Annotated in this window: 46 protein-coding genes, 1 tRNA gene and 5 pseudogenes (1 of these 52 only partly in view); 26 read left to right on the top strand and 26 right to left on the bottom strand. The window is 72.9% G+C overall.

From position 1 onward, the window contains the following. Positions 1-126: 126 nt before the first annotated feature. Positions 127-1,230, top strand: a complete 1,104-nt coding sequence (locus tag OTB19_RS10715; RefSeq protein WP_267797817.1) for a helix-turn-helix transcriptional regulator — start codon at positions 127-129, stop codon at positions 1,228-1,230. Here the strand turns inward: OTB19_RS10715 and OTB19_RS10710 are convergent. The 4 genes from OTB19_RS10710 to OTB19_RS10695 form a co-directional block, all read right to left on the bottom strand. Beyond that, positions 1,221-2,486: an MFS transporter gene (locus tag OTB19_RS10710; RefSeq protein ID WP_267797816.1), complete on the bottom strand. Its 1,266-nt coding sequence runs from the start codon at positions 2,484-2,486 to the stop codon at positions 1,221-1,223. The two genes, OTB19_RS10715 and OTB19_RS10710, sit on opposite strands and share 10 nt — an antisense overlap. A 47-nt stretch (positions 2,487-2,533) precedes the next feature. Then, positions 2,534-4,531: a PEP/pyruvate-binding domain-containing protein gene (locus tag OTB19_RS10705; RefSeq protein ID WP_267797815.1), complete on the bottom strand. Its 1,998-nt coding sequence runs from the start codon at positions 4,529-4,531 to the stop codon at positions 2,534-2,536. Beyond that, complete coding sequence (locus OTB19_RS10700) at positions 4,528-5,910, bottom strand: ATP-grasp domain-containing protein (protein ID WP_267797814.1); 1,383 nt, start codon at positions 5,908-5,910, stop codon at positions 4,528-4,530. Before OTB19_RS10700 ends, OTB19_RS10705 begins: the two co-directional genes overlap by 4 nt. A gap of 466 nt (positions 5,911-6,376) precedes the next feature. Beyond that, a complete protein-coding gene (locus OTB19_RS10695; protein ID WP_267797813.1) occupies positions 6,377-6,589 on the bottom strand; it encodes a hypothetical protein in 213 nt (70 codons plus the stop codon). Between the two features lie 270 nt (positions 6,590-6,859). Between OTB19_RS10695 and OTB19_RS10690 the strand changes: the two are divergent. After that, a pseudogene (locus tag OTB19_RS10690) lies at positions 6,860-7,030 on the top strand (VOC family protein); the annotation flags it as partial. A gap of 290 nt (positions 7,031-7,320) precedes the next feature. On the opposite strand, the gene OTB19_RS10685 reads toward OTB19_RS10690, so the two are convergent. Together OTB19_RS10685 and OTB19_RS10680 are read right to left on the bottom strand one after the other, a co-directional pair. After that, positions 7,321-7,395, bottom strand: a tRNA-Gly gene (locus tag OTB19_RS10685). Positions 7,396-7,625: 230 nt separating this feature from the next. Next, positions 7,626-8,895: pseudogene (locus tag OTB19_RS10680) on the bottom strand (carotenoid oxygenase family protein); the annotation flags it as partial. On the opposite strand from OTB19_RS10680, the gene OTB19_RS10675 reads away from it, so the two are divergent. The 3 genes from OTB19_RS10675 (at position 8,858) to OTB19_RS10665 (ending at position 11,547) form a co-directional block, all read left to right on the top strand. Continuing rightward, complete coding sequence (locus OTB19_RS10675; RefSeq protein ID WP_420716824.1) at positions 8,858-9,229, top strand: RidA family protein; 372 nt, start codon at positions 8,858-8,860, stop codon at positions 9,227-9,229. The pseudogene OTB19_RS10680 and the gene OTB19_RS10675 overlap by 38 nt on opposite strands. A gap of 106 nt (positions 9,230-9,335) precedes the next feature. Continuing rightward, positions 9,336-10,472 carry a M20/M25/M40 family metallo-hydrolase gene (locus OTB19_RS10670; protein WP_267797812.1) on the top strand — a complete coding sequence of 379 codons (1,137 nt, stop codon included), beginning with the start codon at positions 9,336-9,338 and terminating at the stop codon, positions 10,470-10,472. A 136-nt stretch (positions 10,473-10,608) separates the two neighbouring features. Next, a complete protein-coding gene (locus tag OTB19_RS10665) occupies positions 10,609-11,547 on the top strand; it encodes a GDSL-type esterase/lipase family protein (protein WP_267797811.1) in 939 nt (312 codons plus the stop codon). A 240-nt stretch (positions 11,548-11,787) separates the two neighbouring features. Here OTB19_RS10665 and OTB19_RS10660 read toward each other — a convergent pair whose 3' ends face one another. Beyond that, positions 11,788-12,480, bottom strand: coding sequence for a hypothetical protein (locus OTB19_RS10660; RefSeq protein WP_267797810.1), 693 nt, complete (start codon positions 12,478-12,480; stop codon positions 11,788-11,790). 135 nt (positions 12,481-12,615) lie between these two features. Between OTB19_RS10660 and OTB19_RS10655 the strand changes: the two genes are divergently transcribed. Together OTB19_RS10655 and OTB19_RS10650 are read left to right on the top strand one after the other, a co-directional pair. After that, positions 12,616-13,293, top strand: a complete 678-nt coding sequence (locus tag OTB19_RS10655) for a response regulator transcription factor (protein ID WP_267797809.1) — start codon at positions 12,616-12,618, stop codon at positions 13,291-13,293. A 214-nt stretch (positions 13,294-13,507) separates the two neighbouring features. Then, positions 13,508-14,968 carry a sensor histidine kinase gene (locus OTB19_RS10650; RefSeq protein WP_267797808.1) on the top strand — a complete coding sequence of 487 codons (1,461 nt, stop codon included), beginning with the start codon at positions 13,508-13,510 and terminating at the stop codon, positions 14,966-14,968. 57 nt (positions 14,969-15,025) lie between these two features. On the opposite strand, the gene OTB19_RS10645 is transcribed toward OTB19_RS10650, so the two are convergent. Continuing rightward, complete coding sequence (locus OTB19_RS10645; protein ID WP_267797807.1) at positions 15,026-15,691, bottom strand: TetR/AcrR family transcriptional regulator; 666 nt, start codon at positions 15,689-15,691, stop codon at positions 15,026-15,028. 125 nt (positions 15,692-15,816) lie between these two features. Between OTB19_RS10645 and OTB19_RS10640 the strand changes: the two genes are divergently transcribed. Continuing rightward, the gene (locus OTB19_RS10640; RefSeq protein ID WP_267797806.1) at positions 15,817-17,244 is read left to right on the top strand and encodes an amidase; all 1,428 of its coding nucleotides are present in this window, start codon (positions 15,817-15,819) and stop codon (positions 17,242-17,244) included. On the opposite strand, the gene OTB19_RS10635 is transcribed toward OTB19_RS10640, so the two are convergent. Continuing rightward, a complete protein-coding gene (locus OTB19_RS10635) occupies positions 17,207-18,289 on the bottom strand; it encodes a helix-turn-helix transcriptional regulator (RefSeq protein WP_267797805.1) in 1,083 nt (360 codons plus the stop codon). The two genes, OTB19_RS10640 and OTB19_RS10635, sit on opposite strands and share 38 nt — an antisense overlap. A gap of 124 nt (positions 18,290-18,413) precedes the next feature. On the opposite strand from OTB19_RS10635, the gene OTB19_RS10630 reads away from it, so the two are divergent. The 3 genes and pseudogenes from OTB19_RS10630 (at position 18,414) to OTB19_RS10620 (ending at position 20,455) form a co-directional block, all read left to right on the top strand. Then, the gene (locus OTB19_RS10630) at positions 18,414-19,022 is read left to right on the top strand and encodes a DinB family protein (protein ID WP_267797804.1); all 609 of its coding nucleotides are present in this window, start codon (positions 18,414-18,416) and stop codon (positions 19,020-19,022) included. Between the two features lie 334 nt (positions 19,023-19,356). Then, positions 19,357-19,864 (top strand): annotated as a pseudogene (locus tag OTB19_RS10625) (DNA glycosylase AlkZ-like family protein); the annotation flags it as partial. A gap of 87 nt (positions 19,865-19,951) precedes the next feature. Next, entirely contained in the window at positions 19,952-20,455 is a 504-nt protein-coding gene (locus tag OTB19_RS10620; protein WP_267797803.1) for a GNAT family N-acetyltransferase, read from the top strand. Between the two features lie 156 nt (positions 20,456-20,611). On the opposite strand, the gene OTB19_RS10615 is transcribed toward OTB19_RS10620, so the two are convergent. The 5 genes from OTB19_RS10615 to OTB19_RS10595 are packed head-to-tail and all read right to left on the bottom strand — an operon-like array spanning position 20,612 to position 25,674. Further along, positions 20,612-21,490, bottom strand: a complete 879-nt coding sequence (locus OTB19_RS10615; protein ID WP_267797802.1) for a branched-chain amino acid aminotransferase — start codon at positions 21,488-21,490, stop codon at positions 20,612-20,614. Beyond that, a complete protein-coding gene (locus OTB19_RS10610; protein ID WP_267797801.1) occupies positions 21,487-22,773 on the bottom strand; it encodes an ATP-grasp domain-containing protein in 1,287 nt (428 codons plus the stop codon). Before OTB19_RS10610 ends, OTB19_RS10615 begins: the two co-directional genes overlap by 4 nt. After that, on the bottom strand, positions 22,770-23,822 hold the full coding sequence (locus tag OTB19_RS10605; RefSeq protein ID WP_267797800.1) for a DMT family transporter: 1,053 nt from the start codon (positions 23,820-23,822) through the stop codon (positions 22,770-22,772). Before OTB19_RS10605 ends, OTB19_RS10610 begins: the two co-directional genes overlap by 4 nt. Continuing rightward, positions 23,819-25,108 carry a DUF6421 family protein gene (locus OTB19_RS10600; protein ID WP_267797799.1) on the bottom strand — a complete coding sequence of 430 codons (1,290 nt, stop codon included), beginning with the start codon at positions 25,106-25,108 and terminating at the stop codon, positions 23,819-23,821. The genes OTB19_RS10605 and OTB19_RS10600 overlap by 4 nt, the downstream gene beginning before the upstream one ends. Next, entirely contained in the window at positions 25,105-25,674 is a 570-nt protein-coding gene (locus tag OTB19_RS10595) for a bacilysin biosynthesis protein BacA (RefSeq protein ID WP_267797798.1), read from the bottom strand. Before OTB19_RS10595 ends, OTB19_RS10600 begins: the two co-directional genes overlap by 4 nt. A 465-nt stretch (positions 25,675-26,139) precedes the next feature. Between OTB19_RS10595 and OTB19_RS10590 the strand changes: the two genes are divergently transcribed. Together OTB19_RS10590 and OTB19_RS10585 are read left to right on the top strand one after the other, a co-directional pair. Continuing rightward, positions 26,140-26,793 carry a ribosome-inactivating family protein gene (locus tag OTB19_RS10590; protein WP_267797797.1) on the top strand — a complete coding sequence of 218 codons (654 nt, stop codon included), beginning with the start codon at positions 26,140-26,142 and terminating at the stop codon, positions 26,791-26,793. 303 nt (positions 26,794-27,096) lie between these two features. Continuing rightward, positions 27,097-28,329 carry a beta-ketoacyl-[acyl-carrier-protein] synthase family protein gene (locus OTB19_RS10585; protein WP_267797796.1) on the top strand — a complete coding sequence of 411 codons (1,233 nt, stop codon included), beginning with the start codon at positions 27,097-27,099 and terminating at the stop codon, positions 28,327-28,329. Positions 28,330-28,398: 69 nt separating this feature from the next. Here OTB19_RS10585 and OTB19_RS10580 read toward each other — a convergent pair whose 3' ends face one another. Continuing rightward, the gene (locus OTB19_RS10580) at positions 28,399-28,923 is read right to left on the bottom strand and encodes a GNAT family N-acetyltransferase (protein WP_267797833.1); all 525 of its coding nucleotides are present in this window, start codon (positions 28,921-28,923) and stop codon (positions 28,399-28,401) included. Between OTB19_RS10580 and OTB19_RS10575 the strand changes: the two are divergent. Then, positions 28,884-29,602: pseudogene (locus tag OTB19_RS10575) on the top strand (FAD-binding oxidoreductase); the annotation flags it as partial. The gene OTB19_RS10580 and the pseudogene OTB19_RS10575 sit on opposite strands and share 40 nt — an antisense overlap. Before the next feature lie 86 nt (positions 29,603-29,688). Here the strand turns inward: OTB19_RS10575 and OTB19_RS10570 are convergent. The 3 genes from OTB19_RS10570 to OTB19_RS10560 form a co-directional block, all read right to left on the bottom strand. Continuing rightward, a complete protein-coding gene (locus OTB19_RS10570; protein WP_267797795.1) occupies positions 29,689-31,206 on the bottom strand; it encodes a hypothetical protein in 1,518 nt (505 codons plus the stop codon). 158 nt (positions 31,207-31,364) lie between these two features. Further along, positions 31,365-32,546: an epoxide hydrolase family protein gene (locus OTB19_RS10565; RefSeq protein WP_267797794.1), complete on the bottom strand. Its 1,182-nt coding sequence runs from the start codon at positions 32,544-32,546 to the stop codon at positions 31,365-31,367. 81 nt (positions 32,547-32,627) lie between these two features. Further along, a complete protein-coding gene (locus OTB19_RS10560) occupies positions 32,628-33,689 on the bottom strand; it encodes an alpha/beta hydrolase (RefSeq protein WP_267797832.1) in 1,062 nt (353 codons plus the stop codon). 322 nt (positions 33,690-34,011) lie between these two features. Between OTB19_RS10560 and OTB19_RS10555 the strand changes: the two genes are divergently transcribed. Continuing rightward, a complete protein-coding gene (locus tag OTB19_RS10555) occupies positions 34,012-36,018 on the top strand; it encodes a protein kinase domain-containing protein (RefSeq protein ID WP_267797793.1) in 2,007 nt (668 codons plus the stop codon). 42 nt (positions 36,019-36,060) lie between these two features. On the opposite strand, the gene OTB19_RS10550 is transcribed toward OTB19_RS10555, so the two are convergent. Next, positions 36,061-36,483 (bottom strand): secondary thiamine-phosphate synthase enzyme YjbQ, encoded by a 423-nt coding sequence (locus tag OTB19_RS10550; protein ID WP_267797792.1) that lies wholly within the window; start codon positions 36,481-36,483, stop codon positions 36,061-36,063. 171 nt (positions 36,484-36,654) lie between these two features. On the opposite strand from OTB19_RS10550, the gene OTB19_RS10545 reads away from it, so the two are divergent. The 3 genes from OTB19_RS10545 to OTB19_RS10535 all read left to right on the top strand — a co-directional run bounded on the left by OTB19_RS10545 (position 36,655) and on the right by OTB19_RS10535 (position 39,009). Then, on the top strand, positions 36,655-37,920 hold the full coding sequence (locus tag OTB19_RS10545; protein WP_420716823.1) for a YihY/virulence factor BrkB family protein: 1,266 nt from the start codon (positions 36,655-36,657) through the stop codon (positions 37,918-37,920). A 145-nt stretch (positions 37,921-38,065) separates the two neighbouring features. Continuing rightward, complete coding sequence (locus tag OTB19_RS10540) at positions 38,066-38,497, top strand: phage holin family protein (protein ID WP_267797791.1); 432 nt, start codon at positions 38,066-38,068, stop codon at positions 38,495-38,497. Next, positions 38,494-39,009 carry a DUF3618 domain-containing protein gene (locus OTB19_RS10535; RefSeq protein WP_267797790.1) on the top strand — a complete coding sequence of 172 codons (516 nt, stop codon included), beginning with the start codon at positions 38,494-38,496 and terminating at the stop codon, positions 39,007-39,009. Before OTB19_RS10540 ends, OTB19_RS10535 begins: the two co-directional genes overlap by 4 nt. Before the next feature lie 105 nt (positions 39,010-39,114). Here OTB19_RS10535 and OTB19_RS10530 read toward each other — a convergent pair. Further along, positions 39,115-39,492, bottom strand: a pseudogene (locus tag OTB19_RS10530) (PP2C family protein-serine/threonine phosphatase); the annotation flags it as partial. Positions 39,493-39,953: 461 nt separating this feature from the next. Here OTB19_RS10530 and OTB19_RS10525 point away from each other — a divergent pair. From OTB19_RS10525 to OTB19_RS10505, 5 genes are all read left to right on the top strand, one after another. Continuing rightward, the gene (locus tag OTB19_RS10525; protein WP_267797789.1) at positions 39,954-40,487 is read left to right on the top strand and encodes a type 1 glutamine amidotransferase domain-containing protein; all 534 of its coding nucleotides are present in this window, start codon (positions 39,954-39,956) and stop codon (positions 40,485-40,487) included. Positions 40,488-40,619: 132 nt separating this feature from the next. Beyond that, a complete protein-coding gene (locus OTB19_RS10520; protein WP_267797788.1) occupies positions 40,620-41,072 on the top strand; it encodes a hypothetical protein in 453 nt (150 codons plus the stop codon). Further along, positions 41,069-42,064 carry a cation diffusion facilitator family transporter gene (locus OTB19_RS10515; RefSeq protein WP_267797787.1) on the top strand — a complete coding sequence of 332 codons (996 nt, stop codon included), beginning with the start codon at positions 41,069-41,071 and terminating at the stop codon, positions 42,062-42,064. Before OTB19_RS10520 ends, OTB19_RS10515 begins: the two co-directional genes overlap by 4 nt. Before the next feature lie 157 nt (positions 42,065-42,221). Continuing rightward, on the top strand, positions 42,222-43,478 hold the full coding sequence (locus tag OTB19_RS10510) for a PP2C family protein-serine/threonine phosphatase (protein ID WP_267797786.1): 1,257 nt from the start codon (positions 42,222-42,224) through the stop codon (positions 43,476-43,478). Positions 43,479-43,603: 125 nt separating this feature from the next. Next, positions 43,604-43,957 carry a PRC-barrel domain-containing protein gene (locus OTB19_RS10505; RefSeq protein WP_267797785.1) on the top strand — a complete coding sequence of 118 codons (354 nt, stop codon included), beginning with the start codon at positions 43,604-43,606 and terminating at the stop codon, positions 43,955-43,957. Positions 43,958-44,028: 71 nt separating this feature from the next. Here the strand turns inward: OTB19_RS10505 and OTB19_RS10500 are convergent, their stop codons facing one another. From OTB19_RS10500 to OTB19_RS10480, 5 genes are all read right to left on the bottom strand, one after another. Beyond that, complete coding sequence (locus OTB19_RS10500) at positions 44,029-44,526, bottom strand: hypothetical protein (RefSeq protein WP_267797784.1); 498 nt, start codon at positions 44,524-44,526, stop codon at positions 44,029-44,031. A 1-nt stretch (position 44,527) separates the two neighbouring features. Continuing rightward, positions 44,528-45,064: a hypothetical protein gene (locus OTB19_RS10495; protein ID WP_267797783.1), complete on the bottom strand. Its 537-nt coding sequence runs from the start codon at positions 45,062-45,064 to the stop codon at positions 44,528-44,530. A gap of 154 nt (positions 45,065-45,218) precedes the next feature. Next, positions 45,219-50,048 (bottom strand): HEAT repeat domain-containing protein, encoded by a 4,830-nt coding sequence (locus OTB19_RS10490; protein ID WP_267797782.1) that lies wholly within the window; start codon positions 50,046-50,048, stop codon positions 45,219-45,221. Between the two features lie 81 nt (positions 50,049-50,129). Continuing rightward, the gene (locus OTB19_RS10485; protein ID WP_267797781.1) at positions 50,130-51,113 is read right to left on the bottom strand and encodes a magnesium and cobalt transport protein CorA; all 984 of its coding nucleotides are present in this window, start codon (positions 51,111-51,113) and stop codon (positions 50,130-50,132) included. Between the two features lie 127 nt (positions 51,114-51,240). After that, entirely contained in the window at positions 51,241-53,211 is a 1,971-nt protein-coding gene (locus OTB19_RS10480; RefSeq protein ID WP_267797780.1) for a condensation domain-containing protein, read from the bottom strand. 511 nt (positions 53,212-53,722) lie between these two features. On the opposite strand from OTB19_RS10480, the gene OTB19_RS10475 reads away from it, so the two are divergent. From OTB19_RS10475 to OTB19_RS10465, 3 genes are all read left to right on the top strand, one after another. Next, positions 53,723-54,304, top strand: a complete 582-nt coding sequence (locus OTB19_RS10475) for a TMEM165/GDT1 family protein (RefSeq protein ID WP_267797779.1) — start codon at positions 53,723-53,725, stop codon at positions 54,302-54,304. Between the two features lie 191 nt (positions 54,305-54,495). Beyond that, entirely contained in the window at positions 54,496-54,957 is a 462-nt protein-coding gene (locus tag OTB19_RS10470) for a hypothetical protein (RefSeq protein ID WP_267797778.1), read from the top strand. Between the two features lie 103 nt (positions 54,958-55,060). Next, entirely contained in the window at positions 55,061-56,347 is a 1,287-nt protein-coding gene (locus OTB19_RS10465) for an MFS transporter (protein WP_267797777.1), read from the top strand. A gap of 90 nt (positions 56,348-56,437) precedes the next feature. Here the strand turns inward: OTB19_RS10465 and OTB19_RS10460 are convergent, their stop codons facing one another. Next, positions 56,438-56,480, bottom strand: partial view of a hypothetical protein gene (locus OTB19_RS10460; protein ID WP_267797776.1) — the 3' portion only. It continues 542 nt past the right edge of the window; only the last 43 of its 585 coding nucleotides appear in the window; the start codon falls outside the window, past its right edge; its stop codon occupies positions 56,438-56,440.

Here is a 56,480-nt window from a genome sequence, read left to right as displayed (position 1 = left end):
TTAAGTTGACCTCCCGCCCGGAGCGTCGACGACGCGCGACGCACAGCGCACACGCACGCCCGACGGGAGCGACCCCGCCCCGGGGAGGGCGAGTCGCGAGCGGAGACCCGAGAGACAGAAACAGGCATGTACGCGAAGAACGAACACGGACAGGTACGGCCGGCGGCCGGCGGGGGCGGGGAGCCGGCGTGGAGCGGGGAGTCCGGGCGGGCCGGGGACCCGGCGCGGGGCGCGGGCGGTGACCGGGACGTCCCGGAAGCGGCGCGATGGTTCGAGGCCCTCGCCGCGTACGCCCCCGCGCCCGCCTTCATCCGCGACGGACAGGGCCGGTACCTGTGGGTGAACGCGGCCTACGCCCACCTGTACCGCATGGAGCCGCACGCCGTGGTCGGCCGGACCGTGGAGGAGATCGACGCCCCCGACGACGCCGCCGTGTTCCGGGCCCTGGACCGCGAGGTGCTGTCGTCCCGCCGGCCGGTCCGCCACACCCTCGTCTTCCGCCACCCCGACGGGACACCCCGCCAGGTCACCGGGCACCGGTTCGTCCTGGACCACGGCCGGGGCCTGCGCGTGGGCGGCATCTACACGGACGTCACCGACCAGGCCAGGGCCCTGGAGGACAAGGCCGTCGCCGCCGAGGAACTCCACGCCCTGTGGGAGCGCTCGGGGCTGGCCATCGTGACCCTCGACCTGCGCGGCCGGGTACAGCGGGTCAGCGGAGGAGTCGCCGAACTGCTCGGGGGCGACCGCGCCTCCCTGGAGGGCACCCGAGCCATCGGACACCTGCGCGGTGACGCCCGGACCGTGCGGCGCGCCTGGGTGGACCTGGTCGCCGGCAAGGCGTCCCGGCGCACGTGTTCCGTCGTCTGCGGCACGGCCTCGGGCGAGAGCAAGGTCCTGCGGGCCGACCTCGCGGTGGTCCGGCGCCAGGGTGCTCCCGACCGGGTCTCGGCCGTACTGACCTCGCTGAGCGTCGGGTTCGACGCCCCCGCCCAGGTGAGCCCCGTCCAACTGCGGGTCCTCTCCCTGATGGCGGCCGGCCGGTCCAACGGGGCCATCGCCACCGACCTGGGCCTCTCCCGCCAGGCGCTGGACTACCACCTGCGACGACTGCGCGGAGCACTCGACGCGGAATCACGCCCGGCCCTGGTGGCCCGTGCCTACACGCTCGGCATCCTCGACACCGGGGTGTGGCCCCCGCGCGCCGCCGTCCCGCCCTGTCAGGGCTGACCGACGGCCTGCCGCACCCCGTCACGCCGCAGCCGCCACAGCACGACGCCCACGACGAGCAACAGCAGACAGGTGCCCACCGCCGCGTGCACGAGGAGCGCGTCCAGGCGGTCCGCCGCCAGGTAGGCGCCGACGGCCAGCGCCACCAGCGCGCACACGCCGCGGTCGATGATGGACTCCACCGACAGCAGGGTCGCCCGGTACGGGGTCGGCGGGATGGCCGCGTTGATCAGGTTGCGTTGCACCGGGTACGCGAGGCCCGCCGCGGCGGCGAACACGCACAGCCACGCGATGGTGCCCAGGGCCCCCGACAGCGTGGTGGCCGCGAGGGTGAGCGCCATGACCACGCTCAGCACGGTCACCACCGTGGTGTCGGAGAGCCTGCTGCGCAACCAGCCGGTTCGGGCCGATCCGACGGCCTCCGCGACCGTCATCGCCGACAGCACCGCACCGTGATCGGCGACAGGGAGGTCCTTCTCCAGGAGCAGCGGTTGGAAGAGGTTGACCTGGCAGATCCGCGCGAGCGTGAAGATGGCCACGCCCTGCACCATCAGCGGCCCGAGCGACCGCGACGTCCCGAGCACCTTCAGGGCCTGGCGGGCCGAGTCGAGGAGTCCGACGCGTTCCGCGGTCGGCCGCGGCCCGCCGTGTCGTTCCGCGAGGGCCGGAAGGGCCGCGGCGCAGGCCAGCGAGCCGAGCGTGGAGAGCGCGGTCAGCACGTACGGGGCCTCGTGCCGGACGTGCATCAGGACGCCGACCAGCGGCCAGCAGGCGATCTTCGCCCACAGGCCGAGCGCCCGGGCCGTCCCCTCGGCCTGCACGTAGTGTTCTCCCGCACCGTGCTCGTGCAGGTACTCGTACAGGTACGCGCTGGACGCCCCGGAGACCAGCGAGCGGGCTGCGGCGATGGCCAGGAAGTGCGCCATGAAACCCGCGAAGGAGGGCGAGGCGACCGGCAGGAGGTTCGCCGCCGTCATCACGGCCGCACCGAGCTGCATGCAACGGCGCTGTCCGATGCGGTCGGCGATGAAGCCGGTGGGTATCTCCAGCAGGCAGAACGCCACGTAGTAGACGCTCTGGATGCCGAAGATCTGGCTGTCCGAAAGACCCGCCTGCTTCTGGTACTGGTAGAAGACCGGCATCCACCACAGCAGGTTGAACAGGAGCTGGAAGCCGTTGTTCAGGCGGATCACGCGGAGCACCGCGGCGGGTGGGCGGACGCGGCGTTTCACGCGCGCACGCAGGGAGATGGGCATGGGAGTGACCTTCGGATGGGGCGGAACGCGGGGGAGTGCGGGCAGGATCAGGCGCTGTACGGCCTGAGCTGGAGGATGTGGAGCGCGCCTCCGGGCCCGAGCAGCCATTCGACGTCGAGCGGTCCGGCGAAGGTGTAGTCCGCGGCGAAATGGGACTGGAGCAGCCGGCCCGCCAGCGCCAGCCGGCCCAGGTGGGCCTGCGTCTCCAGGTCCAGGTCCTGCTCGGCCGCCCCGAGCGAGATCGTGCGACCGCCGCCCTCGACCGTGTTGTACAGGTACTGCAGGGGCATCGTCCGGCCGTCGACCACGTCGGCCGTGGAACCGTGCGCGCAGTTGAGGTACACGTTCCGGAAGTCGGCCCGGTTCGTCGGGTTGCAGGTGACCATGACGCCTCCGAGCGGGGACGGCTCGTAGCGCTGGACGATCACCCCCATGTACGTGTCGTCCAGCGAGATGCCGGCCTGATGGCGCAGCCGCACACTGCGCGGGGACAGCAGGGACGCCCACACCTGACGGATCGCGTCCAACAGGCCCGGCAGATCGGTGACCTTGGTGAGGGACTCGTAGATGCCGGCCGCGGAGAAGCCCGGCAGGTCCTCGGCGTTCGACGAGGAACGCACCGCGAAGCGACTCGTGCCCGCCAGGTGCTCGACCAGCTGGGTGTCCAGAGCGCGCACCAGGTCCTCGGGCACCGGGAGGGTGCGCACCAGGTGCTGCAACTGGACACAGACCGTGTCCACGGCGTCCATGGCGTTCAGCTCCAGGGCCATCTTCAGCTTGCCGATGCACTGTTGCACGGCGGGCGAGGAGTCCAGGAAACGCTGTTGGACGGAGAAGGGCACGGCGATCCCCGCCGGTGCCTGGACGTGCCGGGCCAGGAACTCCCCGGCGTACTGGGCGAGATCGCCGTCGGCGGGCATTTCCAGCCGGGCGCCCAGGTGACCGAGCAGATCGGTCCGGGGCGGGCGCGGCACGGAGTAGTAGCCGGTCAGCCGGCCGGAGCCGTGACGCAGCACGTGGTGCAGTTCACCGAGATTGGCCGCCTTCGTGCCGTAGCGGTTCCGGTCGCGGGCACGCAACGCGGACAGCGGCACGAGCGGTACGTCCGTCACGTGCGGGGCGTCGAGACGGACCCGCTGCGTGTGCCAGGTCGGCTCCGCGAGGTCCGACGGCTCCTCGGCGCGTTCGACGACGAAGCCCTCGGCGGTGACCTCGTAGCGGACCCAGGCGCCGTCCAGCTTCTCGTCCGCGATCGTGTCGAGGATGCCGCGGACGATGGCGTTGGGGATGCCCCAACCGGCCGCCAGCATGTTGGTGTGCGACAGCGGCGTGGTGGGCAGGGCGTTGAGCAGCCCCGCGAGGCGCGGGATGTCGTCGGGGACGACGGGCATGGCAACGATGTCGTACCAGGTCAGATCCGCGCGTGCGGCCCGGTACTCCTCGCCGGAGGCGAAGGCGCGCAGCCGACCGGTCGCCGAGGCGAGCGTCAACGGCACGAAGGGCGCGGTCGCGAACAACGCGTGCCCCCGGGCGCGGGGCACCACGGTCTCGGGCACCGCCGCGAGGGCGTTCTCCTGCCCGTGGTTGGCCGGCTTCACCAGCAGTTCCAGCGCGGGATCCAGGTGTGCCCGCACGAAGGCGTGGAACTCGATCAGCAGGTCCGCGCCCATGGTGTCGGCCTCGGTGGTCTCCAGGACCATGAACGGCTCGTCCTGTTCCGGGCCTCCCCGGGAGTGCAGCGAGAGCACGCCGAGCAGGAACCGTCGCTCGGGATCCTGGTAGACGTCGTGGTTGAACCGATCGAGCCGGGCGTCGAGCTGTTCCAGGGTCAGTCCCACGACCTCGGTGGCTATGTAGTTGACGTGGAAGGAGTGCACGGCGCTGTCGAGGACGTGCCAGAGGCCCTGTTCCCGGTCGACGACGACCTTCACGTACGGGTGCCCGCCCAACACCCCGGCCAGCTGCTCGAACAGGGGCAGCGTGAGCAGGGTGTCCACGGCCGCGCCCCGGGGGGACGGTACGGGAATGGTGCCGGCGTTCGTCATGCGGTGCTCCCGGGCGTCGGAAGGTCGGCGGACGGGGCGCCGAGGGCGTGCGGCAGGGCCGCGAGGATCCGGCCGCAGTCGGCCAGCAGGTCCGGCCCGGACTCGGCGGTGAGGAAGCACAGCGCCGCCATGGAGTTGGCGCCTCCCGCCTCCTCGTACACCGGCACCCGGCTCCCCGGCGGGAGGCTGTGCTCCCGCACCAACTCGACGCGGGAACCGGGCGCGAGCAGGGCCGGCCAGTCGACCGCCTCGAAGTCCCAGGTCGGGAGCTCGCTCCAGGGCCGGCCCTCGGGATCGACGGCGAGGACGACGAGCGACCCGGCCGCGCCCTCGCCCTCCGTCAGCATCCGCCGCGGGTAGTCGACGTCCCGGCCGAGCAACTCGCACACCAGCATGCCGATCATGTCGAGGCCGAAGACGGTCTCCACCTGCCGTGTGGTCATCACGCCGCCGAACCGGGCCGCCGTCTCGATCAGCCACATGGCCCCGTCCGCACCGAGTTTGATCTCGGTGTGGGTGGCACAGGTGTCGAGCCCGAGCGCGTCGACGGCGGCGCGCGAGACCTCCTCGATCCGGCGCTGAAGGGCGTGCGGGAGGGCGGCCGGAGCCAGGCTCGCGCGCTCGGTGAAGGGCGCGATGGTGGGCATCCGGCCGGTGATGCACAGCGGGTGGTACCGGCCGTCGGCGACGATCCCCTCCACGCTCGCGTAGTCGCCCCAACCGGCCTCGTCGAACCAGTCGGAGGCCTCGCCGGTCACGATCTCCTCCAGCAGGAAATCGCTGACGCCCTCGTCCGCGGCGTGCAGTTCCGCGTATCCCTGCGCGGACGAGGCCTCCATGACGGAACGGCCGGTCTTCCACGCCTCCTCGGCCTGCTGCTCGTTCCACACGGTGAGGTGGGCGGTGGAGCCCGCGCTCCAGGCGGCCTTCAGCAGCAGCGGCGGCGTCAGTTCCTCGAACGCGGCCGCGATGTCCTCCGGCGTGTGGACCTCCTTGAACCCCGGTACCGGCACCCCCGCGTCACGCCAGATCCGGCGCATCAGGCGCTTGTCCCGGGCCCCCGCGACCCGCTCGCCGGCGCCGCGCAGCCCGAGCCGCAGACTGGCGTGGGCCACGGCCACGACCGCGTACTCCGACAGCGTCAGCACCGCGGCGGCGCCGACGCGGCGGGCGTGGGAACAGATCAGATCGACCAGTTCCACCCCCTCGCGGGGCCGCACCGAGGTGACCGACGCGCACGCGGGCAGCCACACCGACTCGGTGGTGCGGGGGAGAGGTGCGAGCGCCAGGACGTGCACGTCGGCGTGGGCCGCGATTCTCGGTATCGCGTACTCCAGCGGAGGGCCGCCCTTGGCATAGACGAAGAGGATCGGGGTCATGGTGCTCCCGGGGTCGAGGGGGACGCCGCGTGGCGCTGCGGCGGCGTCGGGGGACGATCCGTACGGGGTGACACCGCGTACGGACCAGGGGCAACTAGAGCACGACGGGGAACGGTGGACGCACGTCTGTACCCCTACTCGGTTAGGCGTTCGCCAAACAACCGAGCCCGTCAAGTGGGCGCGGAACGAGGGAGTTTCAGCCACCCGGACGGAGCCGGAGACGATCACGGGTTCTCGACGTCGACCGGGTGGTCCGGGCCGGGAGCCGGATCCGCGGCAGGCGGGTCCGTGTCGGGAGGGCGGCAAAAGGAGGCCGGTAAGTGGGGGCGGGCGCCGAGCTGGAACGCAGGCTCGCCGAAGCGCGAAGCGCGAAGCGCGGGGCGTGTCGCGTGAGGGCGTGTCGCGTGAGGGGAGGGGCGGGTGCGGCGCCGGGTCCGGGGCGGTGGGCGCGCGCACCCGGGGGCGTTCAGTCGCGGTGGCGCAGGACGTGTTCCGCGTAGGGCAGGTCGTGGACGTCGGCGGCGGATCCGGTCAGCGGAAACATCGGGGTGTACGTGCATCGGCCGGGAAAGGCGTGGTCGACTTCCCACTGGGCGGCCGTAGTACCCTCGCCGGACTCCCGCGTGCTGACCGTGTAGAGGGGATGCGAGCAGCCCTGGCAGGCGGGCGGGCCGATCACGCTCGGGTCCGGGGGGCGTCGCCGCGGCCTCGGGCGGGCGGGTGAGGTCGCGAGGGGCGGGACGGCGGGGCGCCGGGGGCGGAGGTCGCCGGGTCGGGCGTGGTGATCATGACGGAAGAACGATTCTGCGAGGGCGGGGGACACGCCCCTCCGCTTCGGAATGTTGCCTTCCGCAACGCTGGGGCGGACTGTTCCACCCGTGCGGACCGCACCGTTCGGGCCCCGTGTTCCCTCCTCGGCTCCGGATCGAGGCCGTGCTGGCTTCCGTCCATGGAGCAGCGTGTCAGTCTCATCACCTTGGGCGTCACGGACCTCGGTCGCGCCCGGGCGTTCTACGAGAGCCTCGGATGGAAGGGGCAAGAGGTCGAGGAGGCCGTCTTCTTCCAGGCCGGCGGCCTCGGATTCGTGCTCTGGGGCCGCGAGGAACTCGGTGAGAACGCGGCCTGTTCGGACTTTATACGCGATTCAACTTCAGGCGCCCGGAGTGGTCACGCGCGCCGGGCAATCCGCCACTGGTCGCCACCTTCCGCCGGGGGCGGGGGCGCGAGGCGTCGCCGCGCGCGCGCCGGGGGTGCGGAGGGTGAACGCGTGTCCTGAGAGGGGTCGAACAGGGGCGTGGGGCGAGGGCGATCCGGTACGGACGCGAACGGCGCCGACGCCTCGGGAGGGGATGTGTCCCGCCGAAGGGAGCTGCCGGGCTTGGCACGAGCCGCAGGCCGGCGGGGGTGAGATGGAGCGGATGGCAGGGATCGCACACTGCGTTTTCCCCCTGGAAGGGGGACGTTCTGCTACTGAACTACATCCGCACGCATGAGGAGGCGGTCCGTGGCCGATCCCCTCAAGGTGATCACCATCCTAGACGACAATCGGGGTGGGTTGGCAACTCGGCGCGCGGGGAGGGGCGGTCGGTGTCCGACGAGGTCACCGAGGCGGAACAGCGGGGTTTCTGGTGGGGCGTCGGAGTACCGGGGTCGCGGGCAGGGCCGGCGGTCTTACGGCCGTAGTCCCCGGAACGGAGGCCCTGCGGTCCGGTCCGCTACTCCTCGGTGGGCAGCCAGGCCCCGTGGAGGCCGAGCGGCACGCGGACCGGGATGCGGATCCGTGCGCAGGGGCCGCCGGATCGTGGGCGGGGATGACGAGCAGCAGGCTGGAGTTGTCGGTGCGGTCGGTGGCGAAGGTCAGCCAGTAGCCGTGTTCGCCGTCGCGGGTGCCGGGCGTCGGCGCGTAGACGGGTTCGCCGACCGAGAGGTCTCCCGCGTCCCAGGTCCGTGCGCCGAGCCCGTCTCGTCGGTGGTGTACCAGCGCAGGGCGTCGTACTCCCCGGGAAGCAGTCCGTCGGTGCGTCCGCTGCCCGCCGCGACGGCGATCGTGCCGTGGGGCCGGGTGAGGAGGCGGTCGTCGACGCGGGGGAACTCGACGGGGGTGTCGTCGAGCTGGGTGCGTCGTACGGTGCCCGCCACGGGGTCGATGACGGCCCGGGTCAGACCCCGGTGCGCGGTGGCGCCCTGGACGAGGTCCTCGCCGAGGGAGAGCGCGGGCCACTGGACGTAGTCGAGGACGACGACGCCGGCGGCCGTGTCCTCGTACGCGTTCACGGTGTGCCAGGCCCAGAACGCCTCGTCGCTCGCCCAGCGCACCGGACCCCCGTCGCGCGGCACGAGTGCGATGCGGGTCCCCTGTTCGGGACGCCAGGTCAGGAACGAGCCGCCCCGCATGGCGCCCGCGATGTCGAAGAACGCCGGCGCCAGGATCAGCACGAGATGGCGGGAGGTGAGGGCCATGTCGTGGATCATCAGCGGCTCGTCCACTCCGTCGATCGGGGTCGGGCCGCGCCCCACCGTCCCGTCCGGGTCGATGACGGACCAGGTCAGATAGGGCGGTTCGAGGGCGTAGCAGAAGACCGCCATCTCCCCCGTGGCCGGGTCGATCTTGGGGTGGGCGGTGATGCCGGCCGGCAGTCGCCCGCCGAAGGTCTCCTTGCCGAGCGTCTCCAGGTCGGGGCCCATGCGGAAGGGGCAGTCGGATTCGGCCAGGGCGAGCAGGCGCCCCGCGTGCCGGACGACATTGATGTCGGGGAGGTTCTTGAAGGTGTGGGCGAGGTCGGGGCCCACGACGTCCCGGCCGGGCGTGATCATGGATTCCAGACCGCCCCACAGGGCATGGCCCGCCTTCTCCTCCGCGAGGACCGCGGGGGTGCGCACGAAGCGGTTGCCGTAGCGGCCGCGGCCTCCCGAGAGCCACACGCCGTGCAGCATCCCGTCACCGTCGATGGGGTACAGGAAGGATCCGATCGGGGTGAAGCGAGGTGCCGCAGGGCGCGGCCCCGCCGGGCAGGTCGCGTGGGACGCCGACGGCGCCACGATCGGTGAAGGGGACCTCGCCACCCAGGTCGAGCAGTGCTGCCTCAACGTCGCCACCGCCCTGGCCGAGGTCGGCGGCACCTTCGACGACGTGGCGAAACTGAACGTCCACGTCGTCGACTGGACGCCCGACAAGATGCCCTCGTTCATGGCAGGCGTGGCCCGGGCGGCGGCGAAACTGGGCGTCACCCCGATGGCGCCGGGCACGCTGGTGGGGGTCGCGGCGCTGGACGTGCCCGACCACCTCGTCGAGGTGGAGGCCATCGCCGTCCTCGACTGAGCAGGTGCCCATCGAGCGGGTGTCGCGGGTGCGCGGGGGCGTGCGCGTCCGGGCGCGGCGCGGGGGCGTGGGTGTCCGTCTCGGCGGGCCGGCTAATCTTGCCCCCATGACGATGCACCGGAGCGCGGGCGTGAGTGTCGACGCGATGATCGAGGACCTCAGGAAGCTCGTCGAGGTCGAGTCCCCGTCGCGCGACGTCGACGCCCTGGCGGCATCGGCCCGTGCCGTCGCCGCTCTCGTCGAGAGCCGTCTCGGCGGGCGGGCCGTCCTCGTGGACAGCGAGGCCGGACCGCACGTCCACTGGTCGGGCGGCGGGGAACCGCAGGTCCTCGTCCTCGGCCACCACGACACGGTGTTCCCCCTCGGCACGCTCGCCCGCCGCCCGTTCACGGTCGAGGACGGGCACGCGACGGGCCCCGGGGTCTTCGACATGCTGGGCGGACTGGTGCAGGCCGTTCACGGCCTCGCGTTGCTCGACGACCGGTCGGGTGTCGAGATCCTGGTGACCGCCGACGAGGAGGTCGGCTCCGGCTCCTCCCGCGCCCTCATCGAGGAACGGGCCCTCGCGTGCGGCGCCGTGCTCGTCTTCGAGGGAGCGGCCGACGGCGGCGGACTGAAGACCGGCCGCAAGGGCTGCGGCACCTTCCGGGTCTCCGTCACGGGCCGGGCCTCACACGCGGGCCTTGAACCCGCGGCCGGGGTGAACGCCCTCATCGAAGCCTCACACCAGGTGTTGCGCATCGCGGAGTTGGGCCGACCCGACATCGGAACCACGGTCACCCCGACGGTCGCGGCGGCGGGCACCCTGGACAACGTCGTCCCCGCCGAGGCGACCGTCGTCGTCGATGTCCGGGTCGAGTCGACCGCCGAGAAGGAGCGCGTCGAGTCCGCGTTCGCGGCGCTCGCCCCGCACCTGGACGGAGCGCAGATCAGCGTCGAGGGAGCCGTCGGCCGACCCCCGATGCCTGTGGAGGCGTCCGCCGAACTCTTCGCGCTGGCAAAGCGGTTGCTCCCCGGTATCGAAGGAAGCTCGGTCGGCGGCGGAAGCGACGGCAACTTCACCGCCGCGCTGGGGGTGCCCACGCTCGACGGCCTCGGAGCGGTCGGCGGCGGCGCCCACGCGGACCACGAATACCTGGTGATCGGCGCCATGGCCGAGCGAGCGAACCTCGTGGCAGGACTGGTGCGCGCGATTCGCAACGCACAGGAGGACGAGCGACGTTCGGCCACCGACGCCGCGTAGCCCCGCGCCGAGCGGCGTGCCCGTCGTACACCTCACGGGCCCCGGGGCGACGAAGGATGCCCGCCCGGTCGTCGCGTTCCGCACCGGCCCTCAGGGTGAGTTGCCCCACCCCTGACGAGAAGGCACCCAGCTCACCGTGACCGGCACACGCGCCCACGCCCTGTTCTCCTTCGGGACGCTGATGGACGAGCGGGTACAGGCCGCTCTCTTCGGCCGAGCCGTGCCCACCAGCCCGGCGTCCCTGGCCGGCCACACGACCCGGCCCCTGCCGATCACCGACCAGGCCGTGATCGCCGCGAGCGGCCTGGACGTACACCTCACCCTGGAGCGCAGCTTCGGCGCCACCGTCGAGGGCGCCGTGCTGCATCTCACCGATCGGGAACTCGCCGCCGCCGACGCCTACGAGGTCGACGACTACACCCGCCGGCGCGTCCGGCTCTCCTCGGGGGAGACCGTCTGGGCCTACCTGGACGCGAAGCCGTTGCGTGCCGCGGCGCGCATCGTGATCGTGGGTGACAGCATCGCCTACGGACGCTGTGACCCGCGGGGAGGCTGGGCGGCCCGCCTGGCGGCCACCCACATCGCACGGAACGAGACCGACCACCGGGTCTTCAACCTGGCCGTCCCCGGCAGCACCTTGGCCGACGTCGCCGAGCAGACTCCCGCACTGTTGGACGCACGCCTGCCTGACACCCTCCTCGTCGCCGCCGGCATCAACGACTCGGCCCGGCCGCTCGCCGCCCCGCGAACCGGACGCGACGCCGCGCCGGACCTCACGGCGCGTCTCGGTGCCCTGGCCGCCGCCGCCCTCGATCGCAACGCGCGCCTCGTCGTCGCGGGACCGTCGTGGATCGACGAGGAACGCACCCGCGACTACGAGGGCCTGCGCTTCACCCGGGAACGGGCCCTGGAACTGCGCGAGTTGCCGCGGACCTGGTCCGAGAACAACCACGTCGACTTCCTCGACCTGTGGGAGCCGCTGCGGGACCGCCCCGAACTCCTCGCCGACGGGCTCCACCCCACACCCGAGGGCCACGCGGCTCTCCAACGACACCTCGAAGCGATCGGTCACTGACCGAGACGGGCGCCGCGCGATACCGCCGGTGGGTCGTGGTGGGCGCGTACGGCCCACCGGACGTTCACTCGGCTGCGGCGGGGGAGCCCGTCGGGCGACGGCCGAGGCGCTCGGCCCGGAACCGATCGGGCATCCATGCCGGAACCGGGCAACGTACGGACCTCGTGGACGCACGTACGGGACGGGCCCCGACGCCGGCGGACAGCCGCCCGGGACCCGCCGTCCCCCCGCGGGGCAAGGTCAGCGGCCGGGGGCGACCGTGTCGCCCGTGCCCTTGTCGCCGGTGACCGTGTTGCCCGTGACCGTGCCGTCCGCGCCGGACAGGGTGACGGCGTGCCGGACACCGTCGGGCCCGACCACGACGGCCAGCCACGCACTGCCGCCGCCCTGCTGGCCGACGACGCGCAGGCTCTCCACCGAGCCGCCGCTCACCGCGCCGGCCGCCTTCTCGACCGCGTCCTTCGCGGCCAGCGAGGGCAGCGGCGCAGGCGCCGCCCTCGGGGCGGTCACCCGCCCGCCGGTGTCCTCGTCCCCGCCCGGCAAGGCCGGGACGGCGTGCTTCCTCCCCGACTGCCGGTCGCCGGCCCGCCGCTCCCCGGGGCCCGGGACGGCGTGCTCCTCGCCGTCCCCGTCGTGGATCCACGGCCCGAGGATGCCCACGGGTCGCCGGTCCTGGTGGTGTTCGGACACGGCGACGGCCGTGACCGCCGCCGCGCCGCCGACCAGCACCACGGCCGCGCCGAGCACGGCCCAGCGGGCTCCCCTGCTCCGCGGTACGACCCGGGCGAACCCCTTGCGGTCCCCGGGAGCGGTCTCCGCGGCGTGCACGGGGACCTGCGACCGATCGGTCGATACGGTGGGCGCCGCCTGGGCACCGCTGTCGGGCCGGACGGTCGGGTCGGGCTGGGGCGAGGGTGGGACGGACTGGGACATGCCTGCGACTCCTCAAGACGAACGGCCACCGCGGCCGGTGCGTGCAGAGCTTGCGCGACCCCACCTGAAGCCCACCTGAAGCCGCCTGAAGACCCCTTCAGCAAGCCGGCGGCCGGGCCTGAGACCCTGTTCGGCATGCGCGTACTGGTGGTGGAGGACGAACGACGGCTGGCCGTGGCCCTGCAACGGGGGCTCCAGTCCGAGGGCTTCTCCGTCGACGTGGCCTTCGACGGGCCGCAGGGACTGTGGATGGCAACCGAGCACAAATACGACCTGATCGTCCTCGACATCATGCTGCCCGGCCTGAACGGCTACCGGGTCTGCTCCCGCCTGCGGGCCGCCGGCAACGAGGCCGGCATCCTGATGCTCACCGCCAAGGACGGCGAGTACGACGAGGCGGAGGCGCTGGACACCGGCGCGGACGACTTCCTCTCCAAACCGTTCTCCTACCTGGTGCTCGTCGCCCGACTCCGCGCGCTGGGTCGCCGCACCGGCCGACGCACCCCCCAGGCCCTCGCATTCGGCGACCTCCTCGTCGATCCGGCCCGACACGCGTGCTCCCGGGCGGGTACGGAGATCCGATTGACAGCGCGGGAGTTCGCGGTCCTGGAGTGCCTCGCCCGGCGTCCGGGCGAGGTGGTGCCCAAAAGGGAGATCCTCGAACAGGTCTGGGACAGCGCCTTCGAGGGCGACCCCAACGTCGTGGAGGTCCACGTGAGCGCGGTCCGGCGCAAGATCGACGCCCCGTTCGGCCGGGCCGCCCTGGAGACCGTACGGGGCGCGGGCTACCGCCTGGCGGTGGACGGTGGCTGAACCGGAGCCCACCCCCGGCCCACTCCCGAAGCCGTCCTGTCCGCCGAGACCGCGCCACCTCCCGAGACCGCGCCACCTCCCGAGTCCGACCGCCCCCCCGAAGCCGCGACGGTTCCCGGCGGCACGCCGCCCGGCGCGGCGGATGGCGCGGTGGGTGGTGTCGCGGCCCTGGTGGCCGACCACGGTTCGGGCCCGGGCCACCGTAGGCGCGAGCGTGGTGGTCGCCGCCGCCCTGACGGCGGCCTCGTTCGCCCTGATCGGCCTGCTGGAGAACAACCTGCTGCGCAACGCGGAGAACGACGCCCGGCAACAGGCCGAGTCGGTGGCCGCGCTCGCCGCCACCGGCAATCTGGGAAGGGTCCGACCGCTCGCCCCCGGCGTCGAGTTCCTCCAAGTGGTCGCCGCGGACGGCACCGTACTGTTCTCCAGCCCCCGACCGCTCGCCGCGCCCGGCCCCTTCCGCGCCGTACCCGACCCCGTCGCCCCCGCACCCGACGTCGTCACCCCCGCGCCACAGCGCCCGGGGCTGCGCCTGCACACCTGGAAGGACCGACCGTTCGGCGGCGAACAGCGCGTGCGCGTGGCCCAGGTCGTCGTCGACACCCCCGACGGGATCGTCACCGTCTACGCCGGGGCCTCGCTGCGCGCCGCCGACGCCGCGGACGACACGACCACCGCCGCGCTCGCGATCGGCATGCCCCTCCTCCTCGCGACCGTCGCCCTCGTCACCTGGCGCGTCACCGGACGGGCACTGCGCCCCGTCGAGCAGATCCGCGCCGAGGTCGCCGGAATCTCCGACCGGGACCTGCACCGCCGGGTCCCCGTGCCGCCCACGCGAGACGAGGTCGCCCGCCTGGCCCAGACGATGAACGCCACCCTGGACCGGCTGGAGGCGTCCGGGATCCGCCAGCGGCGGTTCATCGCCGACGCGTCCCACGAACTGCGCAGCCCCATCACCGTGCTGCGGACCCAGCTGGAGGTGGCCATGGCGATCCGGGACCCGGAGCTGTGGCCCGAGCTGATCGGGGGCGCGCTGGAGGACGTGGAACGACTCCAGCAACTCGCGGCCGACCTGCTGCTCCTCGCCCGGATCGACGCCGCACAGCCCGTACCGACCGTGCCCCTGGACCTCACCGAGCTCGTCCGGGACGTCGTCGCGGCCCGCGCCGGCGACCGGGTTCCGGTCGGCACGGCCCTCACCGCCGGCGTCCGGGTCACCGGCAACGAACTGTGGCTGACCCGGATCGTCACCAACCTCCTCGACAACGCCCAGCGATTCGCGGACGGGCGGGTGGACGTGGTGCTGCGCAGCGCGCCTGACCCGGACGGCGCGCCGGGCGCCGTACTGGAGATCGTGGACGACGGGCCCGGCATCCCGCCCGCGGAACGGGAGCGGGTCTTCGAACGGTTCACCCGCCTCGACGACGCCCGCAGCCGCGACCAGGGCGGGGCCGGGCTGGGGCTGGCCATCGCCCGGGACCTGGCGGCCCATCACGGCGGCTCCGTCACCGCGGAGCCGCATCCTCGCGGCGCCCGCCTCGTCGTCCGCCTCCCGTCAGAGCCGTCGGCGTCGGCGTCGGCCTCGGTGTCGGCCTCGGTGTCGGCCTCGGCAACGTCGACGGGGCGCAGGGGAGATCCGGGCGGCGGGTCCGGTACGGAGGCCGCATCCCGGTAGGGGGCCCGGTGCCGGTCGGTTGTCGGCGCCCGGCGTCGTCGACCGGTTTCCGGCCCCTCAGCCGTCGGATCGGTCGGATCGGTCGGGCTGGTCGGGACGGTCTGCGGGGGCGGTCGTGGGCCCGGTGGTCCGCGCCCAGAGGTTGGCCAGGTGGGCGTGCAGGGCGTCCCGTGCCGCTCGCGGGGTGAGGTGGCCGATGAGCACGTGCGTGGTGAGACCGTCCGTGAGGGCGAGGAGGGCGCGGGCCTCGTGCGACGCGTCGAGGGGTGTGAGGCCGTCGGCGCTCGGGGCGGCTTCCGCGACGAGGTGCGTGAACGCCTCTTGCAGAGCGGCGTAGTTGGCCTTCAGGGTCGCCGCGAGGGTCTCGTTGACGGCCGCCTGGGCGACGAACGCGAGCCAGACCCGGGCCTCGGCCCGGTGTTCCTCCCGGAGCAACGCGATCTCGGTGGCCGCGTGACCCAGGGCGGTACCGGCCGACTGCGCGGGGCTCGCCACCAGCCGGGCACGGATGCGCTCGCCGATCCGGTCGCCCACCCGCCCCAGGGTGAACGCGAGCATCTCCTCCTTGGTGCGGAAGCAGCGCTGGACGGCGCCCATCGACACCTGCGCGCGGGCGGCGACGTCGCGCAGGGTGACGCCTTCCAATCCGCGTTCGTCGGCGAGCCGGCAGACGGCGTCGGCGATGAGATGGCGGCGGTCCGCGTAGTCCACCTGCTTGGGCATGCCCGTCCCCCCTGACTCCGGTGCTCCCGGTCCCCGCACACCTTATGTGATGCGCTCGCATCGATTCCCGGGTTACTGTTTCGATGCAGACGCATCGGAACGTGTTTCGGGAAGAGGTACCAGACATGCAGGACGCCCTGTGGAGGATGACGGCCGCCGAGCAGGCGGCGGCGGTACGGGGCGCGGACGTCTCCGCCCTCGAACTGGTCGACAGCCACCTGGACCGGATCGCCGAGGTCAACCCCCGGGTGAACGCCGTGACGCGCGTCCTGGCCGATGGGGCCCGCGCCGCCGCGGCCCGAACGGACCGCAGGCGGGCCGCGGGTGAGGTGTTGGGTCCGCTCGCCGGCGTGCCGTTCACCGTCAAGGAGAGCACCGCCGTGGAAGGGGTGCCGACCACGTTCGGCGTGGAACGCTTCCGGGACCTGGTGGCGACGTCCGACGCGCCCCCGGTGGCCCGCCTGCGCGCGGCGGGCGCCATCCCCGTCGGGCACGCCAACATCCCGACCCTGATCCTGGCGGGGATGCACACGCGGAGCGAACTGTTCGGGGACACCGTCAACCCGTGGGACCCCGACCGGACCCCCGGCGGCTCCAGCGGGGGCGACGGGGTGGCCGTCGCCACCGGCATGGCGGCGCTCGGCCTCGGCAACGACTCGGGCGGATCGATCCGGATCCCCGCCCAGTTCAACGGGGTGGCCGGGTTGAAGCCGACCAGCGGACGCTTCCCCGCCGACCACCGCGTGCTGGGCCCCGAGGACCCGGGCCCTGCCTCACAGTTCCTGGTCACCGACGGCCCGCTGGCCCGCAGCGTGGGCGACCTGAGGCTCGCCTACGAGGTACTCGCCGGGACCGATCCGCGAGACCCGAGGGCCGTGCCGGTGCCCGCCTACGGCGAGCGGCTCCCCGGCCCCCTGAAGGTCGCGGTCGTGACGGACCCCGGCGGCCACGGGGTCCACCCCGCGGTGCGCCGAGCCGTCGAGGACGCGGCCGAGGCGCTGCGGGACGCCGGGTACGACGTACGGGAGGTGCCGGACGTACCGAGGCTCGACGAGGCGCTCGACGCCTACGGCCGGATCGTCGTGACCGAGTTCGCCCCCACCTGGCCCGCGGTGCGCGGGCTGCTCGGGGAGGGCGGTGACCGTTACATCGGCATGGCCATGGAACAAACCCCGCCCGCGAGCGCCGACGCGTTCATGAAGCTGATGGGCACCTGGCTGAACATCCGCCGCTCCTGGGCCGAGTTCCTCGACGCCTACCCTCTGCTGCTCGGGCCGGTGTTCACCGAACCGCCGGTCGAGCCGGGACTGGAATCGCGCGACAGGGCGGGACGCGACCGGGTCGCCTCGGCCATGCGGCTGTGCACCGTGACCAGCTTCGCGGGCGTCCCCGGCGTGGCCGTCCCGACCGGGGTGGTCGACGGACTGCCGACCGGGGTGCAGGTCGTCGGACGGGCCTTCCGGGAGGACCTGTGCCTCGCGGCGGCCCAGGCGATCGAGGACCGGCTGGGGGTCCTCACCCCGATCGACCCGCGCGGGGGCGGTCGGGCCTGACGGACGCGGCGGGTGTGGCGGTGGTACCAGAGCCGACGGGCGGGCTCGTCGCGGCGCGCGCGTAGCGGTGGGCGAGGTGCGCGAAGGCCTCCCTCAACTCGGGCGGCCCCACGACCTCGATGTCGGCGTCGAACCTGCCGAGGGTGGCGGCCAGTCCGGCCCAGGACCACGAGCCCATCACGAGCCGGCAGCGGTCCGGGCCGAGTTCCTCGACGAACCCGTCGTAGGCGTACCGGGACACCGCGGCGGCCGGCAGATCGAGGATCACCTCGCCGCGACAGGGCCAGTCCCCGGAGGCCCCGGAGCCGTTGAACCTGCCGGCCACATAGGCGGCCACGTCGCCCCCGGGCACCTCGCGCGGAACGAAGCGGGGCCCCGTGGGGACGCGCGGGGTGATCCGGTCCACGCGGAAGGTGCGCCAGTCCTCGCGGTCGAGGTCCCAGGCGACGAGGTACCAGCGACCGCCCCACGTGACGAGGTGATGGGGCTGCGCGCGACGGGGAGGCGGCGACGGACGGTCGGCCTCCCGCTCGTCCTCGCCGACCCCCGGCACGGTCGCGGCCGGGTAGTCGAAGCGGAGCACCTCGCGGGCGTGGACGGCGGCTCCGAGCGCCATCAGCACGTCACTGTCCACCCGGGTCGACGCGCGGCTCGCGGGCCGTTCCACCGCGGTGACCTGGAGGACGTCGATCCGATGGCGCAGCCGTGCGGGCATCACCTGCCGCACGGTGTTCAGCGCCCGGGCCGCCGCCTCCTCGATGCCCGCGCCGCTGGTGGTGGCGATCCGCAGCGCCACGGCGAGGGCGACGGCCTGCTCGTCGTCGAACAGCAGGGGAGGGAGCTCCGCGCCCGCGTCGAGCCGGTACCCGCCGTCGGGGCCCTTGAAGGCCGCGATGGGATAGCCGAGCTCCCGCAGACGGTCGACGTCGCGGCGCACGGTTCGGGCGCTGACGTCCAGCCGTTCGGCCAGCAGCGCTCCCGGCCAGTCCCGGCGGGCCTGGAGGAGCGAGAGCAACGAGAGTAGTCGCGCCGAGGTCTTCTGCATGTCTCCCAGGATGCCCCGATCAGCGGACACCACCTGTCCTCTACCTCGGCGATTGTTGTCCCGTACCGCTAACACGAACGAAGACGTGAACGCGACGGAAGACGCCGATCGGAAGGACGCCCCCATGACCACCACCAAGACGCCCCGCTCGCACGAGCCCGCCTCGGCCACGCCGCCCCCGGCCCTCGACGCCGAACGCGCCGACCTGCTCGCCGCGCTCGGGACCGCCCGATCCGCCCTGCTCAACACGGTGCGCGGACTCGACGACGATCGGATCGGCGAGCGCCCGACGGCCAGCGACCTGTGCCTGGGCGGGCTGATCAAGCACGTCACGTCCATGGAGGCGGGATGGCTGCGCTTCGTCGTCGAGGGCCCGTCGGCGATGCGGTTCGACCTGCCCGACGGCGTCACCTGGGACGAGATCACGGCCGGCACGGCACGCGAGTTCCCGCAGTGGGCCATCGACCACCGCAACGACTTCCAGGTGGCACCCGGGGAGACACTGGCCGGGATCCTCGCCCGCTACGAGCAGGTCGCGGCCCGCACCGAGGAGATCGTCCGGGCGGTACCCGACCTGTCGGCGACGCACCCCGTCCCCGACGCGCCGTGGAACGAGCCCGGCGGGGTGCTCAGCGTCCGCGGCACGCTCATGCACGTCATCGCCGAGACCGCCCAGCACGCCGGCCACGCCGACATCCTGCGCGAGACGCTCGACGGGCAGAAGTCGACCTGAGGGCCGGGGCACCCCCGAAACACCCGAGCCCCCGAAACCCTGCCAATCGAAACCCCGAAACCCCGAAACCCCGAAGTCCCGGGCCGCCGAGCACCCCGTGGTGCCGGCCCCCGGGCGGCCAAGGAGACGCGCATGCCGCACGCCCCGCGCGAGGAGAACCGGACCGGCGCCCCGCCGGTGAGGGGATCCCGATGACCGTCCTCGACACCCGCGCCCTGGGCCGCGCCACACTCGCCCGTCAGATGCTGCTCGACCGGGCCCACGTACCGGTCCTCGATGCAGTGGCGCACCTTTGCGGGCTCCAGGCCCAGGAACGAGCGGGGCTCGCCGTCGGCCACCACCGCGCGACCGGCCGGGGCAGGCGCTTGTCCGCCGTTACCTCGCCGCGTTCGGCCCGGCGGCCTCGGCCGACGTACGCGCCTGGTGCGGCCTCGCCGGCCTGCCGGCGGCGATCGCCGCGATGCGCGAGGAACTGATCACCTTCCGGGACGAGCGGGGGCGAGAACTCCTGGACCTCCCCGACGCGCCCCGGCCCGACCCCGACACACCCGCCCCCGTGCGGTTCCTCCCGGCGTTCGACAACGCGATCCTCGGCTATCACGACCGCGGCCGGATCATCGACGACGCCCACCGGGGGCTGTCGGTCGCCGGTGCGCGTGGTGCTGCTCGATGGCTGGGTCTCCGCCACGTGGGCCGTCGAGGACGGCACGGTGACGGTCACCCCGCTGCGCCGCTTCTCCCGGGCGGACCACAGCGAAGTGACCGAGCAGGGAGAGGCGTTGGCGGCGTTCCTCTCCGACCACGAACACCACCGCGCCCGGATCGTCGCGTCCCCGCACTGAACGACTCGACCAGGGGCAAGGGAGATTCGGGAGACGATCTCGTACTCCGGCTGTGGTGCGTGATGATGCGTGGGGCAGAGTAGGGGCATGCCCCCTTACGAGACGATGTCCTTCCACCTTGAGACCGAGCGGCTGATCCTGCGGCCGTGGGCCGAGTCCGACGCCGCCGAGTTCACCGCCCTCCTCGCCGAACGCGGCAAGGGGACGCCCGCGGTGGAGGACATCCGTACCGCCATCGCGGACCTGCTCGCCGCGACGGCGACCACGGGCATCGCCCTGCTGCCCGTCCAACGCCGCGACGAGGGCGACTTCATCGGCTACTGCGGGTTGATCATCGGCCGTTCCACCATCGAGGAGCCCGAGATCGCCTACGAGTTGTGCCGGCGCGTACACGGGCGGGGCTACGCCACCGAGGCGGCCGCCGCGGTCCTCGATGCCGCCATCGCGACGGGGCGCAAGCGGCTCTGGTCGACGGTCGGCACATGGAACGCACCGTCGCTCCGTGTCCTGGAGAAGCTCGGGTTCGAGCGGGATCGCGTCACCACCGAGGACGCCGGTGAAGTGGCTTGGCTCACCCGCTCGTTGTCCTAGGCCCTGTCGTCAAAGTCTCGCCTGGCCCGCGGTTTCCGGTACCGCACCTCGCCGCGTTGTCGGGGCACCCGAGTACGTCCCGTACACGGGCGCCGCTGCGCCTTGCGATGCACGGCACCGGACACCGCGACCCGGCAAACCTTTCCGGCCACAGCACTAGGCGGAACGGACGAGTCGCGCGTAGGCCGCGGCCAGTTCCGTGGTCACCTTGCCCACCCGGTACGTCCGTTCGTCGACGCCGCTGACCGGCTGGACCTCGTACGCCGTGCCGGTGAGGAAGACTTCCTCGGCGCGGTCGAGTTCACCGGGCTCGATGCGGCGCTCGACCACCTCGATGCCGAGTTCGGCGGCGAGGGCGATGACCGTCTGTCGGGTGATGCCGTCGAGGAAGGAGTCCGGCATCGGCGTGTGCAGGGCGCCGTCGATCACCAGGAAGAGGTTGGCGCCGGTGGCCTCCGCGAGCCCGCCGTGCAGGTCGAGGAGCAGGGCGTCGTCGTAGCCCGCCGCCTCGGCCTCGTCGCGGGCCAGTGTGCAGATGTTGTACAGCGAGGCGGCCTTGGCCCGGACCGGTGCCGTCGCAGGGTCGGGGCGGCGCCACTTCGAGGTGCGCAGCCGGATGCCGGCACGCGCCGCTTCGGCGGAGAAGACGTGCGGCCAGTCCCAGGCGGCGATGGCCACGTGCGGGGTGCTGCCGGCCCCGGAGACGCTGATCTGCTCGCTGCCCCGCCAGGCCACGGGCCGGACGTACCCGTCCACGATGCCCTCGCGACGGACGATCTCCCGCGCTGCGGCGTCGAGTTCGTCCGCCGAGTAGGGAAGGGAGTAGTTCAACTCCCGGGCGGAGGAACGCAGCCGTTCGGCGTGCTCGCGCGACTTGAACATCCGGCCGTCGTAGACGCGCACGCCCTCGAAGACGGCTCCGCCGTAGTGCAGGCCGTGGCTGAGGACGTGCAGCCGGGCCTCGCGCCAGGGCACGAACCGGCCGTCCAACCAGATGGTGCCGTCGCGGTCGTCGAAGGGGAGAGAGGCGGTCACGAAGGGTTCTCCTCGGAGGTCGCGGGAGCGTAGTCGATCCGGATGGCCCGCTCCAGGTGGTCGTGGAACTCCTCGGCCTCCGTGAGGTCGGCGTGCCGGGACAGGATGAACGCCGGGTAGCCGGTGAAGTCCGGGTAGGGGCGGACCACGTCGCCCGGAGCGAGCATCCGCACGACGTGGTCGACCCGCGGATCCGCCTCCGTTTCGTCGAGGCCGTGGAGGGCGGTGATCGTGCCGTGTCCGCCGCACGGCACGATGTAGTTCGCGGACGCGGCGACGGGCTCGGTGAAGCCCTGTTCGACGGCGCGGAGCGGCGGCAGGCCGGCGGCGATGCGCAACGTCTCGGCGGCGAGGTCGACGCCGGTGACGTTCTCCGCGATGTAGTGGGATACCCCGGAACCGCCGATCCGTGCCCCCATCTCCAGGAGGTACGGGGTGGAGCCGCCGCGCAGGCGCAGTTCGGTGTGGGTGGGGCCGAGGGTGATGCCGAGGGCCGCGTGGGCGGCGATCACCTCGCGCACGACGTCGGCCCGGACGGCCTCGGGCAGCGCGGCGGGCGCCCGGTAGACGCTCTCCTCGAAGTACGGGCCCCGCGGGTCGCCCTTGTAGCCGATGGACAGGACCTGCACCCGGCCCTCATGGACCAGGGACTCGACGGCGAACTCGGGCCCGTCGAGGTACTCCTCGACGATCAGCCCGGCGCCTCCGTCGGCGGTGCCGGCGGACACCCGGCGGACGTCCGTCACGACCGCACCGAGCGCGTCACCGGAGTCGACCCGGGTCACGCCGAGGCTGGACATGCCGAGGGCGGGCTTGACCACGACGGGGAAGGCCAGGCCGGCGTCCGCCACGGTCGCGGCGGGGTCGTCGGCGGGGTCGAGCCGCACGAAGCGCGGCACGTTCAGACCGGCCGCCGCCAGCCGCTCGCGCATGATCCGCTTGTCCTGGGCGTTGCGCGCGACCGTCGGGCCGATGCCGGGCAGTCCGAGGAGTTCGGCGGCGTCCGCGGCGAACGGCACGAACGGGTCGTAGAGGGTGACGATGCCGTCGAAGGGCGTGGCCTCGTGCCGTTCGCGCAGGGCCTTCAGCGCGCCCGCCGGGTCACCGGCCACATCGAGCGGCAGCAACTCCACGACCGGCGGCGGCAGTCGGTCCGGGTCCACCCGCTCGTCGGATCGCGGGACGAGGACCAGGTCGATGCCGGCGCGCACCGCGGCGTCGAAGAGCCAGGGCAGGCCGACGCGCTGGTGGAGCAGGACGAGGGTCGGACGGGAGGCGGTCACGATGAGCTCCTTGGGGGGAGGGCCTCGGCCGTGGCGGAGGCGCGGTGATCGGGCCTGCGGGTCTCGATGTCGGCGGCGGGGCCGGCGGGGTCCGCGGGGGTGGCGGCCCCGCCGCGCCGGCGACCGCCCACAGTGAGCCACACACCGGCCGCAGACGCGACGATCAGCAGCACGGGGAGCACGCCCGGCGCGCCGGCCGTGCCCAGGCCCCATTCGCCGACCCGCACCAGGAAGGGCACGACCAGCCCCAGCGCGGAGGTGAACAACGGCCCCTTGCGCAGGATCAGTTCGTGCGAGATGAGGAAGACGGGGGCGGTGAGGACCGCGCCGAGCACGGCGACGCCGCCCCAGTCGGCGGCGGAGACCCCGCCGAGCGGTACGAACAGCACCGCGGTGAGGCCGAGCATGAGCGTGCCGGCCCCGGTGATGGCCGGGAGGGCCGCGAGGGCCGGCACGTCGGACATGCGCTGCCGGTAGACGTACCCGTACAGGGCGTAGGTGAGGGTGCCGCCGAAGGCGAGCGCGCCCCCCGTGAGGAGGGTGGCGGCGCCGCCGTCCGAGCCGGTCCCGGTGCTCGCGGCGCCGTCGGCCAACAGGAAGCCGATCGCGCCCGCGCCGGCGAGGACCGTCCCGAGGACCTTGCGGCGCGAGGACGGCTCACGGAACGCGAGGATGCCGATGACGAAGGTGACGCAGGGCAGGAGCGAGACGATCAACCCGACCCGGGAGGCCCCCACGTACCGGGTGCCGAGCAGGGTCCCCGAGTAGTAGGCGAAGAAGCCGAGGAACGCGAGGACCAGTACGGCGCGGGGCCGGGCGGCGGCGGTCCGGGCCCCGGTGCGGCCCCGCGGGGTCACCAGCGCGATCATCATGATCACGACGAAGGCCGTGGCGGTCCGCCCCGCGGCCACCGCGAGCGGGGGCACGCCGGCCACCAGGTGACCGGAGAGCAGCCAGCCCGCGGCGAGCAGGAGGACCATGCACGCCGCGAGGGCGGGCACGACCAGCCGTCCGCCCCCGCCCTCGCGACCGGTCCGGGCGGACGTCACCACTGCGCCCGCGCGAAGGCGAGCGGTGGCAGGCGGTCGAGGTCGCTCTTGGCCCGGCGCAGTACGAGCTGGTCCGCGGTGAAGGAGAACCGCTGCCGGGGCTCGCCCTCGGGAAGGTAGCGGCGCACGAACTCCTTGGCGGCGGCGCGGTACTCGTCGTCATCGGTCACTTCGGCCTCCAGCTTCTCCACACGCGTCACGAACGCACGCAGGGCCTCCAGGGCCTTGGCGCGGTCGAACCGCAACAGCCCGCCGTCGGCGGGCGATCCGACGAGCGCCTCGTGCTCGCGGAACCAGGAATAGAGGAACACACCGGTGCCGGAGTCGAAGTTGCGGGTGGCGTCGTCCGCCTGCGGATAGCGGAACACCCGCTCCAGCAGCACCATGTCGATCTGCTGCTCGGCGAAGGGGACGAGCCCGCTGTCGGCGCAGGCCAGCACGGTCTTCGCGTCGACCTTGATCTCCTCCAGGAGACCGACGAACCAGTTCATCTTCAGAGCGATGTTCTCGTCGAACGGCCACAGGCCCTGGTAGTGCATCGAATCGTGGAGGTAGCCCCAGATGGCGCGGGCCTCGAAGCACACGTCGGGGGCGAGGCCGCTGGAGGCGCCCGGCAGCGAGTCCGGGGTCAGCACGGCCGCGGCGGCGGGCAGCGCGTACGTCTCGTGGATCTTCCGCATCTTGTTGTAGAAGAACATGGCGTACGGCTGGTCGGTCACCTTGTCGTGCGCGGCGACGTTCTCCGGGAAGAAGACGAGGCAGGAGCCCTGGGCGAAACCGGCGCTGCCGGTGACGAGCACGAGGGACTGGCAGTTGTTCTTCGGGTGCGGGAAGTCCGCCGCCATGCCCGCCAGGGCGTCGGGCTCCTTGCGCAGGGCGAGGAAGCAGTCGAGGCGCTTGCCGACGGGCGGGGCGCTGTTGGTGCTCTGCAAGGGGGCCAGGAAGAAGACCGGCTCGCCGTCGGCAGGGACCCGCAGTGCGTCCCGGGAGCGGGCGAAGTGGGGCCGGGAGTCGAGTCCGGCCCCCAGCCAGCCGTCGACGTCCTCCACCAGTGCGTCGGCCTGTCCGTCGAGTCCGTGACGGCGGTACCAGGACGTCGCCTCGTCGCGTATCCGGCCCAGCAGTTCGGCGTCCTCGGGGGTGGGATCGGCGACGGTGCCGTCGTCCCGCTGGCGATCGCGGAAACGATTCACCATCGGAATGAGCGCATCCGTCAACAGGTCGGCCTCGGCCAGGAGGTCCGCCGGCACGGGCGCGGTCGCGGAGGTGAAGCCTCCGGTGCTCATCGGGCGGCCCCCACGGCGAGAGGCCGCTCGTCCTCGGCGCGGACGGCCAGTACCTGGTGGACGGTGAAGACCATCGGCACCGGGCCGAAGTCCCGCAGGACCCGCAGTCCGTGTCGCTCGGCGGCCACGATGGTGGTGATGCAGCCGTCGACGAGCCCCTCGGCGCAGTCGATGGCGGCCTGCGAGTTGCTCAACACCTCGCGGACCCGCGCGGGCTCGGGGACGAGGCCCTTGGGCGCGGGGTGGGAGGCGACGGTGGCCGGGTCCTGTGCGCCGCTGCTGGCGAGCACCATGTTGTGGGTCGGCATCACGAAGCTGTCGATCATGTGGAGCCGGTGCAGGTTGGAGAAGACCAGGGTGTGCAGGGCCGGATAGACGGCGCAGGCGGTCAACGCGTGCCGTCCGTCGTCGGGTACGGCCTCCAACGCGGACTCGATCGAGGCGTGGAGCTCCACGGTCCCCTCGACACCTCGTCTGCGGAACCATTCGTGGGAGGCGGCTTCCAGATTGGTGCCGTGGGGACCGAGCGTGTGCAGGTGACGGACCTCGTCGGGGCGCGCATACATCGTCTGCCCTGGACCTTTCCTGTGGTGGTGCGGAGTTACTGCTTCCGGACAGCGGTGGGTGAGGACGGCGATCGCGGAAGCGAGAGGCAAGATCCTTTTCTATCACCGCATCACGGATGGGGAGATATCCGGGAGGTGGGGACGGGTGATCGCATGGCATGCCCGGGGCGCGGCGATGGATTCGACCCCATGTAAATCAGCCGGCGTTGCCTGAATTCGCCCTTCATTCGGAATGAGAGCCTCCGAATTCACGTACGCCGCGGTCGCCGCCGATCGCCACGCCTCGACGTCGTGCGCGGCGGGGCAAGTCGGCGTGCACGCCGGGGCGACACGGAAGACGAGGCAACTCGTGCGTTTCTCGTTCCCGGGCGGTCGTCACCCAGGTGCTCGGGAAACCGCCATCGATCGATCCATTCATCCATCCATCCTCGATCCCGCATTTCCGTGCCGGGAGAGAAGGGGGACATGCTCAAGAGATTGTGCTCCGCGTTCCTGTCGCTTGCCATGGGGCTGGTCACCGCACTGAGCGGAACGGCATCCGCGACGAACTATTCGGTCATCGACTGGAACATCTCCAGAATCACCGATGACGGAGGGGAGCGCGCCACCCGCTATTACCGATTGATGGAAGAGATCCACGGCGTTCCTGCGGTGACCCACGGAGGAGGAGAACGTCACGCAGACCTGGGGGTGTCGGCCCGCTTCATGCCGAACACCGGCAACTACAACAGCCTCCCCGGGGGCAACAGCAGGCAGAACCTCGTGCTGACCCCCAACGGCATGTACAACGCGATGCGGCAGCTGAACAACGTCACCACGTACAACGACAACGTCGGCCGCGCCCTGCTCGCCGCCACCCAGATCTTCTCGGAGTCCGCGCGCTTCGCGCCGATCCTCAACCGCGTCTACGGCAACATCATCAGCCACTCGGAGAACGCCCTGGGCGACGGGTACGCGGGACTGGAGAACCAGTGGGGATCCATCTCCCGGTTCTCCTCCAACCTGCGACACGGCCGCCCGGCCTTGATCAACATCCTCGGCCGGGTCATCACGAGCTTCGCCGCCCTGAGGCAGCTGTTGGGTTTCGTGGAACTCAACGGTTCCCAGGCACGCCTCTGACGCTCCGTCCGTGAACCGCCGGCCGCCGTGACGGGACCCGGGGCCCCGCGGCAGCGGAGTTCGCGGAGCAGGTGTGGACCGACCGGCTCACCGTCCCCCAGGTCGCCGACCGCATCGCCTGACGCCGGCGGGTGGGCGCCGCGCGGGAACGGCCGCTGCCGGCGCGATTTTATGGAGACGCGACAAAGAATCGCTTCCCGAATCCATCGATGTCGGCCATGACGGTCCTTGCCCTGTCTTGTGATGATCGATACAAGGTCGAGAGCGGCCTTGTGGGATCTCCACACATCGCAGGAGGCAGGGATGACGGGGGAAGCCCGGGTGCTGGTGACAGGAACCGGTGCGATCACGCCGGTCGGCGCCGACGCGCCGTCGACCTGGTCCGCACTGTTGGCCGGCAAATCGGGGGTGCGCCTCCTCCAGGAGGACTGGGCGCCGGGCCTTCCCGTGCACGTCGCGGCAGGGTTGCAGGGGGACCCGGCGGCCTTGCTGCCGCGCACCGAGGCGCGGAGGCTGGACCGGGGCGAGCAGCTCGCGATCCTCGGCGCGCGGGAGGCCTGGCGGGACGCCGGCGCCCCGGACGTGGAACCGGAGCGCCTCGCCGTGGTCATCGGCACCGGAACGGGCGGCGTCCTCACCACGCTCGGCCAGGACGACCTGTTCGAACGCTCGGGGATGCGCCGGCTGTCGCCCTTCGCCGTTCCGATGCTGATGGCGAACGGGCCGGCTGCCTGGGTCAGCATGGACCTGGGTGCGAAGGGCGGCGCCCGGACCACGGTCAGCGCCTGCGCCTCCGGCGCCGAGGCACTCTCCCTCGGGATGGACCTGATCCGTGCCGGGCGGGTGGACGTGGTCGTCGCCGGCGGGGTCGAAGCCTGCCTGCACCCCTTCACCCTGGCCGCGTTCGCCCAGATGAAGGCGCTGTCGACGGCTTCCGAGGACCCGGAGTCGGTGTCCCGCCCCTTCGACGTGCGCAGGTCCGGCTTCGTCATGGGGGAGGGGGCCGCGATGTTCGTCCTGGAACGCGAGGGCTTCGCCCGGGCGCGGCGGGCCCGCGCTCACGGCGTGCTCGCGGGCGGTGCGGTGGGCTCCAGCGCCGGCCACATCACGGCCTCCGACGCCGACGGACAGGCCGCCGCCATCACCCTTGCCCTGCGTGACGCCGACATCGCCCCGCGGGACATCGGGGTCGTGCACGCCCACGCCACGTCCACCGAGTCCGGTGACCTCGCGGAGGCCGAAGCGATCGGCCGGGCCGTCGGCACCCACGCCGCCGTGACCGCGACCAAGTCCATGACCGGCCACATGATGGGCGCCTCCGGCGCGGTCGGCGCCCTCGCCGCGGTGCTCGCGCTCCGCGACGGCGCCGTGCCGCCCACCCGCAACCTCGATGAACAGGACCCGCGCGTGGAGCTGGACGTGGTCCGGGGAGAGAGCCGTACGGGCCGCTGGGACGCGGCCCTGGCCAACTCCTTCGGCTTCGGCGGCCACAACGTCAGCCTCGTGTTCACCCGCGACCGGGGCGGGGTCCAGTAGGTCGGGCATCGGTCGGGGCCCGGCCGGCAGCAGGCGGTGAGGGGGCGTCACGGACGCCGCGCCGGGTGGTCAGCGCAGGTCGAGGCGCATCAGGACCCGAGGGTGGCCGGCCAACACGGAGGTGGTGTCGGCGGCGTGGGTGAAACCCGCGCGCTCGAAGTTCCTGCGGATCCCGGCGTACGCCATGGTCAGGTCCACCTTGGCGGCGCCGTTGTCGAGGGGATAGGCCTCGACCGCCGGCGCGCCCTGGGAGCGGGCGAACCCGACCGCGCCGGTGATGAGTGCGTGCGAGAGCCCCTTGCCGCGGTGACCGGGGCGTACCCGGATGCACCACAAGGACCAGACGGGCAGGTCGTCCACGTACGGGATCGTGCGGCTGCGCGCGAACGAGGTCTCCGAGCGCGGCGCCACCGCGGCCCAGCCGACGGGCTCGCCGTCGTCGTAGGCGAGCACCCCGGGCGGCGGATCGGCGCGGCACGACTCGGCGACGTACTCGGCCCGGGCCGGTCCGCGCAGCTCGTTGTTGAGCTTGGACGGGATCCGGTGGCTCAGGCACCAGCAGACATTGGCCCCGGGTGACTTGGGGCCGAGCAGGGCGCGGACGTCCTCGCTACGCCACGGTCCACACCCACCTCGACGACTCCACCCAGTCCCTGCGGGTGATCACCCCGGCCGGCGCCGGCACCTCCTGGCGGCTGCCCGCCTCCGGCGCCGGACCCTCCCCCGACCGGCTCTTCCTCGGCTCGGAAGGCGCCCTCGGCGTCATCACCGAGGCCTGGATGCGCCTCCAGGAACGGCCCGTCCACAAGGCCTCCGCCGCACTCGCCTTCGAGTCCTTCGACGCCGCGCTGGAGGCGGTGCGCGCCATCGCCGGGTCCGACCTCGCCCCCGCGAACTGCCGCCTCCTGGACTCCGCACCGAGGTCGGTGCGGCCGCCCTCAAGGCCACGGGTCACCCCGCCCTCGTCAACTGCCGCCTCACGCACGTCTACCCGGACGGAGCGGCCCCCTACTTCACCGTCCTCGCGGCCGGTCGCCCGAACGACCAGGTCGCGATGTGGGACCACCTCAAGGAGGTCGCGGGAGAGGTGCTGCACCGCCACCGCGCCACGATCACCCACCACCACGCCGTCGGCCGCGACCACCGCCCCGGCTACGACCTCCAGCGCCCCGAACCCTTCGCCCTCGCCCTGCGTGCGGCGAAAGCCGCCCTGGACCCCCACGGCATCCTCGACCCGGGCGTCCTCGTGGACCTCGTGGACCTCGTGGACTGACCCGCCGGTGAGCGTCCGCATGCGCGCCCGCGTCGACGGTCGGCGCGCGCCGACCCGGATGCGCCCGGCCCGTGGCACGCCGTGGACTACCCGCCCGTGAGGCGGCGGTTGACCTCCTCGGTCACCCGGCGGTGGAGTTCCGCCAACTGCTGCGGGGTGAGCTTCGAGAGGTCCTCGCCGGCGGGTGGGGTCGAGGTCTCGTGTTTGCGTTTCTCCTCCTCCCGTCGTTTGAGCTCCTTCTCCTCCGGCGAGCCCGGCGCCGCGTACGCGCAGCGGATGAGCGTGCCGTCGGCGCTCTTGAGGCAGGTCGCCTCGCGGCCCGCGATCTGGCCCCTGCCCTCCACCCGGTAGCGGATGTTCTGCTCGCTGCCGACCGTGGCCGTCCAGGTGCTGCCGCCCGTCGGGACGATCTCGAAGACCCTGTCGTCGTTGTAGCAACAGACGTCCCGGTACTCGGCCTTGACGAGGGCGACGATCGTCTGCGGCGAGGACCAGGTCGGGTCGAGCCGGTGCACCGTCAGAGGGGCGAGCCCGTCGCCCCGGTGGCGGGTGGGCACGGTCGAGACGGCCACGACCGAACTCGCCTCGCCCTGCGGGGTGAGGGGGGTGACATAGGCGCTGAGACCGCTCTGGTCGCGGTAGCGGAGGGTGAACTCCGATTCGTTGCCCTCGTTGGCGCCGTCCTCGGACTCGTCCCAACCACTGCGCTCGAAGAGCCAGTCGGAGAAACTGCCGACCGCCGCCGTGGCCTCGCGCTGCCGGCTCGCCAGACTCAGCGGGTACGAGGGGCCGGGGACGGCCGTGGAGTCCTCGGCGAGGGTCAGCTCGCCGGTGCGCCCGTTGTACAGGGCCACCCCGGCGGGCCGCTCCGTGATCACGAAGAAGCCGGTCTGGCGCTTGAGCGGAACCACGACCGTGGGTGTGTCGCCCGAGCAGGTCACGTAGGCGTCCGAGGCCTCGAAGCGGACCCACCGCTTCTTCGCGGAGATCTTCCGCCCGAGGTTGTGCGTGAACCAGCCGCTGATCCGCGCGTCGGCGACATCGGTGTCGAAGGCGCAGCGTTGCTGGTTGCGGCCGGTGCCGCCGAGGGGCACGTCCTGGACCAGCCCGACCTCGTAGCCCGCGAGCCAGCCTCGTCGCTCCACGAGAGTGGAGAACCGGTCCGCGTCGGGCAGGTAGGTGACGTCCGAGATCTCACCCGTCACATCGCCCAGGTTCGGGGCGGCCTGCGCCTTGCCGACCACGTAGGGGGCGCGTGCGGTGAGTTCGGGGACGGGCTCGGCGACGATCCGCGTGCTCTCCATGTAGACGAGGTCCTGCTGGTACGAGCCGTAGACCAGCCACCCGATAGCGACGCCGAGGGCGAGGGCGAGACCGACACAGCCGAGAGCCTGTACGCCCGATCCCGCCTCCTCCCGCCCCGCGGAACGCAGCCGTCGCACCAGCCACGGCAGCCCGCCGAGCCCCGCGACCAACACGGGCGGAGCCAGCCACGAAAGGATCTTCCGCCCCTCCCACACCATGATCGTGGTGTAGTACGAGGCGTACCACAGCACGAATCCCGCGAAGACCACGGCCAGTGCCACCCTCAATGCCCGACCCATCGGCGCGCCTCCCCCTGTTGCCCCGGTCTCCATTCTGCGTCCGCGCGACGGGAGTTGGCAGGTCTGCGACCAAACCGGCGGCAGGGGATTCCGGCGGCGACGCCGACGGGGTGGACCCGGGTCCCGGGTCCCGGGGTGCCCGGGTCCGTCGGGCGCCGTCAGCCCGTGGCCGTCGCCCGGTACGGACGGAAGAAGGCGCGCAGTTCCTCGGCGTACAGCTCGGGTTCCTCGAACGCCGCGAAGTGCCCGCCGCGGGCGGGCTCGGTCACGCGGACGGCGTTCGTCGTGCGTTCCAGCCACGCCCGGGGCGGGCGGACGACGTCACCCCGGAAGAGGGAGAAACCGGAGGGCACCTCGACCCGGCGGGCGTGCTGCGCGAGCGGGATCGCGGCGTTCGCGCGGTACGTGCGCATCGACGAGCCGATGGTCCCGGTGAGCCAGTACACCATGACGTTCGTGAGGATCTCGTCCTTCGTGAAGCTCCGTTCGACGTCGCCGCCGCAGTCGCTCCACGCCCGGAGCTTCTCCACGATCCATGCGGCGAGCCCGGCCGGCGAGTCGGTCAGCCCGAACGCGGCGGTCTGCGGCTTCGTCCGGTGCAGGGCGGCGTAGGCGCCCTCGGCGGCGCCCCAGGTCGCGGCGTCGGCGAGCCAGGCGCGTTCCTCGGGCGCGAGGTCCGCCGGGTCGCCGGTGTACAGCGGCAGCCCCGCGTCGGTGCGGTGGACGGCCACGACCCGGTCGGAGTGGTCCAGCCCGAGGTAGCGGCTCACGTGGCTGCCCATGTCCCCGCCCGCCGCGCCGAACCGGTCGTAGCCGAGTACGCCCATCAGCTCGGCCCACAGACCGGCGACGGCGATGGTGTCGAGGGGTGGTCCGACGGGGCGGTCCGAGTAGCCGAACCCCGGCATGTCGGGCACGACCACGTCGAAGGCGTCCGCGGGGTCGGCGCCGTGCGCGCCGGGGTCGGTGAGGAGCGGGATGACCTTCGTGTAGCGCCAGAACGAGTCCGGCCAGCCGTGACTGAGGACCAGGGGCAGGGCGGGCCGGGACCCCTCCGGCGTCACGGCCCGGACGTGCACGAAGTGGATCCCCAGCCCGCCGAGCGCGACACGGAAGTGGGGGAGCCGGGCGAGCGCCGCCTCCTGCGCGGGCCAGTCGAAGCCGTCCGCCCAGTGGGCCACGAGCCCGCGCAGGTAGTCGAGGTCGGTGCCGAGCGACCACCCGGCGTCCTCGGGTTCGTCCGGCCAACGCGTCGCCCGCAGTCGCGCGCCGAGGTCGTCGAGGGCCGCCGGGGCGGTCCGGAGGGTGAACGGCTCGGGGCGGGGAGAGGCGTCCGGCATGGGACACATCGTACGAGCCGTACCCCGCCCCGGGCCCGGATCCGCGCCCGGAGACTCGCCGAGGATCCGGCGCACCGGGTGTCAGCGGCGGTGGAACACGACCTCCGGGTCGGCCGCCGTCGGTCCGTCCAGGCGCGGCGCCGGGATCCCGCGCAGGTGCCGGTCGAAGAAGTCGCCGACGTACGCCCGCGTGATCTGCTGGGAACGGGTGCCCGAGAGGGGGGTCTCCGGGTGGGAGTAGCCCACCTGATCGCCGAGCACGGGCCAGTCGGTGAAGCCGGGGTGACCCGCGCCCGTGACGGTCAGTCGGCGCTTCCAACCGTCCAGGTGCGGCCAGTTGTCCTCCCAGGAGGTGTCGGGGAAGTCGGGCGGCAGGAGGGCGGGATCACCCGCGAGCATGAGGAACGGGCGCGCGCCGAGGCCGCCTTGCGGTATCGGGGTGAGGAACGTGCCGTCCGTGTTCACTCCGGCGTCCACGCGCGGGTCCGCGGCCATGGTGGCCGACGCCGCCGCGCCACCGATGGAGTGCCCGGCCATGCCGATGTGGCGGGAGTCGATCAGCCGGGAGTACCGCCACGCGGAGCGCGGTCCGGTGAGACGGTCCAGGACGAACGGAACGTCGCGGGCCCGCCCGTCGGAGACCCGATGCAGTGATCCGTCGGGAAAGACCTGCTCACAGGCCTTGCGCGTGAGCAGGCGCCCGCCGGGGATGACGGTGCCGTCCGACTCGTACGCGTGGTCCACCGTCGCCACGACGTACCCGCGACTGGCGAGGTCCTCCGCCAGGGTGGTCAGCGAGGCGCGCGGCATCGTGAAGCCCGGAGAAAGCACGATGAGCGGGTAGCGCTCCGCGGAGGGGCGGGGCGACGCACCGGAGCGGGAGTGCGTGCGGGTGGCGGCGAGTCGTTCGGGTATGACGTGCTCGCCGAGTTGCCCCCGGTCGGTCAGCAGCGCCTTGGCCTTGGGAACAGCCAGGTACGGGGCGGGAGTTCCGGTGTGCGCGAGCGCCGGGCAGTACAGCGACAGCAGCGGTTCCCGGTCGGCCGTGGGCACCCAGGGGTCCTTGCGCTCGCGGTCCACCAGGTGCAGTGTGTCGCGGCCCACGGCGAACGCGCCGTTGGGGCGGGGGAGTTCGGACGTCAGCGCGCGAATGATTTTCTTCCTGCGCGCATCCTAGACGTTAAGGCAAGACTTACCTAAGTTTCAAGTGTCGGGGTATGTGATGGAGTTCGGCGTTCCGCTCAGCTCGCGGACCCGGGAGTACCACCCCCGTCCCGACCGTCACGGACGCGACGGCGCTCGATGAGGGGCGCGCGGTACGGCGAGGGTCCGGGAGTCCCGGGTGTCCCGGGTCCGGGTGGGGCTCCGGGCACCGACCGCCCTGCGGGCGGGGGGAATTGGCCTGTTGCCGGGCCGGGGCGCTCGGGTAGGTTTCTGGAAACATTTCCAATTTGATGGGGCTGACGTGTCAGAGCTGAGGGGGAGCGGGGCCGGGCCGCTGGAGGCGGGGGATCCGCGGCGGATCGGGTCCATTCCGTTGGCGGGACGACTCGGCGCCGGCGGTATGGGGCGGGTGTACCTCGGGGTCCATGACGGCCGCTACGTCGCCGTCAAACAGTTGCTGGCTTCCGTCGTGGGCGAGGACGAGGACTTCCTGCGCCGCTTCGGACACGAGTTGGACAACCTCTCCCGGCTGCCCGCCGAGGCCACCGCACCGTTGCTGGCCAGTGACCGGACCGCCCGGCCGCCGTGGTTCGCGACCGCGTACATCCCCGGGATCACGCTGAGCAAGGCCGTGGAGTCGTACGGCGGCGGACTCCCCGCCGACGCGCTGTGGCTGCTGCTGCGCGAGGCGGCCGCCGGACTGAAGTCGGTACACGGCCTCGGGATGGTGCACCGGGACCTGAAACCGTCCAACGTGATGCTGACCCTGGACGGTCTCACCCTCATCGACTTCGGCATCGCCCGAGCCGCCGAACAGAGCCAACTCACCAGAACGGGCATGGTGGTGGGCACGCCCGCCTACATGGCACCGGAACAGGCCTCGGGAAAGCGCGAGGTCAGCGGCGCCACCGACGTGTTCGCCCTGGGCTCGGTACTCGCCTTCGCGGCATCCGGCAGGCCGCCGTTCGGCGATGAGTCGGGGCACGGCGTGCTGTACCGCGTCGTCCACGAGGAACCGGAACTGGACTCCCTGCGGGAAGTGGAGCCCGACCTCGCCGACCTCGTCGCGGCCTGCCTCGACAAGGACCCCGAGGGCCGCCCCACCGCCGCCGAACTCCACGAGCGCGCCGCGCGTCGGGGCCCGGCGGCCGAGCCCTTGTGGCCCGCGGCCGTCACGGCGAGCCTGCGGGAGCGGGCCGCCTTCGCCGCGGGCGTACCGGAGATCGACGTACCGACGCTGCCGCTCACCGGCCGGGATCCGCAGCCGTCGACGGACCCGGCGCCCGAGGCGGGCGGGGAGCCCGCCCCGAAGGCCGGGTCGGAGCCGGACGCGAAACCCGCGCCCGAGGTGGTGCCCCAGGTCGTACCCGTGCCCGGGCCCGGCGCCGAGGCCGAGGCCGCGAAGGGTCGGCAGCGGTCCGCGCGGCCGCGGCGCCGCACCCGGGTCCTGCTCGCCGTCATCCCCGTCGTCGTGGTCGCGGGGGGCACGACGCTGGTCATCCAGAACCTGCCGTACACGTCCACGCCGCAGGCCGGCGCGCGGGGCGAGCAGTCCGCCCCCGCCGCGGTGCCCCCCGGCGGGAAGCCGCCGACGTCGAGCGGCGCCCCCTCCGGTCAGGCGTCCCCCGACCGGTCCCCGGCCCAGGCGAGTCCCGGCACGGACGCCAAGGACGGCGGTCAGGTGGGAGCGGGCGGACCCGTACCCGTGGCCGCCGGCGGCGCGGGTACCGGCGCGAACGCGGGCGTGGGCACGGACGCGGGCGTGGGCACGGGGCCCGGCCCCGCGACGGGCCCGGGCCCCGGGGGCGGCGCTCAGAACGGCGCCGGAGGCTCCGCGAACGGCGCGGGAGGTTCCGCGAACGGTGGCGGCCCCGGCGGCGCCGGCAGCCCCCGACCTCCCGGCGGCGGCGGATCGTCCACCGCCCCGGTACCCCCCAAGACCCCCGACTCCGGTACCTACCGCTACCGGAACGGCGACAAGGCGATGTGCATCACCCAGGTCTTCGGGGCGTCGGACTTCGGCGACTGCTCCGACTCCTCCGCGCGATGGACCGTGCGGAGCGCGTCGAACGGCAGCTTCAAGCTCGTCAACCGGCAGAGCGGCCAGTGCCTGTACTCCAACGGCCTCGGCCAGGCCGTCTTCGTGGGCGACTGCGCCCAGGACATCGGCCGGCTGTGGCGCACGGGCTCGGGCGGCAGCTTCCGCAGCGAGTTCGGCGGCGGTTGCCTCGACCTCGGCATGAGCAGCGGCCTGATCACGAACACCTGCGCCGGCGAAGCGTCACAGCGCTGGACGAGGCAGGCCTAGGCCGTGGGGGTGCCCTCGACGGCCGGGCGGGGGCGGGCGGGATCAGGCCAGGAACGACAGCCGTACCGTGCGGTGGGGGTTGTCGCGGTTGGTGTCCACCAGGACCACCGACTGCCAGGTTCCCAGGGCCAGCTCGCCCCCGACCACGGGCAGCGTGGCGTGCGGGGGGACGAGGGCCGGCAGGACGTGGTCACGTCCGTGCCCCGGGGAGCCGTGCCGGTGGCGCCAGCGGTCGTCGGCGGGCAGCAGCGAGCGCAGGGCCTCCAACAGGTCGTCGTCACTGCCGGCGCCCGTCTCGATGACGGCCAGCCCGGCCGTCGCGTGCGGGGTGAACACGTTGAGCAGTCCGTCGCGACCACGGGCGGCCTCCCGCAGGAAGGCCGCGCAGGCCGAGGTCAGGTCGTGCACGGTCTCCGCGGAGCCCGTGGTCACGTCGATCGTCCGGGTGGTGAAGGTGTCTGTCACGGACCCATCCTCGCCCCGCGCGGCGAACCCGCGCCGCCGCCCCACCGCGTCCCGCACGCACACCTCGTCTCCCGGTGGCCTCCGCTCCTCCCGGCGGCCCGCCGGGTCGGGGAGACGGCGCCGCCGGACGGGTCGCTGATTGAGGGCGCGTATCGCGGACATCCGCTCGGTATGGCAGCGCTATGGGAACGCAAGCACCACCGGCAGGACCGGAAGGACGGCCGGCCGCCACACCGGCCCGTGGCCGCGGACGCCGGCCGGGAACCGCCCCGCGCGGCCCCGCCCGGCGACCGCGTCGGGACTCCGGGCGGGGCCCGTGCGGACGGGGTGGAGCGTGAACGGCTCCGGCCGGATCCGAGCACGGAGCGTGAACGGCTCGGGTCGCATTCGAGCGCGGAGTCTGAACGGGTCGGGCCGGATCCGAGCGTGGAGCGCGACGAGCCCGACCGGCCCACGGAGATGCCGAAGCGCGCCTGGGGCAAGGTGCTGAAGGGCACCTTCAAGGAGTTCGGTGACGACGAACTCGGCGACCGGGCCGCCGCGCTGACGTACTACGGCATCCTCGCGCTCTTCCCGGCCCTGCTCGTCCTCACCTCCCTGCTCGGGCTGGCCGGCCCGTCCACGGCGCAGCGGGCACTGGAGCAGCTGGAACAGCTCGCGCCCGCCTCCGCCCGCGATGTGATCGCCGACGCCGTGCAGCAGTTGCAGGGCCGCAGCGGTGTCGGGTCCGTGGTTGCCGTCGTCGGCCTGGTGCTGGCCGTCTGGTCCGCCTCCGGGTACGTCGGTGCGTTCATCCGCGCCGCCAACGCTGTCTACGACATGCCCGAGGGACGGCCCGTCTGGGTCGTGCTGCCGCTGCGGCTCGGCGTCACGGTCGTGCTGATGGTGATGGCCGTCGCGAGCGCCCTGATCGTCGTCTTCACCGGCGGGGTCGCCCGCCGGGCGGGTGACGTGCTCGGCCTCGGCGACACCGCGCTCACGGTCTGGTCCATCGCCAAGTGGCCGGTGCTGGTCCTCCTGGTCACGAGCATGATCGCCCTCTTGTACTGGGCGACCCCGAACGCCAAGGGCCGCGGCTTCAAGTGGATCACCCCGGGCAGCCTGCTCGCCCTGCTGATCTGGCTCGTGGCCTCGGTCGGATTCGCCGTCTACGTGGCGAACTTCGCCTCGTACAACAAGACGTACGGCACCCTCGCGGGCGTCGTCGTCTTCCTGGTCTGGCTGTGGATCACCAACCTGGCCATCCTCCTGGGCCTGGAGTTCGACGCCGAGATGTCCCGCCGGCGGGCCATCATGGGCGGCCATCCGGCCGACGAGGAGCCGTACGCGCGCCCGCGCGACACCCGTGCGTGGAGCCGGGAGGAACGGGAACGCGCCGAGCACCATCCGGAGCCGGGCGACGGGCCGGACGGGCACGCGGAAGCCGCTCGGGTCTGACCCGTTCGTCGGCGCGTGCGTGCCCCGAGACGGGGAAGACGCCACTCGTACGGCCCAGCCGCCTGCGCGACCACGAACGAGGCCACACGACGTACCGGGCGAGGCCACCGGCCCCCGCCCGCGCAAGGAAGGCAGATCTCCGACGATGTACCCCTCAGTCGATCCCTCACCCCACGACCAGGCCGACGACACCGCTTCCGCCTCGACGAGCGCCCTCGTGAAACAGGCGTCGGAACAACTGACCCTGCTGGTCCGCCAGGAACTGAACCTGGCCACCGCCGAGATGCGCGCGAAGGGCAAGGGCCTGGGCCTCGGCGCCGGGCTCCTCAGCGGAGCGGGACTGTTCGCCATCCTGGCCCTCCAGGGCCTTGCCGCGACCGGCATCGTCGCCCTGGCCCTCGTCCTGCCGCTGTGGGCCGCGGCCCTCATCGTCACCGGCGTCCTCGCCGTGATCGCGGCCGTCCTGGCGGCGGCCGGCAAGAAGCAGGCGGTCCGGGCGACCCCGCCCGCCCCCCAGCAGGCCATCGACAGCGTGAAGGCCGACGTGGCCGAAATCAAGGAAAGGGCACATCGATGAGCGACGACCACACCCACGCGGACAAGGACCCGGCCACCCCGGACGAGTTGCGCGAGCAGATCGAGGCGACCCGCGACGAACTGGGCCGGACCGTGGAGGCGCTGGCCGCCAAGGCGGACGTCAAGGCCCGCGCCCAGGAGAAGACCGCCGAGGTCAAGGCCGAGGCCCGGGAGAAGGCGGCCGAGGTGAAGTCGAGCGCCCAGGACAAGGCCGCCGAGTTCAAGGCCCGCGCTCACGAGAAGGCCGTCGAGGTGAAGGCGGGCGCCCAGCAGAAGGTATCGGCCGTGGTCCACGCGGCGCAGGACAGGATCCCGGAGCCCGTGGCACAGAAGGCGGCGTCCCTGACCGGCGCCGTGGAAGCCGGGATCCGTGACGTCACCCCCGATCGGGGGCGTGCGGAGGCGAGCCGGGCGGCCGAGGTCGCGCGCCGCCACCCCGCGCTCGTGGCGGCCGGGTGCGCCGTCCTCGCGTACGGCCTGGTGCGCCGCTACCGGGGACGCCGGGGGAGGTGACTCCTCGGCGCGGGCCGGCAGGTCCGGGCGCGGGCCCGCCGCCGGCTCGCCCGCGCCCCGCTCGTCCCGGTACTCACCTCGGTACTCATCTCGGTCGACGTCGACTCAGTCGAGGCGGATCGCCACCAGGCAGGTGTCGTCGTCGTTCTCCTCGGGCGTGTACGCGGCCATGATCCGATCGAGGGCCTGATCGGCTTCGAGCCCCTCGCACGTCGCCAGCGTTCTGCGCAGCACCTCGATGCCCCGCATGAGGTCCTCGCCGCGCCGCTCGACCATGCCGTCGGTGTAGAGGAGGAGCAGGTCGCCGGGCTTCAGGGAGAAGGTCGCGGTCGTGTACTCGTGGCCGGGCAGCAGGCCGAACAGCGGCCCTCGATGCCCCGTGTCCAGTGCGATGGCCTCGGAACCGCGCAGCAGCAGGGGCGGCGGATGACCGGCACAGGCCCAGTCGAGGTTCCGCTCCGCGTCGATGTGCCCGATGACCGCGGTCGCCGTCTGGGCGGCCGGGCGCGCCGTCCTGCCATAGTCCGGCGTCGCGGCGCGCCGCGGCCCGCAAGGCGCTCACCTCGCGGGCGATGAGGCGCTTGAGCGTCTCCGGATCCTGAGGGACGAACGGCGTCACGGCCCTTCACCGGCTCGGCCGGCCACACCTGCCGTACGCGTCCCGCACACGGCGACGACGTGCTCCGCCTGCTCCCGCGGGCCCGCCTGCTCGGCCGTCCTCGTGCATCCGCGTCGCACCATGCGCTCAGCCTCCGATCTCCCCCCATGAAACATGCGGGGAGGGCGCGCCGCCCGACGGACTGGTCGGGGGAGTAATCGGATGATTGCGACACCACGAGCCGGGCAGGCGCCTGGATGCACGGTGAACCCACCGGCCCGGACCCAGCCCCACCGCACGAACGGCGGGGGGACGCCGGAGCCCCCAACCGAAGGAAGTGAACGCGGTGCGCATCGCATTCCTGACCGCGCCCGAGGGCGTCGAGGAAGTCGAACTGACCGAGCCGTGGAAGGCTGCGCTACAAGCCGGCTGGAACCCCCAACTCGTCTCGACGGAACCGGGACAGGTACAGGCCTTCGACCACCTCGACAAGGCCGGCAAGTTCACCGTGGACCACGTGCTCGCGGGTGACACCTCGGACGCCTTCGACGCGCTCGTGCTGCCCGGCGGCGTCGCCAACCCGGACGCGCTGCGGACCAACGAGCGCGCCGTCGGGTTCATCAGGAGCTTCTTCGACGCGGGCAAGCCCGTCGCCGCGATCTGCCACGCCCCCTGGACGTTGGTGGAGGCCGAGGTCGTACGCGGCCGCACCCTGACGTCGTGGCCCAGCCTCGCCACCGACATCCGCAACGCCGGCGGCACCTGGGTGGACGAGGAGGTCCACGTCTGCCACGCCGCCCCCGGCACGCTGGTGACCAGCCGCAAGCCCGACGACCTGGACGCCTTCTGCGCCGCCTTCGTCAAGGAGTTCGCCGCCTGATCCGCCCGCGACCCCTCCCGTGCGCGGGCCGCCACGACCCTCCTCGGCCGTACGAGGGCCGTACGGGAGCCGTACGGGCGCCGCGCACGCACGGGCCGCATACGGGTCCATGCCCCGGGCAGGCGAAGGGGCATGGACTACTCCACCACCACGCATCCCCCTCGGTTCCGCGTCACCGTCGAGGGGGAGCGCTTCACCTGTGAGGAAGCCCAGGGACTGGATCCCCGGGACGGCCGCGGCGTCCCCGACGGCCGCGACCTCACGGTGACCCTGACCGGCTGTGTCCTCACCGACGCCCCCGACGCCCTCTCCTGGGCCCTCGCGGAGGAAGCCGACGGACCGCGCCCCGTCTCCGTCACCATCGACGAGACCGACGCCACCGGGCGCGAGGTGCTCACCACCTGGCAGCTCACCGACGCGGCCCCGGCCCAGCTCCAAGGCGCCGAGACGAGGGAGGCGGACCACGAGGGCCGCATCCGGCGGCTCACCCTGGACGCCGCCCGGATCACCGCCGTGCCGCACGCGGCGGGAACCTCCGCGACCACCGGCGTCCAGGGAGCCTCGGCACCCGCGGACCGGCGATGACGCGGTCCGCCGGGACGGCGAGCGAACGCGACGGCGAAACCCGCATCACGGTGTGGGTGGCCCTCGGCGCGAACCTGGTCATCTGCGTGGCCAAGGGCGTCGGCGGCGTCATCGCCGGCTCCCCGGCCCTGCTGTCCGAGGCGGCGCACTCCGTGGCCGACAGCCTCAACGAGGTCTTCCTGCTCGCGTCGGTCAAACGCAGCAGGCGCCCGGCGGACAAACGCCACCCCTTCGGCTACGGCAAGGAACGCTTCTTCTGGTCCCTGCTCGCGGCCGTGGGCATCTTCGTCACCGGCGGCTGCTTCTCGGTCTTCCAGGGCATCGAGGCCTTCCGTTCCGGCGGCTCCGAATCGCACAAGGGCTACGTCATCGGCCTGATCGTGCTCTTCGCGGCGCTGCTCGCCGAAGGAGCCTCGCTCGTCCGCGCCGTACGCCAGGTGCGCGGCGAGGCGCGCAAGGCCGGGCGCAGCACCACCGAGGAGATCCGCCAGGTACGGGATCCGGCCCTGCGCACCGTCCTGGCCGAGGACAGCACGGCCTGCGCCGGGGTCGTCCTCGCCATGATCGGCATGGCACTCCACATGGTGACCGGTGAGGTGGCGTACGAGGCGTGGGCCTCCATCCTGATCGGTGTGCTGCTCGTCTACGTGGCCTACACCCTGGGCAAGGGAGCCCGGGCCCAACTGATCGGCGAGGCCGCCGATCCCGCCATGCAGAGCGAGGTACGGGCCCTGCTGGGGCGCCAGCCAGAGATCGACTCCGTCACGGCGCTGCTCACCATGCAGCTCGGGCCGGATTCGGTGCTGCTGGCCGCCGGCATCGACCTGACCGCCGGCTACGACAGCGAGACCGTCGAGGACGCGCTGGTCCGCATCCGGGACGATCTGAAAGCACGCTGGCCCGAGCTGGACCAGGTGTTCCTCGACGTCACCGACGCCGCGGCGGCCCGCCGCGCGGCCGAGCGCGAGGAAGCCGAACACCCGGCGGCGTGAGCCCCCCGACCTCGCGGACGCGGGAGCGGGGCGAGCGGGGGATCGGGGGAGCCACGGGTACACGGACCCGGCCGCCGTCGCGCGTCGCGCGTCGACGGCGAAACCCGCCCGCGTGTGGTGCACTGGATCCACCGGCGCGGGAGATGAGTCTGTGGCGATGGATCGGCGGGACGACAGCCTGACCATGCTGACCGGCCTCCTGGCTGCCGGCCACCTCATGCCGATGGACCTCCTGCCGGCCAAGGTCGCCGAACACGCGGCCCGGGTCGGCTTCCGTCACGTACGGATCTACGTCGCCGACATGCAGGAGCGCGTGCTCCGGATGCTGCCCCTCCCACCCGAGGCCGGGGCGGAGTCGCCGGCCGGCGTGGACGACCGCGAGATCAGGATCGAGGGCACGCTCGCCGGGCGGGCCTACCAGCACGGCGAGATCGTGCGCACGGCGGCGGACCCGCTCCACGCCCAGTGGTGGGTGCCGATGCTCAACGGCAGCGAGCGACTCGGCCTGCTGCGCCTCACCCCGGACGGGAACGACGCGCCGGCCCGCCGCGACGCCGAGGCCCTGGCCTCCCTCATCGCCCTGCTGATCGTCACCAAGAGCGACCAGAGCGACGCGTACGCGCGACTCGTGCGGACGGCTCCGATGAACGTGGCGGCCGAGATGCAGTGGCACCTGATCCCGCCGCAGACCTACGCGGACGGCCGGGTCGTCGTCGCCGCCACGATGGAACCCGCGTACGAGATCAGCGGGGACGCCTTCGACTACGCGATGGCGGGCCCGGTCGTACACCTGTCGGTGTTCGACGCCATGGGTCACGACACGGCGGCCGGACTGGCCGCGAACCTCGCCGTCGGAGCGTGCCGCAACGCCCGCCGGCAGGGGGCGGACCTCGTGGGCACGAGCGAGCGGGTGGAGGAGATGCTGATCGAGCAGTTCCGGCGCAGCATCTACGTGACGGGCGTCCTCGCCGAGCTGGACACGCGCACCGGAGTCCTGACCTGGGTCAACCGAGGGCATCTCCCGCCGCTCCTCATCAGGGGCGGCCGCTGGGCCGGCCAACTGGCCTGCCCGCCCGCCCACCCCATGGGCACCGACCTGGGGCTGCCCGTCCGCACGTGCAGGGAGCAACTGGAGCCGGGGGACTGCCTCGTCCTCTACACCGACGGCATCACGGAGGCGCGACGGCCCGGCTCCACCGAGTTCGGCCTGGCGAACTTCACCGACTTCCTGATCCGCCACCACGCCGACGGGCTGCCCCTCCCGGAGACGTTGCGGCGCCTCGTCCAAGCGGTCATGGCCCACCACGACGGACGGCTCCAGGACGACGCGACCGTGCTGTTGTGCGAGTGGTTCGGCCCCGACGCCGAACCCACACGGACGGCGGCGGCGCGCACGGGCGTGGTCCGATCCTGAGGGCCCCGTGTGGGTCGTGCCTTTCAGGGCAGGCGACCCTGTGGCGGTTCCGCGTCTCTCCGGATCATCGAGGACGCCGAGGAGAAGAAGGGCCGTCACATCGATTGGGTGAAGGGGTTGTTCACATGACTGAGAACGTATGGGGTTACCGCGAGACGTCCGGCCATCTGCCCGATGTCGATCTGACGGGCTTCAAGGTCGAGGCCACGGACGGCTCCATCGGCAAGGTCGACAAGCACTCCGACGAGGTCGACTCCTCGTACATCGTGGTCGACACCGGTCCGTGGATCTTCGGCAAGGAAGTGCTCCTTCCCGCCGGCACGGTCAGTCGGATCGAGGTGGACGAGCGGCGGATCCACATCGACCGGACGAAGGAGCAGATCAAGCACGCTCCCGAGTTCATCCAGGACAAGCACCTCCAGGACGCGGACTACCACCGTCAGATCGGCGGCTACTACAACGAGCCGCGCGTCTTCTGACGGGGCCGCCTCCCGACGGGGACGGCGCACGGGGCGCCGAGTGGGGTGCGGCGTCGCGTGAGGTCGTCCGGTCAGGTCTTGAGGAGTCGGTTGAAGAAGGAGCGGTAGCGCTGAAGTGCGAGCCGCAGGTCCTCCGTGGCGACCTGCTCGCCGCGGCCCCACTGGCCCTCCAACTCCTGCTTGTGGGCGGAGAAGGTCCGGGCGAGCTCCTGCATCACCTCGGCCACCAGGGTGTCCGCGGACGTCACGGCCTCCTTCGGGTCGTCGACGAAGCGCCCCTGGATCTCGGCCCACCGCTCCCGGAAGCCCTCCGTCTCCGCGCCGGCCAACAAGGGCTCGTCCCGCTCCTCCGGGCGCCCGCGTCCCTCGCCGCGCTCCGGACCCTCCCCGAGATCGTTCGGAGCCTCCTCGCCCCGTGCGTCGTCCTGCGCCTCGGTGCTCTCGCTCGCCAGGGCCGTCGCCTCGCCGGGGTACACGGCTTGGCCACCGGTCGCATCCGGATGGGCGATGTTCTCCGTGGTCAGCCGGTCCTCGTCGCCCCGGCCCGCCGTGTCACCATGTTCCCGCATGTCATCGGCCTCCTTCGCTGCTCAGCAGTTCCTCGAACAGGGCGCGGTAGTGGACCATGGCGCCGCGGAGTTCCTCCGTGGTCGCCTCGGCTCCGCTGCCGCGCAGGTTGATCTCGTGGGCCGCGCGGTAGTGCTCCAGGGTGCGGCCGTGCTCCACCGACAGGTCCCGGACCTGCCCTTGGTAGCCGTCGGCCGGGTAGCCGCGTTCGCGCATCAGGCGCGTCACCAGTTCGTCCGCCTGGGCGACCGATGCCTCGGGGCGGTCCACGAAGCGTTCCTGTACGTCGCGCCACTCGTCGGAGTACTGGGCGCGCCGCTCGGCGGGCAGCTCCTTGATGTCGAGCGTGTCGTGGCGTTGCTCGCGCGCCCGCAACTCGCGGTCGGCCGCCCTCCGGCCGCCTTCGGCCTCGACCGTCCGGTCGTACTCGGGTCCGAACTGTTGTCGCAGGTGACGGCGGCGCGAGAAGGCCCACAACGCGGCGATCAGGGCGATCAGTACCACCGCGGCGATGATGACGATGAGCGTGGTTGTCGACATGACGGCCTCCCGACCGGGGCCTCGTCCTTCCGGCTGTAGGCGACTGCCCACGAGCACTGCGCGCAAACCACTGGCCAAGGGCGCGGGGTGGTCGGGTACCGGCGGCGCCACGAGCGGTCCGCCGGCCCGACCGTCCGACTCCGGCCACCCGCGGCTACGCGATGTCGGTCCCTGTCCCGGTGTCGGCCGCGATGCGGCCCAGCACCTCCGTGTAACGCGTCCGCCGGTCCGGGCGGGCGTGGTCGGCGGCGCGCCTGAGCGCGGGGACCGCCGGGGTGCCCAGCCGCGCGAGCCCGTCGGCCGCGGTCCGGCGGACCTCGGGACGCGCGTGGTCGAGCAGGCCGACCAGGGCGGGGATCGCCGGTTCCCAGGCCGCTCGGGACAGGCTCCGGACCGCCATGCGGACCACGTCCGGCTGGGGGTCGTGCAGCAGGACCTGCGTGTGAAGCAGGTGGCTCCGCCGGTCCAGCACCGCCCGGGAGGTCCGGTGCGCGTGCAGGCGGACCCCCGGCTTGGCGTGGTGCAGCAACTCGCCGATCAACTCCCGCACCACGGGATCCGGATCAGGACCCCGGTGCTCCTCGACCAGACGGGTCAGGACCCGGCGAATCCCGTCGGGAGGCCCGGTACGGGCCAGGTCCGACAGCTCCTGCCGGGTCGGACGGCGCGAGGAGGCCGGGGCCGACGCCCGGGCGCGATCGCGGAGCGAGGCCAGTGCGGCCGCGTCCCGACGTACGGCCTCGGGACCGCGCAACGGGCCGTCGACCAGGAGGATCCGGTCCGCGAGGCCGTCGTGTTCCTCGGCGCGGAGCCGCCGGCAGGCACGCGTCAGGGCGGGAGTCCGCAGCACCGCCCGGCCGGCGATCAGGCCCACGAACCCCGGGGCGCCCGCGTCGAGACGAGCGCCGAGACCGTGGGCGAGCACGTCGACCGGAACCCTGCGCAACTCGACCTCGGCGGCCTGGTGGACGGCGGGCGGCCCATGCTCCCACCAGTGCGACAACAGCGGAAGCAGCGGTACGAGGTCGGGCGGCGCGAGCCGTGAGGCCACGCGCAGCACGTTCTCGGGCGGAACCTCGTCGGCCCGCAGCTCCGCCGGGTCGAGCGTGGTCATGATCCGGGCCAGATCGGCCCCGACATCGACCGTCGTCCGGCCGCGCAGGGCCGCCCGGAGCACGGCGAGCCGGATCCCCGGCTCGGGCCAGCCCAGCAGGGCCCGGGCGGCGGCGTTCCGGCGGTCCGGGGCGGGCGAGTCCAACATCGTCAGCAGGCGGTCGCGCAGCGCCGCCGAGCGCGGCTGGTCGAGGTCGTCGGCGTGCACGCGGCGCGGTACGCCCCCACGCCCCGGCGCCGGCCGTGGGACGGCGGCGCTCTCGCCGATCGTCCAGGGAGGTGCGTCCAGGGGCTGGAGGGACGTCATCCAGTCGAGCAGCGGGCCACGGACCTCGGGAGCGGCGCCGGAGTAGACGTCGATCAACGCGGACAACCGCTCCCGGGAGCCGGGCGCGTCCTCGTCGCGCACGCCGCGAAGGTCGAGAAGGTGGTCGGGGTCGGGGAGGTCGCCGACGTCACGACGGTCACGGAGGTCGCGGCGGCGGAAGTCCGCGAGCGCGGCCGGTGTCCGCGCCGCCGCCTCCAAGGCGGTCCGCCAGCCTCCCGGGGACAGGGACGGTACGGCGAACGCCTCGCGCAGCACCTCGGTCCGGGCCCGCCAGGGGTCGGCGCCGAGGCCGGCCACCGCCAGCGCACGATCGAGGTCCGCGCGCACCAACACCGCGCCGCAGCGCCGCAACAGCGTCAGCGTGGGCCGGTCGGGCGTGTGCGCGGCCGCGGGAGGCAGGGCGCGTACGGAGGCGACGACGGCTGCCGCCGCCGCCGGCGTGAGCAGCGGCGCGACCGCTTCGAGCACCGCGACGAGGCCCGGGCGGTCCTCGCGCGCCCCGCCGGTCAGGGCGTCGAGCAGGACCCGGGCGGATCGCGCGTAGGAGGCGAGCTCCCCGTCCGTCCAAGGTGCCGGGCAGAGCCGCAGGGTGAACCGCAGCACCGCCCCGCGGGCCGCCCGCGGCGCGGAGTCGGCCAGGCGGAGCCAGTCCGACAGCAGGGGCCGCAGCTCACGCAGCCGGTCGGCGTGCGGGGGCTCGGGGCGCTCGGCGACGCGCAGCGCGACGGCGGGATTCCAGCGACCCGCCGCCAGCGACGCCACGTCGAAGTCCGTTGCGTTGTCCGGTGCCGGCGCCGGCGACGGCCCGGCCGGAGGGGCGATGCCGTGCCGGCCCAGCGCCGGCGCCAACTCCTCCCGCGTACCGGACGACAGACGGACCCGCCCGCACGCCACCAGCGCGAGCAGCGCCGGCGCGACCGGTGACGCCTGGTCGGACAGGGCGAGGATCGACCGCGCCGGCAGGGCGCCGTCCAGAGCCTGCGCCAGCAGGGCCCGGGAGCGATCCGTCTCGCAGTGCTCCGCCGCGGCGAGGACGGTGGCCGCGTACGCGTCGCCGAGGATCGCGCGCAGCGCCTCGACGAGCGCGACGCGGAGCCCCGGATTGTCGTGCCGACCCAGCACGCGGAGCAGGTCCGCAACCGCCGGGGGCGCGCCCGCGCGCACCAGGACCTGGGCGGCCGTCTTCTTGACGTTCATGTTCGGATGGGCGAGACACGCGGCGATCGCCGTACAGGCCCAGCGGGCCCGCGCGTGACCGAGGGCGAGCAGCGCCCTCCGGACGGTCTGCACGTCCCCGGCGCGGGTCAGCGCGATCAACGTGGCCGACAGGGCCTGCGCGTCGTCCCCATTGACATCGCGGGCGAGCAGCGCGAGCGCGTGCTTGCGCACGTGCCGGTCGCGGTGACGCAGCAGGCGGTGCACCCCGGCGCGAACGCGGGGACCGGGAGCCCGCGACAACAGTTCGAGGAGGATGGACTGTTCACCGTCCGACAGCCCGGGCCGGTCCAACAGCTCCCCCACCAGATCCGCGAGCAGCGCCCTGCCCGCTTCCGGCGCGTTCGCGGCGTCGAGCAGGCACGAGGGCCGGATCCGGCTCCGCTCGTACAGGCGGGAGCCCAGGGCGGTCAGCGCGTGCTCGGCTTCTCGGGGAACGATCGGTTCGGCGTTCGGCGTCTCGCCCTCGAACCGTGTGACGTCACCCCCCGGCTCCCGGAACGCCGCCAACTCGCCCACGACGCGCAGCAACAGGTCCGCGAGGGTGGGCAGGGTGCCCGCCCCGCCGTGGGCGGCGAGCCGGCACAGCGCCGTCAGCGGTTCGTCCGGGTCCAGATGGGATCCGAGGAGGGCCAGCTCCTCCTCGTCGGGGCCGCCCAGATCGGCCGCGATGCGCGCCGGCAGATCGGTGGGGTCGAGACGGACGAGGAGCCCGCGCCGCCGATCCCGGTCGTCGGTCAGATGCCACAGCAGTTCCAGCGCCCGGTCGCGCACCGCGCGCAGGTGGGGCGCGATGACACCGGTGCCCCCACCCTCCTGTGCGGCGTCCTCGTCGGCGGGCAGCCCGAGCCCCTCCCGCAGCGCCCGCACCGTACGGTGCCCGCCGATGGCCTCCAACGCGTCGAGGGCCGCCGCGGGGGCCGTGGGCAGGAGCGCGATGACCACGTCCTCGGCCGGTGTGTACCGCAGTTCACGGATCGCGGTGAGGAACGGTTCGGGTGCGCCGGCCGTCGCGAACACCCGCGTGATCTCCTCCCCGACGGGAAGCTCCCGCGCCCCCTGCCCGGCCAGCGCGACCAGCAGGGCGAGCCGCCTCGACCGGCTCGGATCGTCGTCGGCGTCGATCAGCACCCGGAGGGTCGCCTGCCGGCAGGTGAAGAGGATCGTGGCGACCTCGTCCGGCGTGATCGCATGGTCGGCCAGCGCCAGACCGACGATGGCCGGTACGTCCTCGTCGGCCGGGAAGTGGCCGCGCCGGTGGAGCCTGCGCAGGCAGGCCACCGCGGGGGCGCCGAGCAGCAGCGGGTCCCGGGCGGCGAGCGCGGTCAGTTCCCGGATGTCACCGCGGTCGGCCAGGTCCCCGAGGAGTTCGAGCGCGCGGCGACGCAGCGCGGGCGACCCACCGGGATCGCCGGCGACGCGCCACACCACGTCCCGGTGGCCGTGGCGGGCGGCAGCCGTGAGCGCGGCCTCGGCGACCTCGACCGGGGCGGCTTCCGGATCGGAGGTGAGGAAGACGGACAGTCGTCCTTCCGGCAGCGGGTCCAACATCGCCCACGGCTCGCCGAGTTCGCGCAGCGCGGCCACCACGACAGCGGTACACGAGCCGCCCGAGGAAGGGGGATCCGGCGAGGTGGGATCCGGTGAGCCGGGGTCCGATGCGCCGGGGTCCGTGGTGCCGGAGCCATGTACCCCGACGCCCCGCGCTACGGTGTCCAGCAGGGCGAGGACGTGTTCGCGGACGCGCGCGGGGGTCAACAGCCCCGCGTGCAGGCCCTCGCGGGCCAGCCGCAGGGCCTCGGCGCGCAGCACCCGATCCCCGCTTCCCACGAGCTCGGCCACCAGCCGCTCCGGCCGGTGCGCGGTGGTGATGCTCGTCGCCCGGACCGCCTGGTAGAGGAGTTCACCCCGGACCTCGTGTCGAAGCACCGTCGGGTCGTCGAGAAGTTCGGCGCGCAGCCAGGCGATCCGTACCCGCACCGGCAGGTCGGCCGTACGCCACGAAGGTCGAGGTCGGCCCCGCAGGTGGGGTCCCAGGTGGGCGTGAAGGTTCGCCTGGAGGAGAGCGGCCTCGGGCGGATCCACCACGAAATGGGGGAGCCAAGAAGCCAGTTCGGCCGTCTCCCGCTCGTCCGCCACCGGCGGGGTCGAGGTGAGCCGTCCGCTCAGCAGGAGCAGGCCCAGATGGCGCAGGCGCGGGTCCGCGTGCCGGACGAGGCGTCCCAGGACGGCCGGCGGGCAGGACCGGGCGTCGAGGTGGTCGGACAGCCACTCCACGTCCGACCGGTGCAGCGCGTCGTCGATGAGGTGGTCCGCCGAAGTCGTCATCGTCGGATGGTAGGTCGCCCGCCGACCACCCCACCAGCGGGTTCGGCCCGGCCGCGCGGAGCGGCGTGCCGGACCCGCGTGCTACAGCCAGCCGTTGCGGCGAAAGGCCCGGTACAGCGCTCCCGATGCCAGTGCCATCAGTCCCACGGCGAGGGGATAGCCGTAGGTCCAGCCGAGTTCCGGCATGTGCTCGAAGTTCATTCCGTACACGCCCGCGACCATGGTGGGGATGGCGAAGATCGCCGCCCACGCCGAGATGCGCCGCATGTCGTCGTTCTGCCAGGTGCCCACCCGGGCTTGCTGGGCGTCGAGCACCGAGTTCAGCAGCTCGTCGAGAGTGCGTACCTCGGTGTCGGTGCGGTGCAGGTGGTCGGCCACGTCGCGGAAGTAGGGTTCCGCCTTCGGCGCGTGCCGCTCCTCGCCCGGCCCGCTCAGGAGACCGTTCAGGACCGGTACCAGCGGCTGTACGGCGTCACGGAACTCGCGCACTTCCCGCTTGAGCGAGTAGATGCCCTCGGTGTGATCGACGCGAGCGGACGAGAACACCTGGTCCTCCAACCGGTTGAGCGCGTTTCGCACCTTGACCGCTGCGTCGCTGTAGGCGTCGACGACGACGTCCAACACGGCGTGCAGCACCGACAGCGGACCGAAGCGCAGCATGGTCGCATCGGCGTCGAGCCGGCGGGCCGCCTCGGCCGTCGGATCGACGGCGCCGTGGCGGACGGTGAGGACGTAGCGGGGGCCCACGAACATCATCATCTCGCCGGTCTCCACCGCGGTCTCGTCCTCGACGTACCACAGCGTCTTGATCGCCACCGCCAGCACGTCGTCGAACCGCTCGCGCTTCGGACGCTGGTGCGCCTGCACCGCGTCCTCGACGGCGAGCGGGTGCAGACCCAGTTCCTCGGCCAACTGCACCAGCTCGGACTCGTCGGGGTCGACGAGCCGGATCCATCCGAACTCGCCGTCGTCCAGGCCGTGCAGCCGCTTCAGGGCGGTGCGGCACGCCTCGTCCTCAAGGCCGCACTCGACCGTCTCCGACCTGCCCGACCGTTCCTCGTACACCACGCATTCCATCCCCCGCGCATGCTTCGAACAGGCGATTTCATGCGCCGCCGCCGAACAGTCGACTCCGTCGCACCTCACGACGAACGCAGAGACAGCGATCAGCGAGACGGCGATCCATGATCGCTCAGCAGCCGGAGCGCGTACGCGTTGTCCGGGGCGATCTCCCGGACCGTAGGAGCGGCCTCGGGGGTCCTGTCCGTCGCGCACAGCAGCCGTACGAGGTGGAAGAGGGCCCGCGGTCGCCCTCCTCGGCGCGGCGGCGCAGCGCCGTGTCCATGCCCCGCTCGCCGAGCGCCCGGTTGAGTCTCCGGCGTGCGTGGATGTCCGTGCTGGCGAGGTCCGCGAGTTCCGCGAACCGTTCGGCGGAGGCCAGCAGGTCCATGTGCCACAGGTGGTTGCCGTGCGCGGAGGAATCGGCGTGGCACTCGGCGCGTGCACTCACCAAGCCGATGGCCGCATCCCAATCACCGAGCCGTTCCGCCGCCTCTGCCCGCTCGCCGAGGACGGCCGCGACCATCGCGGGCGAGCGCTCCACGCACACGCCCACCGGGGTCGCCGGTTCCACGGCCGGCCGCAGCCGCTCCGCGATGTCCCGCGCCCAGGCGTCCAGTTGCCCGTACGACACCTCCCGGCCGTCGCACACCACGGCGACCGCGTCCGGAGTGCGCGCCGCGGCCTCCTCGAACCGGGCGTGCAGCAGCCCGTCGCGGGGCGCGGGGTCCGCGCCCCCGTCACCGAGGGCCGCGAGGAGCGCCTCGTCCTCGACGGTCAGGAACGGCAGCGAGTCGACCCGCGCCGCGCCGTCGGCGCCGGCGAGCGCGACGAGGAAACGGGTGAAACGCACCCGCAACGCTTCGAGTTCATCCGGGCCCGCGTCGGCCGCGTCACCCTCCACCTGCACGGTCAGCGGGCTGTCCCCGCCCCGGTCGTAGACGTTGAGGGAGACGTGCTCCACCGGGCCGACCGCGAGGTTGTGCGCGGACGCGGGCGCCCCGGCGAAGGACAGCTCGTAGTCGAAGGACATGAGGTTGACCGCGGCGTCCCACAACCTGGGCCCGGGCCCGCCGGCCGCACCGTCGGCGCCCGCCGCGCCCCGCACCTCCTCGATCCGGTACCGCTGGTGCCGCAGGGCCTCCTTGATGCCCGAGGACGTGTCGTGCACCAGCTCGCCGACCGTGGTCGCCCCGGTCACGGCCAGCCGCAGCGGCAGGACCTCGGAGAACATGCCGGGCGTCCGCCGGGCGTCCGGGGTGGTGCGGCCGGTGACCGGCAGCCCCAGCATCACGTCCTCCGTACCACCCGCACGGTGCAGGAAGGCGGCGGAGGCGGCCATCACCAGCGCCGACCAACGGGTCCCGTGCCGGCGCGCGGCATCGCGCAGCACCCGGGCATCGGCGGCGTCGAGATCACCGCTCACCCGCACCCTCGTCCCGGACACGGGCCCCGGAGCGCTACCGGTGAAGGAGACCGGCTCCGGGGCACCGTCCAGCTTCGCCCGCCAGAACTCCCGGTCCGCGACCATCTGCGCGGAGCGGGCGTACTCCTCCTCCCCGGCCACGATCCGCGCCCACGGCGCGCCGTCCGGGGCAGGCGCCGGTTCTCCCGCCACCAGCGCCGAGTAGACCTCCGCGGTCCGCCGCGCGAGCATCGACCCGGTGATCCCGTCCGCGACAACGTGGTGGTAGGCCTGCATCCAGCGGTACGACCGCGCCCCGGTCCGCACCAGGAGGTGCCGGCACACGTCACCCGTCGCCAGGTCCGTCGGCCGGGCCAGCTCGGCACGCATCAGCCGCTCCGCCTCGGCGTCGACGTCCGGGTGCCCGCTGAGGTCGACCGTCTCCATCCGCAGCGGCCTAGGCCCGGCGGGTATCTGGCGCACCACCCCGTCCGCCTCGGCGAAGCGGACGCAGAGCGACTCCGTGCCGGCCACCGTCAGGCGCACCGCCTCGGCGAACAGCCCGGGGTCCACCGCCCCGCGAATCTCCAGGTACTCGCCGATGGTGTAGTCGAGGCGTGTGGGGTCGAGCTGCTGCGCGAACCAGACGCCGTTCTGCGGCGGGGTCAGGGGCAGCGGCCCGCGGTCGTGAGTGGCCATGCGGTGGTCAGTCTCCTCAGTCGGATCGGTCGATCAACGACGACGTGACGCCACTGTCCGTGACCGCGAGGAGGCCTCGAAAGTCCCACGAATACGCCTCTTGACGGGCCCCGGACCACCCCCGGAAAACCCGGTACCGCGATCACGTGACCAGCCGCACGAAACGCGCCGGGACCGGCCGCGCCGCCCTCCTGCGGCGTGCCATTCGCGGCCCCGAGGCGCGGGGATCGGTGGCGGCAGGCGCGGGGCGCCCCTGAAGTCGCCTGTTACACTCTGTGTCAGCGAAGGGGAGTAGTCCTGAAAACCGCTGGTCGACATACTGGACGTCTACGGACGCCCCGGCCATCGGACCGCCGCACATCGTGCGGGGTGGACGAGACCTTCGGCCAAGGCATGACGCGGTCCGCATTCCATGTGCGGGTCGCTCCGTCGTGCCGGGCCGAGTGGTTCTTCCCGTCGCCCGCTGGGTGCCGTACGAGCTGACGGCCCGGCCCCAGCAGAAAGCAAGGGAATGACCTTCGACCCCCTGGCGATCATCACCGCCTTCGGGCTGATCTTCCTCGCGGAACTCCCCGACAAGACCATGTTCGCCTCGCTGGCCATGGGTACTCGGATGCGGCCGCTGTACGTGTGGTTCGGCACCTCCACCGCCTTCATCGTGCACGTGGCCATCGCCGTCGGCGCGGGCAGCCTGCTCGGTCTGCTGCCGGACATCGCCGTGAAACTCGTCTCCGCCGCCCTGTTCGCGTTCGGCGCCATCGTCCTGCTCCGCAGCGGCGACGATGACGACGAGGACGGAGCCGCCAAGACCGTCACGGGCTTCTGGCCCGTCTACACGACCGCGTTCATGGCCGTCTTCATCAGCGAATGGGGCGACCTCACCCAGATCACCACGGCCAACCTGGCCGCCACCAACGGCTGGCTGTCCACCGCCATCGGCTCCGCCCTCGCGCTGATGTCGGTCTCCGCCCTCGCCCTGCTGGTGGGTCGTTTCATCGCCCAGCGCGTGCCCCTCAAGACCGTTCAGCGCATCGGCGCCGCCTGCATGGGCGCACTCGCCCTCTGGACGCTCATCGAGGCCTTCACCGGCTGATGTCGTCGGCCGGCGACCTGGCGGGGGACACGGCGGGCGCCGCCGTGTGCCCCGCGCCCCGGGGGCGCGGTTCCGGCCCGAAGGTCGCCCGTGGAGCCGGGAGTTGAGAGCGCTTCGGGTCGACACGCCCCGTCCGGGAACCTTCGGGTCCCGCTCGCTCTCTGACAGGGCGTACCCCGAAGGAGGCTGTGATGACGACCGGTACGACAGGCAGTGGTTCCGGGCGCCCGGGGCAGATCGAGGCCGCGTGGAGGCTCACTCTGGCGGCCGTCGCCGCGGAGGTGCTCGTCTGGTTCCTCGGTGCCTTCGTGGCGCCGCCGACGAGCCTGGACGAGTTGACCGAGTACGCGGGCCGGGACGCCGCGATCGTCCGGATCGCCGTGGGGGCGGGCGCACTTGCCGTTCTCCTCGTCGCCTGGCTGGTCGTGGCGGGACGGATGCGCGCCGGCCGCGGGTGGGCCCGGGCGGTACTGACCGTCGTCGGGGTGGGGTTCCCGGTGTTCCGGGCCGGGGGGCTCGGCACGGTGGAGGGGCCCGCGTGGTGGTCCGTCCTCCACGCCCTGCCCGACCTGCTGGCCGCGGCGGCGGTGGTCCCGATGTACCTTCCCCGGGCCCGCTCCCACTTCCTCGCCGGGCCGGCGCCGACCGCCTGAGCCCCGCGGCCGTGAGTCGCGAAGGTGGTGACGGGCGGCGTCGGACGCGATGCGAGGATCGACGGGTCTCCTGTTCGGTTCTCCCGTTGGGCGGTTCATGCGGATGCCTCGTTCTTCTCGGCTCGGACTCCTGCGCGACCCTGACTTCGGTCGATTGTTCGCAGCCACCGCGCTCGGCCAGTTGGGCGATCGCGTCATCTATCTGGCCTTGCCGATGGTGGCGATCGTGGCGTTGAACGCCGGGGAGTTACAGGTCGGCGTGCTGACCGCGATGACCACGGCAGGCTCGCTCCTGGTCGGGCTGCCGGCGGGCGCGTGGGTGGACCGCGTGCGCAAGCGTTCGGTGATGATCGGCACGGACCTCGCGAGGGCGCTGATCCTGCTGACGATCCCGGTGGCGTGGTGGACGGACCTCCTGACGATCCGGTGGCTCTGCGCGGTCGCCTTGGCGCACGGCGTGCTGACCGTCTTCTTCGACGTCGCCCACGTCAGCTACCTGCCCCATCTGGTGGGGCGCGACCACCTCGTCGAAGGCAACGCGAAGCTCTCCGCGATCCGCTCGGTGACCAGTATCAGCGGGCCGGGAGTGGCGGGACCGATGATCGGTTGGATCGGAGCCCCCGCGACCCTCCTGGTGAGTTCGGTCGGCATGACCTTGTCGGGGCTGCTCGCGAGCGGCATCAGGAAGCCCGAACGGAAGCCGGAGCCGAGCGGACGCCCTCGGCTGGGTCGAGAGATCAAGGAAGGGCTCAAGTTCGTCCTCCGGTACCCCGCGCTGCGCGCGATCGTGCTCGGCGACGCCGTGTTCAACCTCTTCCTGGTGATGTACCAGACCATGCTGATCGTCTTCCTGGAAAGGGAACTGGGCCTCGACTCCTTCGGAATCGGCCTCGTCTTCTCGGGAATGGGTTGCGGCGCCCTGACGGGTGCCCTGTTGGCGACCAGGGTCTCGAAGTGGGTCGGACAGGGCCCGGTCATCTGGCTCGCACCGCTCCTGACCTGCCCGCTGACCGTTCTCATGCCCATGGCTCGACCGGGGTGGAGCGTCTTCGTGGCCGCCTTCGGCCTCGCGGCTCTTTCGCTGGGTGGGGTCGTCCGGTTCGTGGCCCAGGCGAGTTTCCAGCAGGCGCTCACGCCGGATCGGCTGTTGGGCCGGATGAGCGCGACGGCCCGGTTCGTGTCCTCGGGCGGCATCCCTCTGGGCGGACTCCTCGGCGGCGCCTCGGGCTCGGTGTTCGGAGCGACGACCACCCTGTGGATCGGTGCGGCCGGGATGACGGTGAGCGCCGTTCCCACCTTCCTCTCCCCGCTGCGCACCATGCGCGCACTGCCCGCGGGTGAGGGCTCCGGACCGGTGCGCGTCAACGACGGTACGACGCCCGTGGAATGAGGCTTCCGCAACCGCCGCCGCGCGTCCTCCTCAGCGGTCACCCGGATCGGGACCATGGATCCCGCGCCTCCCACACCTGACCTCGGGCGGTCAGGACTTGCCGGGCGCGGCGGGGGGATCGCCCGTCGGCGAG

Source organism: Streptomyces sp. H27-H5 (genome assembly GCF_026627505.1).
In the GTDB taxonomy this organism is placed as follows: domain Bacteria; phylum Actinomycetota; class Actinomycetes; order Streptomycetales; family Streptomycetaceae; genus Streptomyces.
This window is presented reverse-complemented; position numbering and strand designations above follow the sequence as displayed.

Coding starts and splice junctions, on each gene's coding strand:
- OTB19_RS10700 (WP_267797814.1), bottom strand. CDS start 5,910: ATGACCCCGATCCTCTTCGTCTATGCCAAGGGCGGCCCTCCGCTGGAG.
- OTB19_RS10600 (WP_267797799.1), bottom strand. CDS start 25,108: ATGAGCACCGGAGGCTTCACCTCCGCGACCGCGCCCGTGCCGGCGGAC.
- OTB19_RS10620 (WP_267797803.1), top strand. CDS start 19,952: ATGCCCCCTTACGAGACGATGTCCTTCCACCTTGAGACCGAGCGGCTG.
- OTB19_RS10500 (WP_267797784.1), bottom strand. CDS start 44,526: ATGCGGGAACATGGTGACACGGCGGGCCGGGGCGACGAGGACCGGCTG.
- OTB19_RS10505 (WP_267797785.1), top strand. CDS start 43,604: ATGACTGAGAACGTATGGGGTTACCGCGAGACGTCCGGCCATCTGCCC.
- OTB19_RS10670 (WP_267797812.1), top strand. CDS start 9,336: ATGACGATGCACCGGAGCGCGGGCGTGAGTGTCGACGCGATGATCGAG.
- OTB19_RS10630 (WP_267797804.1), top strand. CDS start 18,414: ATGACCACCACCAAGACGCCCCGCTCGCACGAGCCCGCCTCGGCCACG.
- OTB19_RS10480 (WP_267797780.1), bottom strand. CDS start 53,211: ATGGCCACTCACGACCGCGGGCCGCTGCCCCTGACCCCGCCGCAGAAC.
- OTB19_RS10565 (WP_267797794.1), bottom strand. CDS start 32,546: ATGCCGGACGCCTCTCCCCGCCCCGAGCCGTTCACCCTCCGGACCGCC.
- OTB19_RS10570 (WP_267797795.1), bottom strand. CDS start 31,206: ATGGGTCGGGCATTGAGGGTGGCACTGGCCGTGGTCTTCGCGGGATTC.
- OTB19_RS10585 (WP_267797796.1), top strand. CDS start 27,097: ATGACGGGGGAAGCCCGGGTGCTGGTGACAGGAACCGGTGCGATCACG.
- OTB19_RS10645 (WP_267797807.1), bottom strand. CDS start 15,691: ATGCCCAAGCAGGTGGACTACGCGGACCGCCGCCATCTCATCGCCGAC.
- OTB19_RS10470 (WP_267797778.1), top strand. CDS start 54,496: ATGACGACCGGTACGACAGGCAGTGGTTCCGGGCGCCCGGGGCAGATC.
- OTB19_RS10540 (WP_267797791.1), top strand. CDS start 38,066: ATGTACCCCTCAGTCGATCCCTCACCCCACGACCAGGCCGACGACACC.
- OTB19_RS10475 (WP_267797779.1), top strand. CDS start 53,723: ATGACCTTCGACCCCCTGGCGATCATCACCGCCTTCGGGCTGATCTTC.
- OTB19_RS10710 (WP_267797816.1), bottom strand. CDS start 2,486: ATGCCCATCTCCCTGCGTGCGCGCGTGAAACGCCGCGTCCGCCCACCC.
- OTB19_RS10515 (WP_267797787.1), top strand. CDS start 41,069: ATGACGCGGTCCGCCGGGACGGCGAGCGAACGCGACGGCGAAACCCGC.
- OTB19_RS10495 (WP_267797783.1), bottom strand. CDS start 45,064: ATGTCGACAACCACGCTCATCGTCATCATCGCCGCGGTGGTACTGATC.
- OTB19_RS10640 (WP_267797806.1), top strand. CDS start 15,817: ATGCAGGACGCCCTGTGGAGGATGACGGCCGCCGAGCAGGCGGCGGCG.
- OTB19_RS10655 (WP_267797809.1), top strand. CDS start 12,616: ATGCGCGTACTGGTGGTGGAGGACGAACGACGGCTGGCCGTGGCCCTG.
- OTB19_RS10535 (WP_267797790.1), top strand. CDS start 38,494: ATGAGCGACGACCACACCCACGCGGACAAGGACCCGGCCACCCCGGAC.
- OTB19_RS10675 (WP_420716824.1), top strand. CDS start 8,858: ATGGGGTACAGGAAGGATCCGATCGGGGTGAAGCGAGGTGCCGCAGGG.
- OTB19_RS10635 (WP_267797805.1), bottom strand. CDS start 18,289: ATGCAGAAGACCTCGGCGCGACTACTCTCGTTGCTCTCGCTCCTCCAG.
- OTB19_RS10590 (WP_267797797.1), top strand. CDS start 26,140: ATGCTCAAGAGATTGTGCTCCGCGTTCCTGTCGCTTGCCATGGGGCTG.
- OTB19_RS10510 (WP_267797786.1), top strand. CDS start 42,222: ATGGATCGGCGGGACGACAGCCTGACCATGCTGACCGGCCTCCTGGCT.
- OTB19_RS10705 (WP_267797815.1), bottom strand. CDS start 4,531: ATGACGAACGCCGGCACCATTCCCGTACCGTCCCCCCGGGGCGCGGCC.
- OTB19_RS10660 (WP_267797810.1), bottom strand. CDS start 12,480: ATGTCCCAGTCCGTCCCACCCTCGCCCCAGCCCGACCCGACCGTCCGG.
- OTB19_RS10715 (WP_267797817.1), top strand. CDS start 127: ATGTACGCGAAGAACGAACACGGACAGGTACGGCCGGCGGCCGGCGGG.
- OTB19_RS10490 (WP_267797782.1), bottom strand. CDS start 50,048: ATGACGACTTCGGCGGACCACCTCATCGACGACGCGCTGCACCGGTCG.
- OTB19_RS10465 (WP_267797777.1), top strand. CDS start 55,061: ATGCCTCGTTCTTCTCGGCTCGGACTCCTGCGCGACCCTGACTTCGGT.
- OTB19_RS10545 (WP_420716823.1), top strand. CDS start 36,655: ATGGCAGCGCTATGGGAACGCAAGCACCACCGGCAGGACCGGAAGGAC.
- OTB19_RS10595 (WP_267797798.1), bottom strand. CDS start 25,674: ATGTATGCGCGCCCCGACGAGGTCCGTCACCTGCACACGCTCGGTCCC.
- OTB19_RS10520 (WP_267797788.1), top strand. CDS start 40,620: ATGGACTACTCCACCACCACGCATCCCCCTCGGTTCCGCGTCACCGTC.